The organism is Micromonospora sp. CPCC 205558 (genome assembly GCF_036902955.1).
In the GTDB taxonomy this organism is placed as follows: Bacteria; Actinomycetota; Actinomycetes; order Mycobacteriales; family Micromonosporaceae; genus Micromonospora.
Genome location: NZ_JBAKHR010000006.1, coordinates 1 through 57354 on the forward strand (window position 1 = coordinate 1; position 57354 = coordinate 57354).

Sequence of the window (57354 nt, forward strand, 5' to 3'; positions counted from 1 at the left end):
GTTCTGACTCGCCGAACCCATCTGCGAATAATTCGAGAACAACCCGAAATTCATCGAACCCCAGCTGGACCCGAAGTCGTGGGTGGTGGCGTAGACCAACTGCTGACCGTTGTACGGAGCCACCGTGAAGTCCTTCAACGACGCCCAACCCGACCTCGGCTGCGCCAGCGCGCCCGTCGACGACCACCGGTACGTCGACGGCAGGTCGCAGGTGCCGGTCGGCGGCGGCGTGGTGGGGTCGGTTCCACCGCCGACGCGGACGAACTGCCACTGCTGGTTCGCGCCGTTCCAGTCGTCGTACTGCACGATGTTTCCGCCGTCGGCGGTCGAGGCGCCCTGCACCTCCATCACCTTGTTGCTGTTCCGATTGATCAACCGGACGTAGCCGCTGTCCGAGTCGGCCAACCGGAACTGCTGGTTGGTGCTGTTGTTATCGGTCCACTGCACGATGCTGGCGCCATTGGCGGTCGAGAAGCCCGAGACGTCCAGCACCTTGTTGGACAGCCGCGACTTCACCCGGTAGTAGCCACCACCAGAGTCGACGAACTGCCACTGCTGCTGGTTGCCGTTGTTGCGGGCCCACTGCGTGATCCGGGCACCGTCATTCGTGGCCAGGTTGTACACGTCCAGGGCCTTGCCGCTGTTGCGGTTGATCAACACGTACCACGCGCTCGTGTCGACACTCGCCGCGGCGGCGGGTGACGACACCACCGCTACGGCAGTGCCACCGACCATCAGCGCCGCTGCGCTGGCGGCGAGGAGACGGGGCAACCACCAGCGTCGCCGCCGCGACGGCGTTGCTGTCGATGGAGACCTATCGAGGGCAGACATGATCCTCCTCCAGTGACCAAGAGCCGAACGGCCTGCCCGAGGGTGGGCGTACCGCGACGCGTGGTCGAGCGCGCAGGCGTCAGCAAGTTAGCGTTAACAAGACGCCGGCGAGCCCGAGCGCACGCCTGAAGCGAGATCGACGAGGCAGGGCTTGCCCGGAAAGCCAAGGTGTCGTCGTCCTTAGGCATCGACTGTGAGCGATAACATGCCGTTCGTCAAGACGTAACGTGCTGGGAACATCTGCGGTTGTCGAACCATGGATCTTGAGGGGAACCGCCGCCCACCGACCTCCCGCAGGCGTCGCCCCAGATCCCGGCGCAGGCCAGGGCCGAATCCTTGAGGAGGGCGGTGTGCGCGCGTTAACATTCACGTTTGCCCATTGCCGGTGCGCCGGCAGAGTCAGGCCCGGCTCGTCGACCGGCTGCGGCACCCCGCGCTACCCACGCGCTGGCCCGGCCCTCGACCTGGTCGTCACCGCGGGCGTCCTGGTCGGCATCACGCGCAGCGCCACCCGGGGCCGCCGACGCTGTGCGCCGGAGGCCCCGGGTGGGCGTGACCGCACGAGCTATCGGCGGCTCCACTGCTGGTTGGTCTGGCCGGTGCAGGTCCAGAGGACGAGCTTCGTGCCGTTGCCAGTGCCGACGTTGTAGGGGTCCAGGCAGAGACCCGACTGCACGCCGGTGATGGTGCCGTTGGCGTTGACGTTCCACTGCTGGTTCGTTCCGCCGTGGCAGTCGTAGATGGTGACCAGGGTGCCCGGAGAGGTGCCATAACCGGCCGCGTCGAGGCACTTGTTGCCGTACACGGTCAGCGCCTTGCCACTCGTGTAGGTCCACTGCTGGTTGGTGCGGCCGTGACAGTCCCACAACTGCACCTGGAGGCCGTTGGTGGTCGAGGACCCGGGGACGTCGACGCAGCGACCGGACAACGCACCCACGATCGCCGTGGTCTGTCCGCCGCCGCCGCCACTGCTCGGGTCGCCGATACTGCCGGGAACCGACTGCAACGCGCTGTACCAGCGGGCGGCCATCTTGTCGTAGCCGCCGGAGGTGGGGTGAATGCCGTCGATCAGGTCGGCGGTGCTGAGGGCGCTGTGCATGTCGACCAGGTGCACCCGCTTGCCGGCGTTCACCTTGCTCTGCACGATGCCGGGGATCGCCGCGTTGAAGGTGCGGGCGGCCGCCTCCTGGTTGCTGTTGGAGAGCGGGATGATCTGCGCGACGAACACGTCCGCGCTGGGAGCCGTAGCGGTGATCCGGTCGATCAGGGTGGAGAGCCGGTTCGGCGCGGTGCTCACGTTGTAGTTCTGAAGGATGTCGTTGGTGCCGATGTGCAGCAGGACGGTCCGCGGCCGTTGGGTGTTCAGCCAGTTGACGATGTTCGCGTCGATCTGGTCGATGCGCCAGCCGGGATGCCCCTGGTGGTCGTGGTCACCCAGGCTGCCTGGCCCGTTGAACTGCGAGCCGACGAAGTCCACGGTGTACCGCCCGCTGGCGAGGCGCTGCCAGAGCCCGATGCGGTACCCGCCCGGCACCTGGGTGCCCTCGGTGATGGAGTCGCCGAGTGGCATCACCCGTACTCCGCCGTTGGATTCCGCGCTGGCCGGGCTGGTCGAGGTCAGCACCCCGGCGAGGACGACACCAAGTGCGGCGGTCGCCGCGAGCCATCTTGCCCTCGTTCGCATAGATTTCTCCCCTGCAGTGGTAGTGCTGACCGAGGAGTCAGGCCGTCGCGACTGTCCCCACACCGGCATGACGATGCCGTCGCAGCACTGGGACGGGTTTGTTAACGCTAACAGCGATTCATGTAAATTCTTCTAGCTGATTTGGCCCACGTCAAGCGCGCGGGCGGTCAGGGTTTGCCTGCTGAACGCCGCTGATGCGGGTGAGCACGACGGTGCGGCCAGGAGGGCGCCCAACTGCTTCGGCTGATCAGCCGATCGCCCCGGCACGTGGGTTGTCAGACGGGCATCCGGCCCCGCCCAGGTTCGATCATGAAGATCGGACCCGCGGCGGGACCGGATGCCCGTCCAGCGCCTGAACGATCCGGCCACGGCATCGACAAACGCGCATGACCAGGATCACGGCGCGGCTCACCGCAGCGGCGGTGCCAGCTTTACCAGATCAATGTTCCGGGCCCGCTCGATGATCGCCGGCCACCGGTCCATCAACAGTTGATGCTTCGCGTAGTCCTCGTCCGCCTCCCGCACATACCGATCGGCGTTCGCCACCAGGTGCTTGCCTACTCGCGCGTACCGGTCGTCGAACGGTATGAGCACCTCCTCGGCCATGGTCTTGATCCGCGCCACTCGGGATTCCCGGGCGGTCCCGGGAATCGCGCTGATTGCTCGACTGAGCGCGGACCGCACATCCGGAGGGAGCAGCTGCGCGGCCGAGGCATCGGCCCGGCCGACGGAGTTCGGCTCGAACAGCGGCCCGTAGACGTTGAAGTAGTCGGCGAATCGGGCCACGCCTTCCCAGTACAGCTGCTTCTGGTCTGGATCGAACCGCCCGGAGTGGTATTCGTGGAAGACCGTCCGCGTATGGTGCAGGGACGGGATGCCCAACGCCATCGCCGAGTCGAAGCTGAAGTAGTCCGCGGCCGGGTTGTTCCGGCTGGGGGTGTTGGGCAGCAGCTCGTGGATTCGGGTGATTGCCACGTTGCCGCAGTCGGGATTCGCGCCCTCATTGGGAACCAACAGCAGGGTACGCACGTCCCGCCCGTCGTAGACCTGCTCGGCCGGAAACACCTCGTGGACCAGGTCGACCACCTTGTCGAGGTCGAAGCCGAGAATCTCGTACAAGCGGTAGATGATCTCGTACGACCGACTGGCGAAGTCCTTGACGTCCAGGTTCCACTCGCCGAAGTAGTTGCCCCCCACCACGCAGATCGGTGCGTCCTTCACGCCCTCCGCTCCGGCGGGTATCGGCACGTCCAACTCGCCCACCGGCCGTCCGAGATAGGTCAGTTCCAACTCGATCGGATACTGCCCGGCGGCCTCGGGCACCTCTTCCTGCAGTAGCCGGGTGTCCGAGTCGCGCCGGTGCAGCGCATCCGCTCCGAACGACACCGTCATCAGGTAGAGCTTGTTCATCGCTATTCCGTAGTTGCGCTGCTGGGACAGGAACATGTCCTTGACCGCCGCCGGCTCGCCTACGAAGAGCTGTTCGAAATAGGTTCGCTGGAGATCAACTGTCAGGTGATGGATCCGCTGGTCCGGATGCTTGTTCGCCAGTTCTGCGAGGGTCCGGGCGTTGGTCGGGACGTACGGCCCCTGGTCAGTCTCGGACACCACCAGCGGGATCGATCTACCAAATCTCTGTCGCGCGAATTCCAGCTCGGTCAGGTAGCTGTTCGCTGCCGAGGAGCAGTCCCGGTTGGTGGGGATGAAGAAGACCGATGATTCGAATGCGGGTTCAGCTTGAAGCGAGGTGACCATGTCAGTCCCTTGTCTGTGAAGTCGGGCCAGACGTACCGCCGTGACTGGTCAGGGCGGCGCGGAGGGTGCCCCTAGCGGACGCCCACCGCAGCTGCCAGCCGCAACGCCTCCGGGTCCGTCGGTCGGTCGCGGAGCATCTGCTCAACGTGCCAGGCAGCTTCGACGCCGCGCCCGCGGCGCAACAGCCGCTGTGCGTACTCCGAATGGAAGTCAAATCCGCGGTCAAAGATGTCGGGATACTTGTCCTGATAGCGCTTCCAGACGTCGTACGTCGCCAGCAGCAGCTTGTCCTCGTCAGCGCTGATCTGCGGCTCGTCGGGCGTCTGCCCCTGGCAGACCGCTCGGTAGCGCGCCATGGCGACCGGGTTTCCGGCGACGCGGTATCCCGCTTCGACGAAGCGCCAGATGAAATCGGTGTCGTCGCAATACTGGACCGTGACGTCAAACCCGACCTTCCGGGCCGCCTCCGTCCGCACGACTGTCAGACTCGGCAGGATCCAGGTGCCCCGACACAGCGCCTCAATCGAATTCGGCAGCGTCCACCTCGGATAGTCGGAAAGCCTACGGACCGTACCGTCCGGCTCTTCGCAGACTCCGTCGTTGATGACCAGGTCGGCTGTCGGGTCGGCGGCGAACACGCCCAACTGGCTCTCCAGATAGCCCGGCTCCCACAGGTCGTCGCTGTCCAGCAGCGCCAGGAACTCGCCGTGGGCGTGGTCCAGGCCGGTGTTGCGGGCGGCGGGTGCTCCGCCGTTGGGCCGACCGACGATCCGCAGTCGCGGGTCGTGACCGTAGCGGTCAGTCAGGTCGCCAGCGGTGCCGTCGGTCGAGCCGTCGTCCACCACCAGCACGTCGATGTTCCGCAGGGTCTGGCCCAGCGCGGACTCGACCGCCTCGCGGACGATTTCCTTGCGGTTGTAGGTCGTGATCAGGACCGTCACCGGTACCGATCCACCGTCGTAAGCAGAGGTCACCGTCGCTCCTTCTGGAGTACCGTTTGTTTCCCGTTATCGACCTCGTTCGGCCCGGCGGCATCGCCGGGCTGCCACACCTCTGGCCGCGTCTCGGGTGGTGGCTCCGACCCACCGGCCACGACCGCCTGTGGCCCTACTGCGTTGGCTAGCAGAGCGATGGCCAGCGCCAGTGCGGCCGGGATGACCAGGGCTCCCCGGATGCTGACCCACTGGCCGACCACACCGATCAATGCCGGCCCGACCAGCAGGCCGCAGTAGCCGATGAGCGTCACCTGGGCAATGGCCTTACCCCTGTCGATCCCTTCCAGGTTTCCGGTGGCGCTGTAGGTGACCGGAGCCACCACGCACATCCCCAGGCCGAACACACCGAACGCGACGATGGCAGCGACCGGCTGGTCGACCAGTAGGCCAAGCGTCAATCCGCCGCCGGCGACCAGCGCGCCGAGCCGGACCGATCGGACCCGGCCCAGCACCGCCACGACCCTGTCGCCGAACAGTCGACCCACCGCCATCACCACGGAGAACGCGCCGTAACCGAGCGCCGCGACGCTCGTCGACGTTCCCAGGGACCGATTCAGGTAGATGGCGCTCCAGTCGTCCACCGCGGCTTCGCTCAGATAGAAGCAGAAGGCGATCGCTCCCAGCGACAACACCAGCAGCCGCGGAGCGCGACCACCCTTACCGGCACCGGTAGCTTCGCCGGGGCGGTCGGCCCCGATGCCGGCGGTACCCGGCGCGGTCAAGTTGTCGTTGACCAGCAGCCGCCCGCCCAGCGTCGTCACCACAGCCGCGGAGACCACTGCCACTACGGCGATGTGCACGGCAGGCGCCACCCCGATGCGAGCGGCCCCCGCACCGACCAGCGCAGCGACGACCCCACCGACGCTGTACATGGCGTGTAGGCCAGAAATCACCGGCCGGCCGTACGCGGTCTCCAAGACCACGGCCTGGGCGTTCATGGCGACCCCGAGCGCTCCGCCGAACGTACCGAACAGCACCATCAAGGTTGCGAACACCGGCACCGATGGCGCCAGCGGCAGTATCGACGTGATCAGGCAGAACAGCACAACGCTGACCCGGGTGACCAGTCGGCTGCCGAACCGGGTCACGGACCAACCAGACAGTTGCATGGTGGCCAGCGCCGCGACGACGCTGGCGGTGAATGCCAGTCCCAGCGAACCGGTGTCAGCATCCATGCGATCCATCAGGGCGGGCAACCGGACGGCGAAGCTGCCGCCCAGTACGCCGTTGACGAAGAACACCGAAATCAGCGCTGCGCGGGCCCACCGGTTCCGCAGCCGCGTCGCTGCGTCGTCAAAGACCTTCACTCGCCCTCCCCGCACGGTTTTGCCGGGAGCACGGGTGTCCGTGCTCCATCACCGGCTGGTCCCTGTCGAATGCGTTCGAACGCTGTCGCCAGCCCTCCTCGGCGCCATCCGACGTACTCCAGGAACCAGTCGGCTCCCGCCTCCGCGAATCCGGCGGCTCCCGGCCCGTCCGGGTCGGTCCGGCCCTCGACAATCAACTCGACCTTCGATCCCTGAAATCGCGCGTCGCCGTCCAGAGTGGTACGTATCCGAGTGACGTCGTCAGGGGTGAGATGGCCGTCCCGCTTCTCCGGGAACACACCGTCCACCATCCCGGCCAGGCGAAGGACGGATCGGCCCGGCCAGTAGCCGCCGACCCAGACCGGTATGGGCGTTGTCGGGAGGGGCAACAACCGAACCGCTTCCACCCGATGGAAGGTGCCCACCTGGCGAGCCGGTATGCCATTCAGAAACTGCCGTAGGAGCCCCAGCGCCTCCACCATTCGGTCCCGCCGACCGTTGTACGACGTCTCGTGACCGAAGGCGCCGAAATCCGCGTCAGCGGGGCCTCCCACTCCCGCCCCGAATCTGACGCGCCCAGGGGCGAGCTGCTGGAGTGCCACGAGTTGCTTCGCCACGATCCACGGGTCGCGGCGTGCCAGGGCGGTGACCATGGGCCCGATCACGATGCTCCTGGTCTTCGCGGCGATGGCGGCCATCGCGACCCAGGTGTCCGTGACCGCTATCGGAGGATCCCGCCGGTATAGCAGGTAGTCGTTGAGGAAGAACCCCTGCCATCCGTGCGCCTCGGCCTCGACGGCCAGCGACACCAGCACGTTCGGATTCGCGTACTCGCCGACCGTGGACACCATCAAGCCGCACTGCACGTATCGCCCCTGTCTCCCGAGCTCTGGCCGTCCGCGACGTCACCGCTTCAATTCGGCTGCCGCGATATCCAGTACGGCGCTCGTCACCGCGTCGACATCCCGCTCCGTCATCCCGGGCCAGAGGGGCAACGAGATCATCCGCTGGAACTCCGCTTCCGCCTGCGGAAAGTCGCCGGGACGGTAGCCGTAGCGGCGTTGGTACGCGGAGTGCAGGTGCAAGGGTATGAAGTGAACGTTGGCCCCGATGCCACGCTCCCTCAACTGGTCGAGGAACGAGTCACGAGAGCAGGTGAGGCGATCGAGGTTGAGCTTGAGTACGTACAGGTGCCAGCTGTGCGACTCCTCGTCGAGTCGTTTCGGCAGCTCAAGAGCCGGATGACTCGCGAACGCCGAGTCGTAGGATTCGACGATCGCCCGGCGAGCGCTGCGTCGCGCCTCCAGCGTGATCAACTGCTCACGGCCCAACGCTGCCGCCATGTCCGTCAGGTTGTACTTGAAGCCGAGATCCTCGATGTCGTACCGCCACGACCCCGAGCCGTACCGATCCAGCGCGCCTTTGCTCATCCCGTGCAGCAACAGCTTCCGAGCACGGGCAGCCTGCTCACGCTCTGGGAGGATCACCATTCCTCCCTCGCCCGCGCTGAGCGTCTTCGTGGCGTAGAAGCTGAAGGCGGCACCGTCGCTGGTGGTGCCGGCGTGTCGTCCGTCGCGGCGGGCCGGAAGGGCATGCGCCGCGTCCTCGAACACCAGGCAGGACGGGGCGACGGCGGCCGCGATGTCCTTCATGTCCCCGAGCAGTCCGGCGAAGTGAACCATCAACACCGCCCGGGTCCGGTCGGTCATTCGGCGTTCGACCTCCGCACCGGTCAGCATCAGCGAGTCGGGGTCGACATCGGCGAGCACCGGTCGTGCGCCGACATGAGCGACGGTGGCCGCGGTGGCGGTGAAGGTCATCGTGGGAACGATCACCTCGTCGCCGGGCCCGATGCCAGCGGCCAGTAGCAGGAGATGCAGCGCCGCGGTACCGGACGAGACAGCGATGGCGTCCTCGACGCCGACGGCACGGGCGAACTCCGCCTCGAACTCGCGCACCTGTGGACCGGTGGTCAGCCAACCGGATCGCAGCGTCCGCACCACCGCCTCAACCTCATCGTCGGTGACGATCACCCGGTGGAAGGGAACCTTGTGGGTCATGACTGCACCGTCCCGGCCAACTCGGCGGACACCAGGGAGCCAAGATGACCATTGGCGGTCACCGACACAGGCCCCGGCTGGTGGACGGAGTCCTGTCGGGTCAGGCCGGACCAGGAGCCTCCCGCTTCCGCGACGCAGACTGCGACCGCCGCGATGTCGTGCGGCTCCGCGAGGAAATCGATCATTACGTCGGCGCGACCACGGATGACCTCGGTGTGGCCGAAGGAATCCGCGTAGCCGCGCTCGGCCTCGGCCGTACGCACGATGCGGCGCAGCTGGTCGAGCTTGCCCGTCCGGCAGGCGAAGTCGATACCGTTGTGCAGGACGTACGCGTCCTCAATCCGGTCCACCAGGGACGTGCGTAACTGCTCTTCCCCTGCCTGGGTGCGGGAGTGACAACCCTTTCCCCGCTCCGCCCATACCAGGTCGCGCCGGGCGGGGTGAGCTATGACCCCGAGGTCGGGGACATCGTCCGCGACACAGGCCACGAGAATGCCCCAGAAGTCCTGGCCGCGCACGTACTGCTGGGTGCCATCGATGGGATCGACCAACCAGACCCGCCCGGAGCGGGATGTGACGGCCCTACCCTCCTCTCCGGCGAATCCGTCATCGGGGAAATGCGTACGGACAAACTCGAACAGCCTGTCCTCGATGTAGACGTCCATCTCGGTGACCACCGTGCGGTCCGGCTTTCGCCGAGTGGCGATGCCTGCGGAGTGCGCCTGTAACGCCTTTTCACCCAGTTCGTTGACGAGCTGCAGCAGTTCTTCGACGGGGTACCGATAGCCACCCACGGTCAACGCCTTCCGAGTTGGTCGAGCATCTCTTTCCTGAAGTCCGAATCATCGAACAGGGCGATGCGCTGGGCGTATACATTGCCTTCCACCGGCTCGTCGGCCGCTGTCGTCAACGGCAGGGTGTAACCAAAGAATCGGAAGCAATTGAGCAACATGGCGTCCAGCAGCAAATTGTCGTCGACCTTCGGCCGGGCCGACTCGTACGCCGAGACGAAGTCCCGGACGATCTCGATGTCCAGGTCGACGTCGCCGCGGAACGCGAACTCCATCGCGGCGATCGCCACGTCGAAGAACTGGGTGCCGTAGTAGGCGTCGTCGAAGTCGATGACGCCGACCACCGTTCCGTTCTGCACGATGACGTTGCCTGGGTAGAGGTCGGCGTGCACCAGCCCGAGCGGCAGCTCGTCCGCGACGAACGGCTCCCGGGCACGCTGCCACGCGGCAGCGATCCGCTCGGCGAACGGCTTTTCGGCCCGAGCCTCGAGGGTGTCGACCGACTCCTGCACAAGATTGTCGATGAAGTCGACGTCGCAGCGCGCCTTCTGGCCGGCAGGCACGAAGCCTTCCAGGGCGTTCTGCATGTCACCGAGTATTCGGCCCATCTGTTTGCCGATGGCCGGCGAGAGGTCAGCCTCGTCCATGACCTCGCCCTCGACGAACGTCAGAATCGTGTACAGGCGTTCATCCAAGGCCATCGGTCGGCTGCCGACCGTATCGATCGGGCGCTGCACCGGAATTCCGGCGGCGGTAAGACGCCGCAGGGCCGACAACTCGAACTCGATTTCGTCGATGCTGCGCTCGGCCTGGTAGACACGCAACAGGTAAGGCTGGTCCGTGCAGTCGACCCGGATGTTGGTATTGATGATCCCGCCACTCATCGGCGTTACGCTGACGACAGTGAGGCCGTGGCCGGCGAACAACTCCCGAACCACCTCCTCCCGAATCTCGACCGTCGCGTGGAGTCGTGGTTCCGTCATGGCGCAACTTCCTCTGATGAATTGTCGGCAGTGAAATTGATGATCAGCTTCGTGATCACCTTAGCGAAGGCGACGAGCGCCTCCACCTCGACATGTTCGTCGGGCGCGTGCGCCTGCGCGAGGTCACCCGGCCCACAGACCACCCCCGAGGCGCCGAGGGCGTGGTAGAGCCGCAGGTCGCAGGGGGACGGGAAGCCCGTCCACTCCGGCCTGCCTCCGGTCGAGCGGAGGGAAACCGACAGCGCGTTCGAAAGCCGACGATCGGTGGACGGGGGGTTTCCCGGAAACGACATCCGGGTGAGTCGGGGCACTACCTGCTCCGGCCCTCGCTCGCGCAACACGGCGGCCAACAGTTCACGCACATCACCGGTGGACATCGCGGGGGCCGAGAAGGCCACGCCCTCGACCTGGCAGGACAGCGGAGGAACCGCCGCGTCGGACCCTCCGATGATCTTGCCGATCGCCAGCGGATTGCTGTCGTACCCCGCGAACCCCGGACTGCTCCGGATGCGATCGGCGAGAACGTGCCTGGTCGTGGCGACGGCGGTGAGCGCCGCCGCCGCACGCTCGATGGCCGAGTCCGCGCCAGAGGACTCCGCCATATGGGTACGCCGGCCCTCCACGTCGAGAACAAAGTGGTGAAAACCGAGGGTCGCCTCGCAGATCCGCATGGACGTCGGCTCTCCGATAAGCACGTACTCCGGAGCGGGATGCGCGGCCAGCAGGGCCAACGTTCCGTTGCCGCCCAACTCTTCGTCGGGAACGCTGTGCACCTCCAGATTGACCGAGGGGCCACCCAGACGTAGCGCGGCACGTACGGCGACGGTGTAGGCCGCGAGCGCGCCCAGCATGTCGGAGGCACCGCGGCCGAAGACCGCGCCATCGCGGAGGCGTCCCCCGGCGAGTACCGGATCCGTCCACTCCTGCTCGTCCACAGGCTCCACGTCGATGTGACCGCTCAGCGCCAGCGTGGGCAGCGCGGGGTCGACGTCCACCCGGCCGACGACGAGCGGATGTACGCCCGGCTCGTAACCAGCGAAGTCGTCTGCCCACTCCTCCACGCCGACGTAGAGGGGATGGTGCCGCAGGTTGGTGGCCGCAGGAACATCGACCATCCGCATGCCAGCGTCACGCAGCGCGCTGCTCATGACGCTCTGCGCCCTCCGGATGCCCGCCGCCGGGCCCACGTACGTCGGACGGCATCCGATGAGCTCGGTGGTCAGCTCTACCAGCAGGTCGCGGTCCCGCTCGACCAGTTGGTCGACGTCTCGATCGAGTTGTCGCGTCATCATCCGTGGTACTCCCGAATCGAGGCGGCAAGGTGTACGCGCTGGGTGGGTGTGAGGGAGCGGCAGGGGATCAAGAGGGTTCGCCGCCACAGGTGTTCGGCACCGGGATACGCCTGGTTCGCGTACCTGGCATAGCGCCTTTGACGATGCAGCGGATAGTGCACCCAACTGGTCTGGAAGCCGTGCTGACCGAGGAAGGCCCCCAGCGGCCATCGGTGCTCGGGCGCCACACGGAGCACGAAGGAAGCCCCTGACCACTGTTCGCCCCGCACGGGTGGCAGCCCGACCGGAAGGTCCCCGATCAGTTCGGCAAGGGTTTCCGCCCGGTGGCGCCACCGCAGCACGTCCCTCGACAGTCGGCGGACCCGGTCGCGCAGCAGCACGGCCGACGCCGGAGCCATCGCCGTGGGCGGAGCCACTCCCTCGGGCCTGGCCGCCAGTGCCTCGGCGACGTCGTCCAGGAGTGGACGCGGTGCGAGCACACGCGATAGTTGACGCCGCAGCGCAGAGCCTCGCGAGCGCAGAAAACGCTCGTACCGCAACCGCAACGCCGCCCGACCGACAGAAGTCCGTTCAGGCGGAGGCAGTCGCGGCGGCTGGAGGTGGGACGTCAGGAGCAGCGCGCCGCCGCCGAAACAGTTCACCGGCTTGGTCCGCCCGAAGCTCAGCACACCAACGTCACCCAGCCGGCCCGCCGGGACGCCGTGCAGGCTCGCGCCCAGGGCCTGCGCCGCGTCGTCGACGACGGGTATCGACATCTCCCGCGCCAGGTCGACCAGTTCGCTGGTGCTGCTGGCCACCGCGCCGAACTGATGGGTCAGGACGATCGCGCGCGTACGGCCGGTGACAGCACGGACCATGCTGGCCGGGTCGGATGCCCCGGTAGCCGGATCGCTGTCGATCAACACGGGCACCGCGCCGACGGCCAGGATCGCGTCGATGACCTGAGGGCAGTTGAACGTGGCGAGCAGGACCTCGTCCTCCGGGCCGATGTTCAGGCATTCGAGGGCCAGGACGAGTGCGCTGGTGCCCGAGTCCGTCAGCAGCACCGGGTCGGGAGACCCGAGGTACCGAGCAAGGGCGTGGCCCGCAGCGACCGAGGCGTTCTGGTGTGGCTGTCGAGCCAGCCGTGCCAGGTCCAGGGCGGTGGGCGCGTCGTCGTACACGGCTGCCCGAACCGTTTCTGGCATCGGAACGTACCGCGTTTCGCTCATGGCACGGCCTGCCCGCCCGCCACGAGGCCACGCGTACTGAGCCAGTCGAGCCCTCGCCACAGGTTCACGCGTCGGTGGTAATCCGCCTCGGCCAACTCCAGGCTCATCGTGAGCCCCGCACCGCAGAGCGACTGAGCCAGGGCGGAGTACCGCACGTCATCGCCCGGGACTTCGCCCCCTCGGGCCTGCGACCGGCGAACCGGGAGCGCGACGCCGGACACCGCACCGAAATGCAGATGCTTGAGCCTGTCCCGCAGGACGGTGGCGTCCAGCAGTTCACAGTGCTGGACTGGCGGCAGGACATCAGCTGGCACGTCGGACCGGGTCGCCTCGTGTGTGCTCTCCAGGGCACCGACCCAGTGCGCGAAGTCGAAGGTGATTCCGACGTTGCTGAAGCGCAGATCAGCGAAGTCCGACGGGTAGACGAAGACGGCGTCCACGTCGTCACCGAGGTCACCGACCAAGGGCATGTTCTCCACGCCGAGCCACAGATCAGTCCCAGCGAGGTGCTCGTCCACCTCGCCGAACACCTTGAGGAACCGCTCTCGCAGCGAGGCGAAATCATGCCGGTGCAGGCGTTCCACCGGAATCAGATAGTTGCTGTGTACCACCACCCCCCTTGCGCCACGGCGCAGGGCGATGTCGATGAACTCGTACAACCGGTCCCGGATCCAGCGATCTTCGAGGTAGTTGGCGTCCATCGGAAAGTGCATGGTCAGAGGAGCTTCCGACGCCACGGCCGCCAGGTTGCGGTCCAACACGGCCAGCTCACGCAGCTCGTCGGCGCGGAACAACAGCGCCTCGACGCCGTACCCCCGGTCGAGCCAACGCTGGTCGAGCTGGCCGACATCCAGGCCCCAGAATGGCATGAGAGGTTGGATCCCTGAAGTCACGAGTCGGCCCCCTCGTACACCAGGTAGGGCCGCTCAACGGCCCCCCAGCGCGACTTGGCGAATCGTTGGCCCGCGGTCATGGAAGCACCCAGGTCGACCGTCGCGACCCCTCGGTCCACGGCCATCCGGAGTGCGGCGGCGAGGATCGCGTGCGTCGGCATGAGGTGACGGTCCGCCGATCGGTAGGCACCGATCCAATGGAACAGGTGTCGTGCGTGCCGGAGGAACATGCCGACCCCGATCGGCCGCCCCTGGCAGTCGGCCCGCAACAACCAGACGTGGTCGTCCCCGAGTGACACCAGGGACCGCAGCAGAGCGGGAGACGTGCGGTAGGTGGCGCCGACCCGTTCCATCGACTGGTCGTAGATGTCGTAGAGGCCGTCTATCTCGTCCGCATGCCGCACCAGGGTCACCGTGACCCCGTTGCGCCAGGAGGCGCGCGTCGCGGTTCGCGCGTTCCCGGTGAGAACGGACGACCAGGTGAGGTCCCAGGAGGGCGCAAGGCTGACAACGTTCGTGCTGCGTTCGCTGCCGCCCGGCCGATCCAGCACCAGACCGAGGTCGGGCGAGCAGACGATCCTCGCGAACCAGGTGCCCAGTGCGTCCTCCACAGCACGGAGAACGGCTTCCGGCTGGTCGGCTTCCGTATCAGCGGACAGTGGCAGTGGGCCGCCATAACCGATGGGCGCTGACTCGATGCCGCGCGGCGTCTGGAAACTCTGACACAGCCAACGGCCGCGAGGCATGTCGATCAGATGCCGATGGGGCTCCCAGCCGAACTCTCTGCTGACGCACTCGGCCCACTCCCAACTGTGGAAGAAGGTGGCGCCGACAGCCTGGGCTGCCATCGCCGTCCAGGACTGTCGGTCCGTCACCGTTCGCAGTCCCTTGGCGGTCGTGGGCGCACGCCGCGACGACGAGATCGACACCTCGCGGCACCGCAACTCAGCTCACCCCGACCAGATCGGCCGACTCTCGCATCGCCGCGGCCACCCTGCCGATGCCGTCCATCAGGTGCACTTCCGGCGCGTATCCCAGGCGTCGACTGGCGAGCCGGTGCGAAGCGACCCGGTGCTTGATCTCGATGTGCGACGGCCGGTCCAACTCAGTCGGATCGACGTTGACGATCTGGCTGCCGGAGTCGAGTGTGCGCACCACCCCGGCGGCGACAGCCATCAAGCTCCAGGTGTCGGCTCCCGAGATGTTGTAGATGCCTGAGCTCCCGTCTCCCTCGGCCACCGCAGCCAGAGTGCCGGCGACGAAGTCCGTGATGTAGGTGAAGGTCCGAAGCTGCTGACCGTCCCCGACGAGGGTGATCGCTTCGTCGCGGAGCGCCAGCGACACGAAACGGGGAATGACGAAGTCGAGACGCTGCTGCGGCCCGTACACGTTGAAAGGACGGATGATCGTCGCCCGCATGCCGTGTGCCGCTGCCTGCTCCCGGACGAGCTGCTCCGCCGCAGACTTGGCCTTGCCGTAGGCCGACAACGGGGCATGCGGCGTCGATTCGGTGATGGGGAAGACGTTTGATTCCCCATAGACCTCAGACGACGACACGAACACGAAGTGCCGACATCCAGCCCGCGCCGCCGCGTCGAGCGCGGTTCTCGTTCCGCCCAGGATCACGTCTGTGGTGCTGCCCGCGTCTGCGGCTGCTGTCGAAACGCCGACCACGGATGCCAGGTGGAACATGATGTCCGGCTGGAGGTCACAGACGGTCGAGGGGGCAAGGGTGGTCACGTCACCGATGAGGTGACGGGTACCGGGAAAATCGGCGAACGGTTTGCGGTCGAGCCCAGTGACGGACGCACCGAGCGCCACCAGGCGACGGACGAGGTGTCCCCCGATGAAGCCGGCGGCGCCGGTGACGAGGACCCGCTTGTTGCGCAGGTATTCGAGATTCACGGACATCGTTGTCAAGGAGGTCTCCGAGGGTGTAGGTCGGTTACGGCCGTTCGGCAGAGGCTGCGACGTCTGAGCGACCGACGGCCGCCTTGGGGGGAGATTCAGACCCGAGGAGGTGCTGTGGTCACCCGTTCACAGCCGCACCACGTTGTCGCCCTGCAGGAAGCCACGGGTGTCCAGCACCGTTCTTGCCGGGCTGAAATCGGTGCTCAGGTACTGGCTGTGCTTCTGCAGCACGACGACGACGTCCGCGAACCGGAACGCTTCGTCCGGCGACCCGAGTGCGGCCAGGTCAGCGCCGCCCACCGTCAGGCACTCGATGTACGGGTCGTGAAACCTGACCTCGACGCCCGCGGCGACAAGGTGCTCGGCGAGCGGAATGGCCGGGGACTCGCGGGCGTCGGCAACATCCTCTTTGTAGCTGACCCCGAGCAGCGCCACCGAGGTGGGACGGTCCTCGGAGGGTGCGCGCAGCTTCATCACTCGGTCTGCGACATAGCGGGGCATCCGCTCGTTCGTCCGATCGGCGATGTCGATGAACTCCGACTTGCTGCCCAGGTCCTGCAGGCGGCGAGAGAGATAGATCGGGTCGACGGGGATGCAGTGACCGCCGACGCCCGGCCCCGGAGTGAACGGCTGGAACCCGAAGGGCTTCGTCGCCGCGGCGCCCACCACCTCCCAGAAGTCCACGTCCAACGCCTCGCTGAGGACCAACATCTCGTTGACCAGCCCGATATTGACGTACCGGTAGGTGTTCTCGAGGAGCTTCGCCATCTCGGCCTCCCGCGTGCCCCGCACCGGAACCACCTTGTTCACGACGCGCGAGTAGAAGCTCTCGGCCGCCTTCGCGCAGGCCGCCGTGTGGCCACCCACGATCTTCGGTGTGTTCCGTACGCTGAAATCCGGGTTTCCCGGGTCGATCCGCTCCGGTGAGAAGGCCAAGAAGAAGTCGGTGCCAGCGGTCAGGCCGGACTGTTCGAGGATCGGCAGGACCACCTCCTCCGTGGTGCCCGGATAGGCCGTGGACTCCAGAACCACCAGGGTGCCGGGAGAGAGATGGGCCGAGACCTGCCGGGCGGCGGACTCGACGGCCTTGAGGTGCGGCCGGCGCTGGTCGTCCAGTGGAGTCGGGACACAGATCACCACAGTTGCCGCAGCGCTGATCACCTCAGCGGAAGTCGTAGCGGTAAAACCACTTTCGAGCATCCGCCCGAGGTCCTCGTCAAACACATCGCGGATGTGGGAGCGGCCAGCCATGAGGCCATCCACAACGGCATTGTCAATGTCGACGCCCATCACTCGTAGCCCATTCAGTGAAGCTTCGTAGGCTAATGGCATGCCGACGTAGCCGAGACCTAGGACCACCAAATCAATTTGCGGCATTCCTCATTTTCCTTACTGAGACTGGGTTCGCGCCGACCCGCCCTCTCAGCCGTGACGCATCGGATAAAGCCCGCGCGTCTCACGGTCGAAAAGGCGTTCGTTCAGGCGTCTTCGGACGTCGGGCACCGACGAGATGACCGAATCGGATCGGCCGGTCCCAGCTTCGGCGATGGCGTCTACGGCGTTCCCTACATGCGCCGCCTGCGGTCTTGAGGCGGCTGACCGCGCGGATGAAACCGCAGGTCAGACCACGTAGGCGCGCCCTGTCTTGTCCGCGGGCCCAGCCGCGCGCCCGGCACTGCCATGGGCGTCCTGCACTGCGGCGATAAATCGGGAGTGCAAGGCACTCCCATTCCAACACAATCCCCGTGTCATTGACGAGCTCCCCGTTTCCGTGTTACTCAAAACCGATAGGCACACGCAGCAGCATCACCCCTATCTCTCCTCGCGGAGCAGGGTGACGCCGAGTTCTCTGGCGGGCCGCACGCTGAGTGATCGCGTCGGTCTAATCGAGACGGTAGTCGATGCTCTCTCCGTCGACAAGGCCCGATGCCGAGCAGATAGATCTTTCCGGGTAGGCCGGGGGCCGGCGCGGCACTGTGCAAATTTGAAAATTGACCGATCAACGATGAGACGTTAGAGCGGACAGTTGCTGGCTGACCAGGACTTAGTCATGGTTCAGTGTTATCCGCTTGTGGGGCCAGCAGCGCGGGCCTGGTGGCGGTGTCGCCGAGCGAGCCAGCGGTTGATGTGATCGGGCTTACAACACACGGCCACCAACATCGGCCAGCCTCGCTGCCCCAACCACCCGGGCAGGATCCCCGGAAGTGACGGCGAGCTATGGCCTGCTCCCGTCAACGTCGGCTGGGGACCGGCCCTGGTCCTGGCCCTGGCCCTGGCCCTGGTCCGTACCTGCCGTCGTCGACGCCGGGTCCGGGCGGGGGCCTCCTGTCGGAGCGAACGCCGTGCAAAATGCCGGCGACTGCGGAACCGACGCCGGTGCCGACGACGAGCGGACACCCGAGCAGCAGCGTTCCGTTGACGGCGACCGCCACATCCGGCGACGCCCCCGAGCCGAGCAGCGCGGCGACAATCAGGAACAGGACGGCCGCCTGCCCGACGACTCCCGTGACGACGCAGGCGAGAGTGGCCGCCAGCACTGGGTGGCGACGTTGCGGCTTCCGTACCACGTGCACAGCGGAAACGACCTGCAGAAGGGGACCGACCAGTAACGCCACGAGAATCGAGAGGTACAACGACACGACGAGAATCGTGACGGCGTTGATCAACCCGTACCGGAGTCCGAGCCGGCCGGGTCGTCGCGGGCGGCCGGGCGGTGCGTCGGGCTCCGGCACCGCCGCGGTGGAGTCGGGGTGGACAAGAGCCGCACCAACCGGACCGGCCCGCCTCCGGTGGAGCCTTGCCATCAGACAGGCGACCCCGGCGCCCAGTGCGACCCCGAGCGGCACCGGGTACCAGGACGCCTGGACAAGCCCGGGGAGGCTTACCGCAGCACCGGGGGCCCGGGACGACAGCATGAACAGGAAGATCGTCCAGGTCGTCCAGACGAGCCCGACGACAAGGCCACCGAGGGCGGCGGCGGCGACCGGATGGTGCCGGCGCCGGAGTCGATGAGCCAGATGGGCCGCGCAGGCCACTTGGGTCACCACGACGACCCCGTAGACGGCGAGGAAACTCGCCAGGCCGCCCCCCGCTGACCGCACGGGCTCCGCCACGATCAGGCCCAGCGTAATGGCGACGAGGCCCCACACGAAGCCATGGAGCAGGCTGGGCGTCAGACCGGACCTGGTCCGTGGCGCCGAGGGTGTGTTCCGCGTCCTGCCCTGGAGTACGTCGGCGACGAGCGGCAGGGCGGCGAGGACCAGCAGCAGCGGGCCGGTGCGTTGATACGGGTACAGGGCGAACCGCAACGGCAGCTCAACGACGAGCGCCGACGCCGACAGCACACCCTCGACGTCGATCAACGGCCCGATGATCGATTGCGTCAACTGGCTGACCAGGAAGGTCAACCCCACGTAAATCGGCACGATCGACATGCCGAGGGTGGTCCAGCCCAACGCTCTCGACCACGGCCTGCGGAGGACCGCCAGCACCGGGGCCCAGGCGGTCGCCACCACGGCTAGCCACCGATAAGCCAACCACGCCGCGCCGCACAGGGCCGGTATCCAGAGCAGTAGCTGGAGGGCGAAGGCATCCCGTGCCGTCATCGCGATCGAGATCACCGTCGAGTCGAACAGGACGAAGCCGATCGCCAGACCCAGGCCCAGACCGACCGCGACGCGCCGCCCGTCCCGATGGCCCCGGGTGGGGTCCGGGTCGCGGAGGATCTCGACGGCGAACGCGACGAGCACGAAGCCTGCCCCGACGGCGTAAGCGGCGACCATGACCAGGCCCCAGGCACTGTCGGTCGACGTCGTGGCGACGCCGTAGATGATCGTCTTGGTGACCAGTCCCACCGCGAACCAGACCCAGAAGTTCGTCGCCTCGAGCAGCCGGCCGTCGCGCATCGCCGAGATCCGTCGGGTCAGCGAGGGGTGCGTCCACAGCAGCACGGGCCGTCGGGGCGAGTGGGGAAAATGACTCTCGAGCGTCCGGATGAGGTCGTCCCCCGACGCCCACTGCGACACCCGAGCATCGGCGAGGAGTTCACGGCTGCGCAGCACCGACCTGCCCAACAGCAGCACCGCTGCTGCTGATCCCAGGAACTGGAGGGCGACGGCGGCGTCGAACAGCTTGTCACCCGCCGTTCCGCCCGCATTCGTCCACGGCCGGGCGATCGACAACAGAATCGTCAGGGCCACCAACGGCATGGCGACCCGCCAGGCGATGACGGTGAGGAAGCCAATGTCGACGTCGCGGTTACGGACGTGCGCCAACTCGTGCAGCACCACCGCGTCGAAGACCGCGCGGTCCCGGTGCCGGAGTGTCTCCAACCCGGCAGAAAGGACGACACACCGGTGCCCGGTCCGCCCGAAGGCCAGCGCGGTGCACCGCGGATCGAGGTTGTCCCGCAGGTAGGTCACCGCCGAGGGCACGCCTGCGATGTGCTGCAACTGCGCCAACGCGTCGAGCAGCCCCGGCCGGCCGTCGGCACCCGGTGGGTGGGTGCCCGTCACCTGCCCGAGGCGCTCGTACCGCCGGCGCCGGACCCGCCAAGCGGGCAGCCACCACAGCGCCACGATGACGATCGTCCAGAAGGACACCACCCCGATCAGCGGCCAGGCTCCGGACCGGCCGGTCCGCGGGCAGTCAGCCAGTTGGCCGAGTCGCTGGTGGAAGGGCCCGTCGGAGCGGAAGACATCCCAGAAACCGTGCGACCGGGAGATGTCCATCAGATCTCGGTAGACCGCATCCTGGCAGGCGTTGACCGCCTCGATCGCGGCGCTGTCGTAGTCCCCGAACACCCACGGCAGCAGCCAGTTCGTCACGGTGGCGACCGTGGCGGTCGCAGCGACGACGAGCAGGACGAACCGCAGCGTGGTCGTCCAGGTGACAGGAAGTGGGGATCGAACGGGATGCGGGGGGTCAGGGCTCGACATCGGCGATCGCACTACCCGGCTCGTCCGGCCCGGCGGCCAGCTCGGCGACGATCGCGTCGGTCACCAGCTCGGCCTGGGCCGCGGTGAGCCCCAGCACGCGGGCCTTGCGCAGGGCGACCGTCCGGATGGTTGCCAACTGCTCGCCGGTGGGGTTCCACCGCGCCGGCAGCGGATTCGGGCGCCGCAGGATCCGTCGCACCCAGAAGGCGACACGGGCGGTGACGGTCCGTGCGGCCACCTCGGCGTAATGGTCGGCCAGCATTTCCATGATTTTGTGAAGCAGGTACAGGACCGGGATGGTCAGCATGCTCAACACGCCGTCCACGCCGATCCCCAGCGCCTCGTTCCGCCGCGCCGCGCGTCGTCGTTGTCGCCAGGACGCAGCGTCGAACACCCGCACCGTCGAGGCGAACTGTGGCAGCTCGTCCGGCGCAAGCCGGGCGATGACCTGGCGAGCCACCTGGTGCGCGTACTCGGTCTGCAACGTCGTCACCGTCAGCCGCCCCTCTGCCGCGAGTCCGGTAGGGCCACAGACACGGAAGGTACACGGGGCGTGCTACCTCCGATCCTGGCCCGACGTGAAGTGACCCCCTGAGGCCCTGACTGGGGGAACGCGGACACGGCACCTGGTACTTCCACTGCTCAGAGACGAACCTGCTCGGCCGCTGCGAGCGGATCCGCCGTGGCGGCCACCCCTCCCGCTTGCAAGTCGCGTTGATCCTGTGGCGCTCTACATCCAGGTAGCGGATCTCCTCACCAAGAAGATCGAATCCGGGAAGCTCAAGCCTCGTCAGCCACTCCCCTCCGAGGCTCACCTTCAGCAGGAGTACGGCGTTGCTCGCGGAACGGTGCGAGCGGCTATCCGCCTGCTGCGGGAGCGAGGTCTCGTCGTGACGCTCCCGGCGCGCGGGACGTTCGTCGCCGAGCGCTAGTACGGCAGCTGCCGTACTAGCCGCCGACCGGGTCTCCAGGACATGGAGGATGCACCCCTCGACCTCCGTCCGGCTGAGCTTCAGGAGGTCTGCCTCGTCGACGAACGCCGACAGTTGGAGCAGCGTCTCCCGGTAGTTCTGCGCGGTGCGAGGGGAGCGGTTGCGGATCTTGAGGTCACGCTCGTAGGCGTTGAAGTGGAGCAAGTTGATCTTGGCCATGCACGGAGAGTAAGAAGGTATTCACAGTCATGGCTAGACAAGAAGAAGCCCCCTAGCTGCCATTGGGCCTGCTAGAGGGCTGTCTGTGCGCCCGAAGGGACTCGAACCCCTAACCTTCTGATCCGTAGTCAGATGCTCTATCCATTGAGCTACGGGCGCTTGTGCTCAGCCAGTGTACACACCCGGCTTTCGCGCGGAGACTCCGGGATTCGAACCCGGGAGGGGCTTTAAGACCCCAACCGCATTAGCAGTGCGGCGCCATAGACCAGACTAGGCGAAGTCTCCCTGGTGATCCTCAGACCACCGCGCCCGAGGATACAGGTCGCCACCCACCGGGAGCAAAACGACTACCGGGGTACGCCCGACGGGCCCACCCGCCCTCGGTGATTCCACGCTGTGCGACGGCGTGATCGGGACTACGCTCCATCGATATGCAGGAGCAGCCGCCCAGCGAGCCGACCCGTCGTGAGCCTGCTGAACGAGCGCGTCGGCGCTCCCCACGGGCCACCTTCAGGCCGCCGATCGTGGCCGAGGAGCCCACCGAGACGGTGGAGCCCGCAGAGGCGGTGGCACCGCCGGCAGCGCCGGCGAGCCCGCGTCCTCGACGGGCCAAGGCTGCCCCGGCGGTGCTCTTTCAACCACCGGAGCCGGAGCACCCCCTGCCTCGACAGCCTCGACGCGCACCGGACGACCGCCGAGCGCACGTCGGCCCGCCCACCGACCTGACCACCGACGCGACTGCCGGGCAACCAGAACGGTCGAACGGTGACGAACCAACCCCGTCGACAGGCGTCGCACCGACACCGCCGAAGGCCCGCACCACCCCCACTCGCAAGGCAGCCCCCCGGAAAGCGGCCGAGACGCCGGCCGAGGTGACCCCGACCACGCCAGCGCCGAGCAAGCGCGCCGCGAGCACCAGCACACCGGCGACCCCGGCCAAGGCAGCGAAGGCCACCAGGCGCGCGGCCACCCCACGCAAGAGCACCACGCAGGCAAAGCCCGCCCCCGAACCCGTGGCCGAGCAGCAGACGACACCCGCCGAGCAGGTCACGGCACCGGCAACACCTGCCGCGCGGCAGGCTGAGCCGGCTCTGGGGCGTACCCCGGAATGGGAGCTGCGGGCGGTCGTCGCGGGCGTGCTCGACCACCCGGGTTTCGCGCCGGAGCTGTTGGCGCTGGCCGCGGTGCGGGCGTTCGGTCCCGGCGCGGCCGGGTGGGCTGCGGGGTTGCGCGACAGGTATCCGGACGCGTCAGCGGACGGCCTGGCCCGGTTGGCGACCCGGCGGTTCGTCCGCTCGGCGGGCGCGGGCGGGGCGACCGCGGCGCTGGCCGGCTTCTTCGCGCCGGTGGCCGAGCTGGCGGCGGTGCTGTGGACGCATGCGGAGCTGGTGCTGCACCTGGCCGCGGCGTACGGCAAGGATCCGACGCATCCCGACCGGGCCGTCGACCTGCTGGTGCTGACCCAGGTGCACCCGGACCGGGCGAGCGCGGCGGCGGCCCTGGCCGCCGCGGAGACGGCGGGCGACCCGGTCGAGGGGGCGTGGCCACGGGCGGCGGAGGCGGCCTGGCGGCTGGCCGCGCCGCTCACCGCTCAGGCCGGCGGTTGGGTGGCGTTGCGGCTGGTGGCCCGGTTGCTGCCGGGTGCGGCGGTGCTCGCGGCGGCGCTGGGTGACGCGGCGGCGGCCGACCGGCTCGCGGCCCGGGCGGCGGCCATCTACCGACCCGGTCGGGGCTGACCGGTCAGAGCCAGTCGAACCACTCCCGGGGCAGCAGCGCGTAGCCGACGAAGGCGAACACGTCGAGCACTGTGTGCGCGATGACCAGCGGCATCACCCGCCGGGTGCGCAGGTAGAAGAGGCTGAACACCACGCCCATGATCGCGTTGCCGACGAACGCGCCGAAGCCCTGGTAGAGGTGGTAGGAGCCGCGGAGCAGGGCGCTGGCCGCGATGATGGCGGCCAGCCGCCACTGGAGCTGACGCAGCCGGGTGACCAGGTAACCGACCACGATCACCTCTTCCAGCACGGCGTTCTGCACGGCGGCGAGGATCAGCACCGGGACCGCCCACCACACGTCCGGTAGCGAGGCCGGCACCAGCGTCGCGTTGAGGCCCAGGTGGGCCGCCACCCAGAACAGCGCCAGCCCGGGGAGGCCGATCAGCGCCGCCAGGCCGGCCCCGCGCGCCACGTCCTGACCGGGCCGCCGGGCGTCCAGGCCGAGGGTCCGTGCCGGGTCGCCGGGGTCACGGCTGAGCAGGTGTACGGCGAGCAGCACCGGCAGCAGCGCGAACGCGATGCCGAGCAGTTGGTACGTGAGGTCCAGCCAGGGTCGGGCCGACGCGGAGGTGTTCAGCGAGGCGGTCTGCTTGGAGAGCGGACCGTCGGCTGTCAACTTCGCAATGATCGACACCACCGCGTAGATCGCGGACTGGCCGAGGGAGAGGCCGAGGACCAGCAGCGTCTCGGTGCCGAGCAGTCGGCGGGACACCGGGCGGGTCAGCTCAACGGTCACCGCACCACTCTGCCCGACGGGTGGCAGCCGTGACATGGCCGACCGGCCAGCATGAGCCGATCGCACATTCTGTGCGACCAGTCGACACTCTCCGTGGAGATTCTATGGGCGCCCGATCCGTTGCCGTCTGGAGAAGGAGTGTCCGTGGACAACCTCGCGCGGTTGCTGAAGGAGAGCTGGACCCTGGTCGAGGACGACCGGGTCCGGCTGAGCGGTCACTTCTACGCTCGGCTGTTCCTGCTCGACCCCGCCCTGCGGCAACTCTTCCCGGTGCAGATGACCGGCCAGGGCGATCGCATACTCGAAGCGATCATCGCGGCGATCCACACGGTCGACGACCCGGAGAGCTTCGACGAGTTCCTCCGGGCGCTGGGCCGCGACCACCGTAAGTACCACGTCGACGAGCGGCACTACGAGACGATGGGCACCGCGCTGCTGGACGCGCTGCGCAGCATCGCCGGCGACAGCTGGAACCTGGAGTACGACCAGGCGTGGCGGGAGGCGTACGCGGCGATCGCCGCCCTGATGGTGGCCGGCGCGGCAGCCGACGACGACCCGCCGTTCTGGCACGCCGAGGTGCTGACCCACCAGCGGTACGGCCCGGACACCGCCGTGCTGACCTGCCGCGCGTTGCAGCATCCGCTGCGCTGGCAGGCGGGGCAGTACGTGAGCCTCGAGGCGCCGCGCTACCACCCCCGGGTGTGGCGCAACTACTCGGTGGCGAACGCCCCGAACGACGACAACGTGTTGGAGTTCCACGTGCGGTCTCCGGGGGCCGGCTGGCTGTCCGGCGCGCTGGTGCGGCGGGTGCGGCCGGGTGACCTGCTCCGCCTGGCGGCACCGATGGGGTCGATGACCCTGGACCGCGCTTCGGAACGGGACATCCTCTGCGTGGCCGGCGGCGTCGGGTTGGCACCGATCAAGGCGCTGGTGGAGGAGTTGGCCACCTTCAACCGGACCCGGTGGGTGCACGTCTTCTACGGTGCCCGGCAGGCGGCCGACCTGTACGGGCTGGCCGCGTTGCAGGAGTTGGTGGCCGTACACCCGTGGTTGTCGGTCACCCCGGCGTGCAGTGAGGACCCGGACTTCGACGGCGAGCAAGGCGACATCCCGGACGTGGTGGCCCGGTACGGCCCGTGGACCACGCACGACTGCTACGTCTCCGGCGCCGCCCGGATGGTCCGGTCCACCCTGCGGGTGCTCGCTGCGGACGACGTGCCGCCGCCGCGCATCCGCTACGACACCTTCGGTGACCTCTAGACGTTCCTCCCCCCACACCGGGGCGCGTGCCCCTGCCCCCTGGGGCACGCGCCCCGGCCCTCGTTGGTCAGTAGCTCCACGGATGCCCGGTCTCGCGGTACTCCTCCACCGGCACCAACGGCACGCCGGGCGCCATCCGGTCCACGTAGAGCCGGCCCTCCAGGTGGTCGACCTCGTGTGCGACCAGCCGGGCCATGCCGAACTCGAACGAGGTGATGATCCGGCTGCCGTCCCACTGGGCGTGCTCCACGTCCAGACGCAACGGGCGGGGCACCAGACCCCGGTGGTCGAAGAAGGAGAGGCAGCCCTCGTACTGCTCGTCGGTTTCCAGGTCGGCGTCGACCACCCGGGGGTTGAGCAGCACGACCGGCTCCGCTGATCGGTCGGGGGGCCGCACCACGGCCGCCGCCCGGTCGAGGCCGAACTGCGGGGCGGCGACACCCACCCCCTTGCTGAACGGGTGCAGCTCGTCGAGCCGGGCCAGGGCCGTGGTGAGCCGGTCGACCATGTGCCGGGCCACGCGTTCCTCCCTGGGCAGGTCGAACGGGCGGGCCTGCTGGCGGAGCAGGTCGGCCCCGCGTTGCACCACGCCGAGGCCGCGCATCCGGTCGCTGGGTCGGACCCGGACAGCGCCGGGGCTGACGTCCGGTTCGGTGTCCGGACGGGCGCGGAACCGCCACTGCATCCGGTAGCGGGCGTTCAACGGTGGGTCGTCAACCTGCCAGTCGTAGATCGCCCGGTCGCCCTCGTCGCGACGCTGCGGGGCCGTCCGTAGCGGGCCCTCCTCCGCGCTGAGCGAGGTCTCCACGCCCCAGACCTGCGGGTCGAGCGCCGCCGGCAGATCCAGGTGTACGGCCAACTGCCGGGTGGGCAGCCGGACGGCTCGCTGGAACCAGGGGCCCCACTTCTCGGGCCCGACGCTGTACGCGTACTCGATCGTGGCCCGGTCGCCCGGGTAGAGGGGGAAGCTCCGCTCCCCGTTCTCGAAGAGCAGCCAGATCTCCTTGAACGCGTCCCGATCGTGTTTGGCTCGCCAGTGCATCGGCTCCGAGTCCCCGCCGCCGTCCTCTCGACGGGCCTGTATCTGCAGCTCGCCGAAGGTGAGGGGGTGCTCCCGGTGGTGCCGGTTGGAGCGGCCGGGGTCGTTCGGGTAGCGGTCGACGGCGACCCGGACCAGGTAGCGGGTGACCGGCTCAAGGCCGGCGTTGTACAGCTCACGGCGGATGACGCACCGGTAGCCGTCCTCGGCGTGGGTGAGGGTGGCCAGCTCCCGTTCCACGACCAACCCGGTGCCGGGTGGCAGCCACTGTCCCGGCAGGTACGGCCCGCGGTGCGGCTGACCTACCCGGGCGTGCCGTAGGTCGTCGTACTCCCGGAAGCGTTGCCAGATCGCGCCACTGGCCTCCAGGACGGCCTCCGCGCGGCGGGCGAAGTCCTCGGTTGGGCGGTGCCGGCGGCCCTCGACGTGGCTCACGTAGGACGGGTCGAACCCCATCAGAACGGCCAGTTGCTTCTTGGACAGCCCGCGCCCGGTCCGTTGCCGGGCGAGCTCGGCCGCGAAGGAGTCGGCAGCCCGTTCGAGGGGTGAGGTCGTCATCAGCTTCCTCGTGGCCGGGGCTATAAGTTTCACGTTCCGTACGAGAGCACACACTCATGTGGCATCTTCTCGACACAGTGCTTGACAATTCGCCGACGACGACCGATTGTGCCGCGTTTTTCGGCACTGACTGCGGGTAGTACGCGAGGCGTCACTCCCGCCGGATGCGGAGTGACCTGGGCCTCCGCGATTGGGCCAAGGTGAGCCTTCCCTTACGACCGAGGGTCTGGTTAGGCTAGCCTTAGCTCAGGACGGCACTGGTTCGTCCGCCGGGGCGCACTCCTCGGTCACGCAGACAGGGGACGACTCAGGTGACAGCGGTGATGCCGAGGCGGGAGGCCGCCACCACGCCGCTCGCTCCCGTCACCGCAGCGCTGCGGGCCATGTTCGGCACCGACGATCTCCCCGGTCTCGCCCGGGGTCTGCTGGTGGACGACGAGCTCGGCTGGGCACCCGCCACCACCCTGATCGACGGCAGCCGGCTGCCGGAGCTGCTGAACGGCGCCGCCGTCCGCTGGGGTGGCACCCCGCACGCCTGCGCGGCACTGGCCTGGAAGTCGTACAGCTACTGGGCCGCGCTGCCGGTCGTGCTCGGCTGGGCCTCCGCCCGGCGGGTGCCGCTGCTCGACCCGGCCGACCTGCTGATCCACTTCGAGGACCATCGGCAACTGCTCACCATGGGCCTGCGTCGAGGCACCACCGTGGCGGTGCTGCCGAACGACCCGCTTGCGCTCGCCGGCCTACCGGAGGTGCGGGTCGTCGCCGACGAGGCGGAGCTGCTGGCCGCACTGCGCGGGTCACTGCTCGACGCCCACCTGGCACCGCTCATTACGGCGATCCAGTCCGAGGTTCGGGTGGGCACCCGGACGCTGCTCGGCTCGGTCGCCTCCGGCATCGCGCACGGCATCCTGCGGGCCGCGGACGGTCTGCCCGGCTCCACGGTGCAGAGCATCGACACCCTGCTCGGCGCACTCGACATGACCGACCTGATCGAGTTGGTGCCCGGGCCGACCGGTGAGCCGGCCGTGCAGCGGCGCACCTGCTGCCTCGCCTTCACCCTGCCCCGGCCGAAGGTCTGCCAGGGCTGCTGCGTCCGCTAGGGCCAGGCTGGGCCGGGCGGCTCAGTCGGTCAACGACCGGACGTCCCACACCCACACGCCACCGGTGAAGACCGGTTGGATCCCGGTCAGCTCGGTCATCCCCCGACGCAGCGCGGCCTCGTGCTCGTGCGGCCCGGAGATGACCACCCCGGCCCGCCAGTAGCGCAGGTCGTCGACAGCTTGGACCCGGCTCTGCGGGGTGATCGGCGGCACCGCCCCGGTGCGCCGGATGGTGTTGAAGAAGCTGCTGGTGGGGCGGGGAACCGCGCCGAACAGCGCGACCTTCGGCGGATCGGCGGTTGGGCGGGTGTCCGGGCCGAGGAAGTAACCACGGGCCAGCGGCATGTCCAGCCGGGTCGCCGCGGACCAGCGCAGCGGCTCCGCGTACGTGGTGTCCGGCAACGGCAGGGTGACCACACTGCGCCCACCAGCCACGTAGGGACGCCACGCCCCACTGGTCACAAAGGTGGGGATCGGGTCGGGGCGGGCCACGGGCAGTGGGGTGGGGACGATCGGCAACAGGGCCATGGTGAGCACGGTCGCGGTGACGAAGCGGACCTGCCCCCGGGCCGCCGGGTGCGCGTACGCCAACTCGCGGGCCCGTTCGGCGCCGTAGGCGAGCAGCAGCCCGATGATGGGGGTGATCGCCAACGCCCAGCGCGTCGGCACCACCGAGTGCAGGATGGGCAGGTTCTCCAGCGCCGCCCAGGGGCCCGGCACACCCGTACCCCGGTTGTTGAAGCGGACCTCCCGCCCCAGTGAGAGCACCGCGAAGAGCAACCCGAGCGCGGCCAGCGCGAGCACCACGATCGAGCGGCGCAGCCACCAGACCAGGGCGATCACCAGCACGACCAGCGCCCAGCCGAAGAAGCTGTTCTCCTCGGTCGGGTTCTTGGCCAGGCCGGCGGCGGTGCGCGCGCTGCCTGCGAGGGACTCCCGGGAGTACGCGACGAACGAGGCCAGGTCACTGGAGTAGCCGCGGATCAGGCGGGACAGCCCGGAGTACGCGTCCGGGCCGAAGAACTGGACGTACAGGGGGTACGCCAGCAGGAGCACGGAGACCCCGGCGGCGACGGCCAGGCCGGCGAGGAAGGGTCGGGCCCGCGACCGTAGTTCCGCGCGGCCGACGGCGAGCACAGCGCTGATCACGCCGAGCCCGATCGCGGTCATCAGCAGGATCTCCAGGTTGAGGAATGCCTGCCAGACGATGACGAGCGCGAGGAGGACACCGTTGCGCAGCCAGCGGCCCGGTTCGCCGAGTCGTAACGTGCGCCAGATGATCAACGGGACGACGAACTGCGACACGATGTTCGGGTGCCCATTGGCGTGCGACACCATGGCCGGCGCGAACGCGCAGAAGCCAGCACCCAGCCACGCCGGCCCCCGGCTGCCGATCAGGACCCGGGAGAGCAGGAAATACCAGGCCGTGGCGGTAGCAATCATGCCGGCGGTGAGAAAGACCAGGAATGACGCCCGCGGCCCGAACAGCAGGGTGATCGGCGTCATTGGCAATGAAATGGATAATACGGACGTATTGGCCATCAGATTCACGCCGTCCGGGACGTTCATCTGATTGGAATGGAACGGATACGCAAAGTGCGTGACTACTCGCGTACCGTGGGCCATCATCCATTCGAACTGCGACTGATCGGACTGGTTGTCCCGTACGTCACTGCCCGGGTCCAGCCAGAGCCGACCAGTGACCCAGAAGCCGAGCACCACGAAGCTCAGCACGGCAACCAAATCGGGCCATTTCCCCCTGCGGGACGGTTGAGGCGCACCGGAGGCCCCCTCCGCCGACGACGCGGCGGCCGGGCCGTCACTGCCGCTGGGCAAGTCCGGTTCAGGAGTAGTCATGGCAATTCATAGGGTAGTCAGCGTATGGCACCGCCGTGACATGTTTCGGGGTACTGCCGTACTATGTGCCGGGTTCGCCGACCGCCGATCACGAATCCACCCCCCGACCACAATTCGGCCACCCCGCTGCCCCGATTCTTCTGCCGTCCCAGCGGATGATTCACTCTGTCGGTCCAGGCACGGGTCGAGTTCATATCGTGAGGAATCGACGCATGGCAGAAATCACTGGGGATCAGCGCGTGCAGTCCGAGGTGCTGGAAGGCCTGGCAACCGCTGTCAACCACCGTCGCTGGTTCATCGAACTGGCCGTGCCGTACCTCGGCGACGACCCGATCGAGATCGGCAGCGGCCTTGGTGACTACGCGTTGGAATGGTCAGAGCGGCTGCCCCGGTTCACCGCCACCGAAGCTGACCCGGACCGGCTGGTCCAGCTCAAGGAGCGCCTCGCCGGCCGTCCGAACATCGACGTCCGGCAGATGCTGCTGCCGCACCACGACCGGGGCGACTACAGCGCCGCGGTCTCGTACAACGTCCTGGAGCACATCGAGGACCACGTGGGCGCGCTGCAGAGCATGCGCGACCTGGTCCGACCCGGCGGCGCCGTGATCATCATCGTGCCCGCGTTCCAGTTCGCGATGGGCCCGGCCGACATCGCCACCGGGCACGTCCGCCGCTACACCAAGAAGACCCTCGGTGCGGCGATGACCGAAGCCGGCCTGACCGTCGAGAAGATCCACTACGCCAACGCGCTCGGGCTGATCGGCTACTTCATGGCCACCAAGGTCTTCCGGCTGATGCCGAAGGAGGGCCCGATGGTCAAGGTGTACGACACCCTCGTCCTGCCCGCCACCAAAGCCGCCGAGCAGCTGATCCTCCCGCCGTTCGGCCAGTCCGTCTTCGCCGTAGCCCGCGTCCCAGCCTGACCGCCCTGACCCCGGCCCCGGCCCCGGCCCCGGCCCCGGCCCCGGCCCCGGCCCCGGCCCCGGCCCCGGCGATCTTGCACTTTCTGTCGTCGTTATGCCTGTTGTGTCAGGAATGCCGGGACAGTAAGTGCAAGATCGCGAGAGCTGGGGCGAGGACGGGGGCGGGGTTTAGTCCTTGATCTGGTAGGTCGGGCGGATCACCGCTCGGGCCAGGGTGTGGAACGTCAGGTTGAAGCCGACGTAGGCGGGGGTGGCGTCCGGGGTCAGGTCCAGGCGGTCGACGTCCAGGGCGTGCACCGCGAAGACGTACCGGTGCGGGCGGTCGCCGGGCGGCGGAGCCGCCCCGCCGTACCCCTGATCGCCGTAGTCGTTGCGGACCGAGAACGCCCCGCCGAGGTCGGTGCCCGCCGCGCCACCAGCCCCGCTGGGCAACTGGGTGACGCTGACCGGCAGGTTCACCAGCACCCAGTGCCAGAAACCGCTGCCGGTCGGCGCGTCGGGGTCAAAGCAGGTCACCGCGAAGCTCTTCGTCTCGGCGGGGAAATCCGACCAGGTCAGCTGCGGCGAGACGTTGTCGCCCCCGGTGCTGCCATGCGCGTGCCGGGCGTCCATCGGCTCGCCGTTCTGCACGTCGTCGCTGGTGAGCGTGAACGAGGGCAGCGTCGGCAGCAGCTCGTACGGGTCCGGGGCGATCGGTCGTTCCAGGGTCATGGGGACGCGTCCTTCCGATGTGCGGAGATACCAGCCCCTTCATACCCCGCCGTGTCCGTTCCGACGACCGGCACTGTGGTTTTCCGGAGCTACGGTTGAGTTCGGGCAACGTCCTCAGGGGGACATCGTGGCCGGCATCTGGCGGGACTTCGTGGTAGCTGTCCTCACCGCGCTCCGCCGCCAGGACGAACGAGCCGTCGCCGACGAACGCCGACGCGCGATCGAGCGACTGGCTGAGGAGACGATCCGCCAGCAGCGGCGGACCACCGACCCGCCGGAGTGACCGGGACGCGGACCGCCGGGACCCGCACCACTCACCCGCGCCAGATCCACTCGACATTCAGGAAACCGCGGCATCCGCACGGCCGGAACACCCCGACTGCGGCGGGGCCGAGTGAAGCAGGTTTGGCGGAGGGTGTGGGATTCGAACCCACGAAGACATCGCTGCCTTACCGGTTTTCAAGACCAGCGCCATCGGCCACTAGGCGAACCCTCCTGGGCCGTCACCCGCAGGCGTACGGCCACGCATAGTCTGCCACGGCTCGCTCCGGGCGGCCCGGCGTCCCTCCCCGGTGCGCCGGCCAGCGTCTTGGCGCGTCCACTGTGGGCTGGAGGGGTGCGCCTGCGGCGCCCGGCGAGATCGGGAAGACTGGCCCCATGCGAGCCATCACGATTCCGCAGCCGGGTGGGCCTGAGTCGCTGGTCTGGGCCGAGGTGCCCGACCCGGAGCCGGGCCCCGACGAGGTGATCGTGGATGTGCGGGCCAGCGGGGTCAACCGCGCCGACCTGCTGCAACGGCAGGGGCACTACCCACCGCCGCCGGGCGCGTCCGCGTACCCCGGGTTGGAATGCTCTGGGGTGATCACGGTGGTTGGCGCGGAGGTCGCCGGATGGGCGGTCGGGCAGCAGGTCTGCGCGCTGCTGTCCGGCGGCGGTTACGCGGAGCGGGTCGCGGTCCCGGCCGGGCAGTTGCTGCCGGTGCCGGCGTGCGACCCGGTCGACGCTGCGGCGCTGCCCGAGGTGGCCTGCACGGTCTGGTCGAACCTGGTCCAGGTGGCGCGGCTCGGCGCGGGCGACACGCTGCTCGTGCACGGCGGGGGCAGCGGGATCGGCACCTTCGCCATCCAGCTCGGGGCGGCCCTCGGCGTGACCGTGCTGACCACGGCACGAGAATCCAAGCACGCCCGACTGCGCGAGCTGGGCGCGGCGCACATGATCGACTATCGGGAGCAGGACTTCGTGGAGGAGGTCCGGCGGGTCACCGACGGGCGCGGCGTGGACGTCATCCTCGACATCATGGGCGGGTCCTACCTGGGGCGGAACGTCTCCGCGCTGGCCACCGGCGGGCGGCTCGTGGTGATCGGGATGCAGGGTGGGCGCAAGGCCGAGCTGGATCTCGGCGCGCTGTTGAGCAAGCGGGCGAGCGTCACCGCGACGTCGCTACGGTCCCGTCCGCTCGCGGAGAAGGCGGAGATCGTCCAGGGCGTACGGGACGAGGTGTGGCCGTTGGTCGAGGAGGGCCGGATCCGACCGATCGTGGACCGGCGGCTGCCGATGACCGAGGCGGCGGAGGCGCACCGGCTCGTCGAGTCGAACGACCACTTCGGCAAGGTGCTGCTGACCCGCCCTGCGGGTGCAGGGTCGGCCGTCAGCTGAGCGAGCCCGGCGGGTGGAGGGTCGGCCGTCAGTTGAGCGAGCTTGCCGGGGTTGGGGCGTCCGTCGGTCGGGGCAGCACCAGCCGGGCACCCGGGCCCTCGCCGGCGAGGGTGTCCTCCGGGTTGTAGAGCGTGCAGCGCTGCAAGGACAGGCAGCCGCAGCCGATACAGCCGTCCAGGTCGTCACGAAGCCTGGTGAGCAGCCGGATGCGGTCGTCCAGTCGGCTGCGCCAGCTCGCCGAGAGCCGCGCCCAGTCCTGCGGGCTTGGGGTGCGGGCCTCGGGAAGCGAGTCGAGCGCCTCCCGGATCTCGTCGAGCGAGACACCGACCTGCTGGGAGATTCGGATGAAGGCCACCCGGCGCAGCTCGGCGCGGGCGTAGCGGCGCTGGTTGCCGCCGGTACGGTCGGCGCGGATCAGCCCGAGGCGCTCGTAGTAGCGCAGCGCCGACGGTGCCACGCCGGAGCGGGCCGACAGCTCACCGATCGTCAACAGGTCCAGCATCACCAAATCCTTGAGTTGAAGTGCACTTCAACTCAGAGGGTAGTGCCGTGACCATCGCACTGACCACCGACAGCCAGCTGGACGCCGACGACCTGCGGCGGTCGATCAGCGCACCTGAGGGTCAGTTGGCGGCTGAGGCGGTGGGGCGACGGCGAGCGCGCTCGCGGCCGAGGATCCAGATCGCCTCGACGCCGTCCTTCCAGGTGATCTTCTTGCCCTCTTCCCGGCCGCGCGCCCGGTAGCTGATCGGCACCTCGTAGGGCCGGATGCGGCGACGCAGCAGCTTGCCGGTCACCTCGGCCTCCATGCCGAAGCCGCGCGAGCGCACCTCAAGTGACCGGTAGAGCGCCACCGGCATCAGCTTGAAGCAGGTCTCCAGGTCACCGATGTACGAGTTGAACAGCACGTTCGCCGCCATCGTGACGCCCTTGTTGCCCATCACGTACCAGAAGCTGTAGGCGCTGTGGCTGCCGAAGGTGCGATTGCCGTAGACCACCGTGGCCCGCCCGTCGAGCACCGGGTCGAGCAGCTTGGGGATGTCCTGCGGGTCGTACTCCAGGTCGGCGTCGAGGATGACCATGTAATCACCCTCGGCGCTGTCGACCGCCGTCTTGATGGCGGCACCCTTGCCGGCGTTGCGCTGGTGGGTGATGACCCGCAGGCGCGCGTCGTCGGCGCGACCGAGGACCTCGCCGGTGCCGTCCCGGCTGCCGTCGTCGACAACGACCAGCTCGACCTCACAGGGATAGTCAACCGCCAGTGCCTGCTTGAGGGCATCCGCGATGCGATCTTCCTCGTTGTAGACCGGCATGAGGATCGAGAGCTTCACGGGGATCTCCACGGTGGCGGCAACACGTCGGCCATAGCCTAGCCTGGTTGGATTGTTAACCGCCTACCGCCACTGCAAGGCGGTAGACGCGGCGGATTCAGATCAATGGTGTTTACTTCCGCCATGTCGGCTGCCGGCTCCCTGCTCACGGCGGTTCCTGCCGCCGCCGTGCTCCTGCTCACCGTCGCGGCGAGGCCACGCGAGGTAGGTGCGGTGGCACGGCTGCGGCTCGCCGTGGTGCGCGCCGTCCTGCTCGGCGGGGCGTACGCGGTGCTGGTCGTCGAGGTGCTCGGCGCGTCGCACGCGCTGACCCGGCCCGCGTTCGCAGTCGCCTGGCTGTTCTTCCTGGTCGCTGCCACAACGGCGGTCGGTCTGCGCTGGCAACGGGCGGCCACCCTCGGGCAGCAGTCCGCGGCCGCGCCGCAATCGGTCGGCGCTGCGCCGCGGCCGGTGCCGGTCGGCGCGGTGGCGCCCGGTGGCAGCCCCGACGTGTCCGCCCCGGTCGCCGAGCGCGGCGAGCCCGACCGCGCGCCGACCCGGGCCGGCCGGGGGGCCGCCGGCCTGCTCGCTGCGGCGGTCCACACCTGGCGTACGGCCCGGCCGGGCGAGCGGCTCCTCGCCGGCACGGTCGGCGGGCTGGTCCTGGTGGAGTTGCTGGTCGCGCTGCTGGCCGAGCCGAACAACTTCGACTCGCAGACGTACCACCTGCCGAAGGTGGAGCACTGGGTGGCGCAGGGTGACCTGGACTTCTGGCCCACGGCCATCCACCGGCAGGTGACCATCCCGCCCGGGGCCGAGTATCTGCTGCTGCACCTACGCCTGCTCAGCGGCGGGGACCATCTGTACAACCTGGTGCAGTGGGCGGCCGGAGTGGTCTGCCTGCTGGTGGCCGCCCGGATCACCGCGCAGCTCGGCGGTGGCCGGCGGGCCCAGTTGCTCACCGCGTTCGTGCTGGCGACCACCCCGATGGTGGTGCTCCAGGCGACCAGCACGCAGACCGATCTGGTCTGCGCGGCGTGGGTGGCCTGCGCGGCGACTTTGGCGCTGGACGGGCTGCGTCGGCGGACCGGCTGGGGCACGCTGCTCGGGCTGGGGGCGGCCACCGGGTTGACCGCGGTGACCAAGACCAGCGGCCTGATCGCGGTCGGCCCGCTGCTGCTGCTCTGGGGGTTGGCCCAGCTGAGGCTGGCCCGGAACAGGAGGGCGGCAGCCGCTGGCGGGGGTCGGCGGTCCTGGCCGGTCGTCGGGCTGGCCCGCACGGTCGGCGGTTCGGTGCTGATCCTGGTGGTCGCGGCCGTGGTGGTCGGCCCGTTCCTGGCCCGGGTGACCGCCGAGTTCGGGCACCCGCTGGGGCCGCCCCGGCTGCGCGAGTCCATCCCGATGGAGCGGCACGACCCGGCGTCGATAGTGGTCAACGCACTGCGGATCGGGCACACCGCGTTCGACACGCCGCTGGCGCCGCTGCGTCGGGCCGGGGCCGAAGTGATCATCAGCGGCGCCGAGGCGATCGGGGTCGACCCGCAGGACCGTGCGATCACCTTCGGTCGGGAGCTCTTCCCGGAGCCGGCCTGGTATCCGGACGAGGACCGGGTGGCGTTTCCGCTGGCCGGGGTGTTGGCGGTGATCGGCGCGGTGATCGCGCTCGCCCGACCATGGCGGATCACTCCCGAACGGGCTGGGGCGCTGCGGGCGTACGCCGTGGTGGTGCTGACCGCCGTGCTGCTGCACACCGCGATGATCAAGTGGCAGCCGTGGGGCAATCGTCTGCTGCTCTACTCCGTGGTGCTCGCCGTTCCCCTCGCGGGCCTCTGGTTGGACGCGCTCTTCCGCCGCCGCGCGGGTGACGCCGTACCGGCAGCGGGTGACGCCGTACCGGCAGCGGGTGACGCAACCGCTGGCCGTGGACGTCGTTCGGTGGCCACCATGGCGGCCGTCACCGTGCTGGCCACCTCGGCGTTGGCCGGAGTGCTCGCGCTGTCGTACGGCTTCCCGCGCCGGCTGGTCGGTGCCGGCTCGGTCTTCACCACCTCGGACTGGGACACCCGGTTCCTGCGTCGACCGCAGTGGGCGGACGAGTTCGGTTGGGCGGCGACCGCGGTCCGGGACAGCGGCGCGCGACGGATCGGGCTGGTGGAACAGAACGACAACTGGGAGTACCCGTGGTGGCTGCTGCTGCGGCAGCCCGACGGCGGCTCACCTGACCTGGTGGCGTTGCAGTCGGTACTGCCGGAACGACCGCCGGCCGATCCCGCCTCGGTCGACGCGATCGTCTGCACCGGCAGCAAGGCGGCCTGCGCCAAGCTCGTCCCGGCCGGTTGGCGGTTGGAGTTCCGCGGCTACGTCGGCTACGCCCTGCCGCCGGGCCACTGAGCCAGCAGACCGACCCCAACGACCTGAGGCCCGGATAGTCCGATCCGGGCGGTTCTGCATCCCGCGCGCAAGGATCCGAAGCGCATTCACATCCGTTGATCCGCACGTTACCGTCTGGTAACTCAATCGACGTCCCGCGATTGAGCCGAAAGGAGTGCGTCGATGCCTGCAATCCCCGCCAGGCCCGAACGCGCGACCCGACGACGGGCCATCACCGTCGCCGTCGCCGTCGCCGCTCTCGTCCTACCGATGCTCGCCGGACCGGCCACCCCCGCCAGCGCCGTCGACCGACCGACAGTCCAACCACTCCCCGCCAACCTCGAAGCCATCCGGGCCGCCGAGGCGACCGCCCTCTACGGCAGCCCAGCGATCCGCCCGATCGAACAACGCCGCACCGCGTTGGTCACCATGGGAGACAGCGAGATCTCCGGCGAAGGGGTCGGCAACTACGTCCCCGGCACCCACCAGGACGGCAACTGGTGCGACCGCTCGTACGACCAGGCGGTGTTCCGCACCGGCATCGCGTCGGACGCGCAGTACAACATCGCCTGCTCCGGTGCCACCCCCTGGAACCTGATCGCGGGCGGCCCGACCCAGCACAACGAGCTGAACCAGGGCGACTACCTGGGCATCAAGGCGCGCAACACGCACGTGAAGCTGATCTGGGTGGTGGTCGGCGCGAACGGTGACGGCACCATCCAGTTCGGTCCGGTCGCCACCGACTGCGCCGTCCGCCGGGTGTTCTTCCAGGGCGCCTGCTACCCCACCTACACCGACCAGTGGACGATCCGCACCGACGGCAGCCGGCAGGCCGTTGAATCGGCGCTCACCGACATCCGGCAGACCATGACCAACGCCGGCTACCTGCGGTCGGACTACGAGCTGGTGCTCATGTCGTACCCGAGCCCCGGCAGCCCCGACGTGGAGGACAACCCCAACTTCCCCGGCTGGTACTCCGGCGGCTGTCTGCTCTACCTCGCCGACGCGGCGTTCGCCCGGAACAAGGCGGTGCCGATGTTCGAGTCGGCGCTGCGGTCGGCCGCGGCGAACACCGGCACCCGCTACCTGGACGCCAGCCGGCTCTTCCACGGCCACGAGGTGTGCACCGACAACACCTCGGTCCGCGGCCTGTACATCGAGATCGGCATCTGGAACGAGAACGCCGCCCGCCAGTCGTTCCACCCCAACGCCCGTGGGCACGGCATGTTCGCCCAGTGCATCACCCAGTTCTGGAACTCCGGGCAGACGCGGGCCAGCTGCGTCGACCCGGCCAGCACCGGCAGTGGCGTGCTCTACCCGGGGCTGCTGGAGTTCAAGCAGCTGCGCAACCTCGCCACCGGCACCTGTGTCGACGGCAAGGGGTACGACTCGCGCAATGGCACCGTGCAGCAGCCGTACTCCTGCCATGGTGGGCGCAACCAGGGCTTCTGGTACGACTCGGCCCGGCGGTCGCTGCACTCGGAGCTGTCCCACGACCGCTGCCTGGACGTCGCCAACAGCTCGATGACCGCCGGCACCGCGGTCAACATCTACGACTGCAACGGCACCGGCGCCCAGCAGTTCGTCTTCGTGGGTAACCAGATCAGGCCGGCGAGCGCCAACAACCTCTGCGTGGCGTTCGACAACCCGTTGCTGGGCGGCTCTCGCCTGCGGTTGGCGACCTGCGGAAGCAGCACCCGGCAGCAGTGGTCGTTCGAGGCCCGTACCGCCGCCAACCCGGTCGGCTACGGTCACGACGACTTCATCGGCTCCCGCGTCTACTGACGAGAACGCGTCTGCTGACGAGCCAAGAGGGGCCCTGGTGTCGACCAGGGCCCCTTCGCTCACCTGGCGCGCGGAATGAGGATGAGCCGGGCCACGCCCTTGTCGCCGTCCTTGGCGCCGGCGACACCGAGCGTCGCACCGACAGTGATCTCGCTCGGCTGCACGGTGGCCCGGCGCTCGACGACCCGCAGGTCGTCGCCGAAGGTCCAGACCATTGTGAAGCCGTCGGTGGACTTGACGGTCATCGAGTCACCGTCGATCGCGGTCACCTCGCCGCGCTGCACGGCGACGGTCCGCGTACCGCCGTCCTTCGCCTTCACCACCGCCTCACCGTGCAGGGTGTTCCTGCGCAACAACACGCGGGCCTGGCGGCGCTTGCGCCACTCCTCGCCGCGCTTCTCCCGGGCCTTCTCCTGCGCCGTGGGGGACGCACCCGGTGTCGGGGTGGCCGGTGCGGCGACGGTTCGCACGTCCAGGTCGTCGGCGTCGAAGCCCATCGCGGCCAGCGCCTGACCCTCGACCCCCATGGCGGCCGCGACCTCGACGGCCGCCTCCCGAGCCGGCTGGCTGGCCACCTCGGCCGCGCCGCAGCCGCTGACGCCGAGCGCGACCGCCGCGAGCAGTGCTGTGGTGCCGGTGGCGATACCCCAACGTGGCATGACTCTCCCTCTCCGTCAGTGGAGCCCTCAGCCTTCCCCGCAACGACGAGCGGAGCGTCAGGCCGACGTTCGGGTCAGGTAAGGATCACCGGGCAGCCGGACCATGAAGGCGGCGCCACCCTCCGGCGCGTGCCCCGCGACGATCTCCCCGCCCAACCGGCGGACCAGCCCGGCGGCCAGCGCCAACCCCAACCCGCTGCCCACCTTGCGCACCCCCCGGTACCGCTCGTGCAGCGCACCGCGTTCGAACGCCACCGCCAGGTCGTCGTCGGTGAAGCCGGGCCCACCGTCGCGGACCTCCAACACGCCGCCGTGCGTCGGGTCCGCACCAGCCGCCCGGACCGCGAGCACCACCGGCGACCCCGGGGGTACGACCCGCAGCGCGTTCTCCAGCAGCCCGTCCAGCACCTGCCGGATCCTTCCCGGATCGGTGTACGCGGGCACCGGCTGACCGGGCGTCTCCACCCGGAACGGCACACCCACCGCCGCGCACCGGCCGGACCAGGTCGGCTCCGCGTCCAGGGCCAGTCGGGTCAGGTCCACCGGCACCGGTTCAAGGGGGAAGTCGGCGGCCTCCAGCCGGGCCAGTGCCAGCAGATCACCGATCAGCCGATCCAGGTGTTGGGCCTCGGCCAGCACCGTCCGACCCGTGTCCACCGTGTCGTCGGCACCGAGCACCCCGTCGGCGAGCGCCTCCGCGTACCCCCGGATCGCGGTCAACGGGGTGCGCAGCTCGTGCGAGACGGAGAGCAGGAACTCCCGCTGCCGGCCCTCGCTCGTGGCCAGTGCGGCGGCCAACCCGTTCAACGCCTCGGCCAGGTCGGCGACCTCGTCCGGCGGCTCGACCGGCACCCGCACGGCCCGGTCACCCGCGCGCAGCCGGGCGGCGGCGGTGGCCGCGACGCGGATCGGCCGGGCCAACCGGCGGGCCAGCAGCAGCCCGGCCACCACACCGGCGGTCAACCCGGCCAGCAGCGGCAACCAGAGGCTGAGCAGCACCCGGGCCCACAGCCCGGTGGCCAGGGGGCGGGAGAGCACCACCCCGTTGCCGCCGGCCAGCGCCCGACCCTCGACCAGGGCCCGCTCACCGTTGACCGAGCGGCGAGCCGACACGTTGCGGCCCTGCCCGATCCGCTGCACCACCCGGGGCGGCAGACCTGACCGGTCGACGGCCCCGCGGCGGATCAGGTACGCGTCGATGCCCTGATCGCGCAGTTGCTGGATGAGCCGCTCCTCATCGGCGCTGCGACCCCGGTCGAGGCGGGTCCGCAGCACCTCGGCGGCGAGCCGGGCCTGGGCGGCGAGCGCCTCCTGCTCGCCCCGTTGCGCGCCACGGATCGCCAACGGCACCGCGACGATGGCGGTGACCAGCACCGACACCAGCGCCACCGCGCAGGTGACGAGCACCGCGCGGGCGGTCAGCGTACGGCCGAATCGGCGTCGTCGCGGTGCGGCGGGTGGGGTGACCACCGGCATTGCCATGGTCGGCGACTCGACGTGCCCGTGGTGATCACGCATCGACCGCGTACCCCACCCCGCGATGGGTCCGGATCACGCTCGCCGGGCCGAGTTTCGCGCGCACCTGTGCGACGTGCACGTCCACCGTCCGGGTGCCGGCGTGCGCCGCGTAACCCCAGACCCCGGCCAGCAGCTCCTCCCGGGTGAAGACCCGGCCGGGCCGGGCCATCAGGTGGGCCAGCAGGTCGAACTCGGTGGAGGTTAGCTGCACCGGGGCGCCCGCGGCGGTGACCGTACGGCGGGCCGGGTCCAGCGTCACCGGACCGACGACACGTGGCCGGTCCGCGCCCTCCGGCCCGCCGGCGGATCGGCGCAGCACCGCGCGCACCCGGGCGACCAACTCCCGTGGGCTGAACGGCTTGGTGACGTAGTCGTCGGCGCCCAACTCCAGGCCGACGATCCGATCCACCTCGTCGTCCCGGGCGGTGAGGAAGATGACCGGGGTCCAGTCGCCGGCCTCGCGCAGCCGTCGGCAGATCTCGGTGCCGGGCAGGCCCGGCAGCGCGATGTCCAGCACGCAGGCCACCGGCCGCAACCGGCGGGCCGCGCTCAGACCGCCCTCGCCGTCACGTTCCAGGTGGACGCCGAACCCGTCCCGGGTGAGGTAGAGCCGGACCAGGTCGGCGATGGCCGGCTCGTCTTCCACGACGAGGACGAGCCCGCGATGCGGCGGTTCGACGGTCACCGGCCCATGATTGCCGACCCGGCGGGCTCGGCGCGATCGGTGCGTGTTCGAGTTCGGTAAAGGCGGTGCGACGCCCGATGAGGGGTCAGCTCACCAGGACGGAGCGAACATCCCCTGCCGCGCGACGGCCGGTGCGTCACCGATGCTGGCGACGACCCGCGCGCCGGTCGGCCGCAGACGGGTCCGGAACGCCTGGTCGAGCAACGCGTCGAGCTGCCAGACCTGCTTCGGGTGAGTGGTCCGGATCAGGAACCGCTCCCGGATCCCGTCGATCGCGGTGGCCGCCATCTCGACCGACTGCAGCCTCGGGTCCGGGCTCCAGGTGACGTTGCTCAGCTCGCGGAGCTCGGTGTTGAGGTGCAGGCGCAGTCGGTGCAGAAGGCGGGTCTGCTGGGTCACCACCAGTCGACGGTGCGTGAGCAGTAACAGGTAGTCGCCGGTGACCGGGCGGTCGGGGCGGCTGCAACGGGTGACCAGGATGGTGGCGTCACCGGAGCCGACGCAGCGCCGGAAGACCGGCATGTGCCGGCTCACCGTCTGCACGGCCAGGCCAGCCTCAGCGGCGGCCGGGAGGAACGTTCGGGAGAAGACGTCCATGACCTGCCCAACGACGTCCCCAGCGGGGTGACGTGGGTCACGGACGTTTTTTGGAAGTTCCACGCCGCATGTCGCACTGCCTGTCCGATTTTCGACTCGGACGGATGATGGTCAGGCGTCGGGCTGAAGTGGACTGGCGGCGAACAGCTCCTCCAGCCAGCCGGGGACCGCGTCGGCGTACTCCGCGCGGGACTTCTCGGTGGTGTCCAGTGCGCGACGCCAGGAGAGCGACCGGCTCACCGGGCCCAGGCCGATCGCGAGGTCGGCGGCCTCCACGAGGGTCCGGCGGTCGTACCGGTCGGTCCACGCCTCCAGGTAAGCGTCGCGCAGCCGGGCCAACTGAGCGTCGTCGGCGGCGCCCTTCCTGGCGTACCGGATGGAACGCAGGGTCACCAGCAACGTGCCAAACGGGTGCGCCACCGAGGCATCACCCCAGTCGAAGTAGCGGTACCCCGTCGCACCGGCGAAGACGTTGCCGTCGTGCAGGTCGTCGTGTTGCACAGTGGCCGGGATGCCGATGTCGGCGAGCCGCTGGCACCGCTGTGCGTACGCCGGCACCTCGGCCCGCAGCCGCTCGTACATCTCCGGACTGAGCCCGCCCTCGGCACCGATCAGCAGTGCCTCACGATCGTCGAGCAACTCGGCGAAGAGGCCGGCCAGCACCTCCGGACGATGATCCGGCACGCCCAGGGCGACCAACTCGGCGGCGCGCGGCGCGCTCGCCAGTTGCAGCGCCGCGTACCCGGGCAGCGCCCGCTCCCAGTGCCCCAGGTCGGGGTCACGCCCCAGCACGTCGCGCAACGACTCGCCACCGTCGGGCAGCAGCGACCAGCCCTGCTCCGGGTCCACCGCGATCGGCGTCAGCACCCGGCCGGGCGTCACCTCGGCGAGCGCCGCGATCAGCACCGCCTCGTGCACCGTGCCCGGGTTGTTGGCCTTGAACCAGACCGGCCCGTCGTCGGTGGGCACCCGCCAGACCAGCGACCAGGGACGCAGCCGAGGCTCCACCAACCCGGTCACCCGGCGGCCGGCCCGGCTCAGTTGTGCGTCGACCCACGACCGGGCCCGCACCTGCCACTGCTCGCTGGACCAGTCGGGGGCCTGCTCGTCGGCGATCGTCGTCACGCTGGGCACCCTAGGCGGCCCGCCCGGGTCGAGGCCACGCCTTTTCCCGATCGCGCGTCGTTGCCGACCGTGCGTCTGTCCCGATCGCGCGTCAGACCAACTCGACGATGGTGGCGTTGGCCATGCCGCCGCCCTCGCACATGGTCTGCAGGCCGTAGCGGATCCCGTTGTCGCGCATGTGCTGGAGCATGGTGGTCATGATCCGGGCACCGGAGCCGCCGAGCGGGTGACCGAGGGCGATCGCCCCGCCGCGCGGGTTGAGTCGCTCCGGATCGGCCTCGGTCTCCGCCAGCCAGGCCAGCGGCACCGGGGCGAACGCCTCGTTCACCTCGTACACCCCGATCTCCTCGATGCCCAGCCCCGCGCGGCGCAGCGCTTTCGCGGTGGCCGGGATGGGCGCGGTGAGCATGGTGACCGGGTCGTCGGCGGCGACCACCGCGGTGTGGATCCGGGCCAGCGGACGCAGGCCGTGCCGGCTGGCCCAGTCGGAGGTGGTCACCGCGAGCGCCGCGGCGCCGTCGGAGATCTGGGACGCGGACCCGGCGGTCACCACGCCGTCGGCGCGGAACGGGGTGACCAGCTCGCCCAGCTTCTCCAGGGAGGTCTCCCGGCGGATGCCCTCGTCGGCGGCGAACTTGCCACCATCGGCGAGCGGCACCGGGGTCAGCTCGGGGTCGAACGCGCCGGCGTCCTGCGCGGCGGCTGCCTTCTCGTGGCTGGCCAGCGCGAACTCGTCGAGCTGAGTACGCGACAGGCGCCACCGCTGGGCGATGAGCTCGGCACCGACCCCCTGGTTGAACGGCAGCGGCGCGTCGTCGGCGAAGCCCTCGACGCCCCGGTAGCGGGCCCGCAACTGGTCACTGAACGGCATCCCGCCGGCCACACTGGAGCCCATCGGCACCCGGGTCATCGACTCGACGCCACCGGCGACCACCAGGTCGGCCTGGCCGGAGAGGACTGTCGCGGCGGCGAAGTGCAGGGCCTGCTGACTGGAGCCGCACTGCCGGTCGACTGTGGTGCCGGGGACCGACTCGGGCCAGCCGGCGGCGAGCACGCCGTTGCGGGCGATGTTCCAGGACTGCTCGCCGACCTGGGACACGCAGCCCCAGAAGACGTCGTCGACCTGGGCCGGGTCGAGCCCGGTGCGCTCGGCGAGGGCGCGCAGCACGTGCGCCGAGAGGTCGACCGGGTGGACGCCTGCGAGGCTGCCCTTGCGTCGCCCGACCGGGGTCCGCACCGCGCCGACGATGACCGCGTCACTCATCTTTACTCCCCGGTAACTTGAGCTGCCCCGATCCTACGTCGTCAATCGACCGGTCGTCCGCCCAGGCGCTACCCAACCACCGCTGGCATGCTGGGCGGGTGGATGAGACCTCCCCGGTACGACAGTGGCGGGTGCCGTCGAGCCTGCCGGCGGCGAAACTGGCCGGTGCCGTTCTGCTGATCGCGCTCGGGCTGCTCTTCGCCGACGGAGACGCGGTCCGGCTGGCGTTGGCCGTCCTGGCAGCCGCCGCGCTGGCCGGCTGGGCGGTACGTGACCTGGTCGCGCCGGTCCGTTTGGCGGTGGACCCGACCGGGCTCACCGTCATCCACGGCTTCGCTGGCCGGCGGCTGCTGCCCTGGTCGGCGGTCGAGGCCATCGCCGTCGACCGACGGCCCCGACTGGGGTTGACCAGCGAGACCCTGGAGATCGACGCGGGCAACTCGCTGCACCTGTTCGGCCGGTACGACCTGGGGGCCACCCCGGAAGAGGTGGCCGCCGTGCTGCGGGCCGCCCGCCCGGTCAGCTGAGCAGCTGGGCGGTGCGGAAGAGCACCAGCGCGAGCAGCACCGCCAGGATGATCGCCCCGCCGGCGACCTGCACCAGCGTCCGCCGACCACGCGGCGCGTACGCGAGCACCAACGCCATCAACGCGCCGACCGCCAGCCCGCCCAGGTGCCCGGGGATCGAGATGCCCGGCACGGTCAGCGTGAACACCAGGTTGATCACCAGGATCGGGATCACCTGGGAGATGTCCCGACCCAGCTTGCGTTCGATGATGATCAGCGCGGCGAAGAGGCCGAAGACCGCCGTCGACGCGCCGGCCGTGGCCGAGTTCTGCGCGCTGAACAGGTAGGCGGCGACGTTACCGCCCAACCCAGCGATCAGGTACAACGCTGCGAAGCGCAGTGGCCCGAGGTTGGCCTCCAACGACCGGCCGAGCACCCACAGCGCCCACATGTTCAGCAGCAGGTGGATCACGCCGTAGTGCAGGAACATCGCGGTGACCAGCCGGTACCACTCGCCGTCGGCGATGCCACCGAGCGTGCCGTCCGGGAAGAACGCCAGCCCGAGCACCGAACCCCAGTTGGTCAACGGGGTGCTGCCACCCATCAGCCCGCCGAAGCCGGAACCGCCCACCGCCGCGTCCCCGCCCCGGTCGGAGGCGATGGAGATCAGCATGACCAGCACGTTCAGCGCGATCAGCGCCTTGGTGACATAGCCGTGCCGGCCGGCCGTACCGCCGCCGAAGGCGGTACGCGCCGGCCGGACACTGCGACGCCCCTCGTTGACGCACTCCGGGCACTGGTGCCCGACCGAGGCCTCCCGCATGCAGTCCGGGCAGATCGGCCGGTCGCAGCGGGTACAACGGACGTAGGTCTCCCGACCGGGGTGCCGGTAGCAGACCGGGGTGGTCGGCGGTGACTCGCTCACCGGGCCGACCCTCCGTCCGCCACCGCACGGTCCACCGGCCGTGCTCCGGAGCGCTCAATCATGCGAGCAAAGGTACCTCGCCGGTCGCTCAGGAAGCGGACCGCTCGATCTCGACCCGCTCGATGACGACGTCCTGGAGCGGACGGTCGCTCGGACCGGTCGGGGTGTTCGCGATCGAATCCACGACCTTCACCGACTGCTCGTCGGCGACCTGGCCGAAGATGGTGTGCCGGTTGTTGAGGTGCGGCGTAGGGGACACGGTGATGAAGAACTGCGAACCGTTGGTGCCCGGTCCGGCGTTCGCCATCGCCAGCAGGTACGGACGGTCGAACCGCAGCTCCGGGTGGAACTCGTCGGCGAACTTGTAGCCCGGTCCGCCCCGACCGGTGCCGGTCGGGTCGCCCATCTGGACCATGAAACCGCTGATCACCCGGTGCGAGATGGTGCCGTCGTAGTACGGACCACTGCCCGGCTGACCGGTGCGCGGGTCGGTGTACTCACGGTTGCCCTCGGCCAGGTCGACGAAGTTGCGGACGGTCTTCGGCGCGTGGTTGGGGAAGAGCTCCAGCCGGATCGGGCCAGCGTTGGTGTGCAGGGTGGCGTAGACAGCCTCGGCCACGGGTACTCCTCACTCGTTGGTCAGTTCCATGCGGATCCTCCCATGTGCCCGATCTGGCATCGCGGAGGCATCCGAAGGTGGAGGATGACGAAGGAACAACTCCCAGGAGGTAGGACCGTGTTTGGATTCGGGCGGCGGCAGTCCCAGGGGCAGCAGGCCTTGGCCGAGCTGAACCAAGGCATCAGCCACCTGATGCTGGCAGCCAACCACGCCGCGAAGGGCGCCGGCGCGACCGTCGGCCCGCGGGTCCAGGTGGCCCGGGGCTACGTCGGGCCGACCGCGGCGAAGGTACGCGACCGCGCGTCGACCGGCTGGGGAACGACTCTCACCACGCTGGCACCGCTGGCGGCGGCAGCCCGTGACGGCGCCGCGCAGGCAGGGCCGCTGACCAGGAAGGCCAAGTCGAAGACCATGCGGATCACCGGTAAGAAGAAGCAGCCGCGCCGGCGCGGCTCGATGATGACCGGCCTGTTGGCGGCGGGCGCCATCGCCGGCCTGGCCGGCGCGGTGGCGTTGCGTCGCCGGCGGGAGCAGCAGGAGTGGGCCGAGTACGACCCGACCCGCAGCACCCTGGAGCCGATGCGCGACGAGGTCGACTCGATCGAGGTGCGTACCCCGTCCGCCGCCAGGGGGTCCGACGGTTCCGCCATGTCCGGCGCGGCGGGGATGACCGGTGCGGGCAGCTCGGCGGTGGCCGGCGGTGCCAGCGCCAGCACCACCGCCCCGGCCAAGCAGACCGGTGTCCGCCCGACCGACAAGGTCCCGTCGGTCGCCGAGGGCGCCACGGAGGTCTCCGGTCGGCCGACCGACGACCTCACCAAGGCGCTGGGCAAGGACAAGGACACGGCCCGTACCAACGGCCGCCGCTGAGGTCAGTGGCAGCGCATGAAGCGCCGATGAGTGTGCTCACCCACTCGTCGGCGCTTCCGCGTCGCGGTCACAGCCAGCCGTTGCGGCGGAACCAGCGGTAGAGGGCCAGCGAGACACCGAGCATGAGGGCCAGGGCCACCGGATAGCCGTACGTCATCTTCAGCTCGGGCATGTTGTCGAAGTTCATGCCCTCGACGCCGGCGATCGAGGTCCAGACCGCGGCGATGGCCGCCCACGCGGCGATCTTGCGCATGTCGTTGTTCTGGTCGACGGTGACCTGGGCCAGCCGCGCCTGGAGGATCGAGTTGAGCAGGTCGTCGTAGGAGTTCACCTGTTCCACGGTGCGGCTCAGGTGGTCCTGCACGTCCCGGAAGTACTTGCGGATCTCCTTGGGCACGTCCCGGTTGACCTGGGAGGTCAGCGTCATCAGCGGCCGTTGCAGCGGCACCACCGCCCGCTTGAACTCCACCAGCTCCCGCTTCATCTGATAGATCCGCTGGATCCGCCCGTGGCCGTGCCGGTCGAAGACCTCCGCCTCCAACACGTCCAGGTCGTCCTCGATCTGCTCGGCCACCTCCAGATAGAGGTCGACCACCCGGTCGGTCACTCCGTACGCCACCGCCCACGGGCCGTGCAGCAGCAACTCCTGCTTGGTCTCCAGGTCGGCGCGGATCGGGGCGAGCCGGCAGGCGTCCCCGTGCCGGACGCTGATCACGAAGTTCGGGCCGATGAAGAGCATCACCTGCCCGGTCTCCACCACCTCGGAGTTCTCGGTCAGCTCGGTGTGCTCGCAGTAACGGGCGGTACGCAGCACCAGGAAGACGACGTCGCCGAACCGCTCCAGCTTGGGGCGCTGCTCGGCCTTCACCGCGTCCTCGACCGCAAGCTCGTGCAGGCCGTAGGTCTCCGCGATGGCTGTCATCTCGGCCAACTCCGGCTCGTGCAGACCGATCCAGACGAAGCCGTGCTCCTCGCGGCGGGCCGCAGCCAGCGCCTCCGCGTACGTCCAGTCGCCGGGCTGCCGCTTGCCGTCCACGTAGAGCGCGCAGTCGACCACCGCGCTGCGGCCAGTGCCGGTCGGGGCCGGCGCGGGCTGCGAGCCGTCGACGTTGAGGATGCGCGTCATCGCCCGTACCGGGGAGGGCCACGCCCGAGGTCGCAGGACCCGCCCGGTGGTCGACGGTGCCGTCCGGTCCCGCTCTGTCCGATCCGTCATCGCGTCACCTCCCGCGCTCAGCTGCGGCTTGCAGGCTACGCCGACCGGGGTCGAGGACCGGTGTGACGGCGGTCGCCCGGGAGCGGCGCCGGGCGGGCCGGGCCGCATCGGGGGGTGTGCGGGGGACGACACGGCCCACCCGGCACCTGTGGGGGCGGGAGGTTGTGCTGCCGCGTCCACCCGGGCAGGGCCGGCCGGAGGCCGGGCGGTGAGCTCCGCAGCTGACGGGGTGACGCTCGCAGCATTGTGGGCCAGCCGGCCGCCCGAAGGGGAGCCCTCGGACGGCCGGCATCGTCGTTCTGTCGGGAACCCGACAGATGAATTCAGCCTCGGACGGCTTCGACGGCCGCCGCGAGCCGCTGGACGCCCTCGTCGATCCGGTCGGCGGTCACCGCCGAGAAGGCCAGCCGGAGGGCGTGCCGCCCGCCGTCCAGCACGAAGTCACTGCCCTTGACCACGGCGACCCCGCGCTCGGCAGCCGCCGGGGCGAGCCGGTCGACAAGCACGTCCTCCGGGAACTCCACCCAGAGGAAGTAGCCACCGTCGGGCTCCACGAACCGCGCCTGCGGCAGGTGCCGGCGCAACGACTCGGCGAGCACCTCGGCCCGTTCGCCCAGCGCCGCCCGGACCGTCTCGATCGAGCGGTCGATGTCACCGGAGACGCAGAACTGGTGCACGATCGCCTGGGACACCATGCCGGGGGAGATGTAGAGGCTTGTCGCGTTCTTCGCGATGGCGGCGATCAGGTCGGCCGGGCCGACCAGGTAACCGACCCGCACACCCGGGCAGACCGTCTTGGTGAAGCTCGACGCGTGCACCACCACGTTGCGGGTGTCCAGCGAGAGCATCGACGGCAGCGCCTCACCACGGAAGCGGATGTCCGCGTACGGGTCGTCCTCGAAGATCGTGAACTCGTACTCGGCGGCGAGGTCGAGCAACTCCCGGCGCTTCTCCAGCGACAGCGTCATGCCGGCTGGGTTCTGGTAGTTCGGAATGACGTGCGCGAGCCGGGGTCGGACCCCGGACTCCAGCAGCTTGCGCAACTCGGCAGTGTCCAGACCATCCGGCTGGACCGAGATGCCGTGCAGCTCGCTGCCCATCCGCTGGAGGTTGAGCAGCGTCCGGTCGTACGTCGGGCGTTCCACAACCACCGCGTCGCCGGGGCGGACCAGGTGGTCGAAGAGGAACGCGTCGGCCTGGAGCGACCCGTTGGTGACCAGCACCTGGTCGGCCTCGACCCCGTGCTTCTCGGCGATCCACTTTCGCAGCGGAAGGTAACCGACGGAGGTGCCGTACGCCGTCACCCCCGCGGGGTCGGCGTCGAAGGCGCGGACGGCGGCGGCCTTGAGCCCCTCGACATCGACGATGTCCAGCGAGGGAGCCCCACGGGCAAAGGAGATCAGCTGCTCGGCGGTCATGAATGTTGAGCGTACGGGCGGCTGCGGGGAACGCGCGGTCGGCACGGCGATGTCCGCATCTTGAGCCACCGGGTCGGGTGACCCCACCGGACCGGTCGGCGGAAGATCAGACCGGAAGGGCGAGCGCGTCGTGCTGCGCGGCCCGGGAAAGTCCCTCCAGCTGCACGCCGAGGGCGTCGAGGAGTTGACTCCAGTCGAAGTAGGAACGCCAGGCGGTGATCCGACCCTTGCGGGCCCGGACCACGTCGGCCACCTCCCAGCTCACCAGGCGGCCGGTGGGCGCGACGGTGCCGTACGGCGAATGCAGGGTGCCGGTGTGGGTGCCGGTCAGACGCAGCTCGACCGCCGCCCCACCGGCTGTGCGGACCGCACCCATCGGGTCGACTCGCAGGTCTGGAAAGGCACCGGTCCAGGTGCGCAGCAGCGCGGGCAGTTCGATCGGGCGGACCGTCACTCCCGGCATGGCGTAGAACGCCTCCGGGGCGTAGAACTCCGGCAGCCGGGCCACGTCCCGACGCAGGACCATGGCGTACTGCTGTTCGACCAGCCGCTCCGCGTCGCGCATCGGGACCTCCCCCACGGGCCACGGCGTCTCCGCGCCCGCAGGGGATGTCTACCCATCGATCCGGCCCGGCACACCACCCCGGTCAGGGCGTGGCGACCGCCTGACTCTCCGACCAGACCCGCATGATGTCCCGGACGGAGATCACGCCGGCCACCTCCCGGCCGTCGAGCACCACCAGGTGCCGGAACCCGCCCCGGGCCATCGCGGCGGCGGCCTCGGCCAGGGTCCACTCCGGCCCCGCGTAGACCACGTCCCAGGTCAGGTGGGCCCCGGTGCGTTCCACGTCGCAGTCCAGGCCCGCGCCGATGGCCTTCAACACGTCGCGTTCGGTCATGATCCCCACGCCCTCGGAATCCGGGTCGATCACGACCGCCGACCCGACACCCCGGGCCGACATCATCCGGGCCGCCTGACGAAGCGTGTGCTCCGGACCGACGACGAGGACCTGGCTGGACATTGCATCCCGTACCTGCATCACGCATCACCCCTTTGGGACGGTGGCATTCGGTACAGACATGGTGGTCGGTGGATGTTTCCGGGACAAGAGCGGCATCGCACATGCTGCGCACGCTGGCAAATGTCGGATGGTGTCCACCGAGCCACTGCGCCGCGCCGGAGCGCCTGACCATGCTCGCCGACCTGGCGGCGTTGCCCGGCTGACCCGGTTGGCCGGAGCGGCACAGCCAGCCGGGGCTATTCTCCAGCGGTGACCGGAGCAGGACGAGGGAGGATGTCGCGATGATCGGAATGGTGCTCGCGGCCGGAGCGGGGCGACGGCTGCGCCCGTACACCGACACCCTGCCCAAGGCGTTGGTGCCGGTGGACGGCGAGACGACGATCCTGGACATCGCGCTGGGCAACCTCGCCGAGGTCGGGCTCACCGACATCGTGATCGTCGTCGGCTACGCGGCGGACGCGGTCCGCGAGCGGCAGGCCGACCTGGAGAAGCGGTACGGGGTCACGCTCACCCTGGTGCACAACGACAAGGCCGAGGAGTGGAACAACGCCTACTCGCTCTGGCTCGCCCGGGAGCACTTCGCCCGCGGGGTGCTGCTGGTCAACGGGGACACCGTGCACCCGGTGAGCGTGGAGAAGACCCTGCTCGCCGAGCGCGGCCCGGGCATCCTGCTCGCCGTGGACACCCTCAAGCCGCTGGCCGAGGAGGAGATGAAGACCACCTTCGACGCCGCCGGCCAACTCACCCGGATCACCAAGATCATGGACCCGGGCGAGGCGTACGGGGAGTACATCGGCGCCACGCTGATCGAGCCGCAGGTCGCCGACGCCCTCGCCGACGCGCTGGAGGCGACCTGGCGACGGGACCCGAACCTCTACTACGAGGACGGTTACCAGGAGTTCTCCGACCGGGGCGGGGAGGTGCGGGCGGCGCCGATCGGTGACGTCCCGTGGGTCGAGGTCGACAACCACGCCGACCTGGCCCGCGCGCGGGAGATCGCGTGCCACTACTAGCTCGCAGCGTCCTCACCCCGCTGCACATCGACGTACGACGCGGGGCGGTCGCCGACCTTGGCGCGATCCTGGCCGACGGGCGAATCTCCTCCGGCGGTGACGTCGCGGTGGTGGTCGGCCCGGGTCAGGGTGCCCAGATCGCGGAGCTGATCCGACCGTCGCTGCGCTCGGCGGACGTCTTCACCGTCTCCGGCGGGACGTTGGACGCCGCCGACGACCTGGGCGGCAAACTCCGCGCCCGGTCGTACGACGCGGTCGTCGGCATCGGCGGCGGCAAGACCATCGACGTGGCCAAGTACGCGGCCACCCGTCGAGGGCTGCCGATGGTGTCGGTGGCGACCAGCCTCGCCAACGACGGGATCGCCTCCCCGGTGGCCAGCCTGATCACCGACGGGATCAAGGGCTCCTACGGCGTACACATCCCCATCGGGGTGATCGTCGACCTGGACTTCGTGGAGAGCGGCCCGGACCGGCACAACCGGGCCGGCATCGGCGACGTGATCAGCAACATCAGCGCGCTGGCCGACTGGGAGCTGTCCCGGCAGGTACGCGGTGAGCCGGTCGACGGGCTGGCCGCCTCGCTCTCGCGAGCGGGCGCCGAAGCGGTGCTCAACCACCCGGGCGACATGAGCGACGACGCCTTCGTGATCGTCCTCGCCGAGGCGTTGATCTCCAGCGGCCTGGCGATGGCGGTCGACGGCACCAGCCGTCCGTGCAGCGGCGGCTGTCACGAGATCATGCACGCGGTCGACGCGCTCTTCCCGGGGACCGCCTCGCACGGCGAGCTGGCCGGGCTGGGCGCGCTGTTCTGCACCTGGCTACGCGGAGATCTCCGCCGCTTCGGGGAGATGTCCGCCTGCCTCGCCCGGCACGGTCTGCCCCGGCTCCCCGCCGAGGTGGCGCTCACCGACGACCAGTTCATCGAGGCGGTGCAGTTCGCGCCACGTACCCGGCCGGACCGGTACACCATCCTCGAACACCTGGCACTGTCGCCTACCGAGACGCGGGAGCGGCTGGCAGACTACGCCGGTGCAATCCGCGACCAACTTGGCTGACCCCCGTCCCACCGTCGCCGACTTCCACCGGGTGAACCGGGGCGGCGGCCTGTTCAGCGAGTCGATCAGCCAGTGGCTGGGGGCCGTCTTCGCGCTCGTCGCCCAGCGGCTCGGGCTGCGACCGACCGCGTTGACCATCACCAACCTGGTGCTCGGGCTGGCCACCTCGGTCACCGTGGTGGCGCTCGCCGGCCCGGTCGCCGCCGGGGACGTACCGGCCTGGGTGGTCGGCGTGCTCGCCCTGATCGGCTGGCAGGTGGCGTACTCCCTGGACTGCGCGGACGGGCAACTGGCCCGGGTGACCGGCCAGGGCAGCGCGGCCGGCGCCCGGGTCGACGTGCTCTGCGACGTGGCCGCGCAGATCGCCCTGGTGGCAGCCCTCGCCGCCACCGCCGTGGCGCAGGAGCCATCCACGCCGACCTGGCTCGTGGCGACCTTCGCAGGCACCTGGATGGTCAACCTGGTGACCTCGGTGATGCAGGCCGGCCCGAACGCGGCCAGCATGGTCACCTCGACCTCGCTGCCGGTGCGCCTGGTGAAGCTGGTCCGCGACTACGGCGCGGTGATCTTCGTGGCCGCCCTGGTGCTCGCGGTGGCCCCTGCGCTGGTCCTCTGGGTGATGATCGCCTTCACCATCGTCAACGGCGGTTTCCTGCTCGCCAGCGTCGCCTTCTCCGCCCGCGCCTCCCTACGCTGACCCCGCCCACGCGCCGCGCCGCCACGACGCGCCACCCACCCTCCAGGATCGCGCCGTCGGCACGCCGCGCCACCCCAAGATCGCGCTCGATCCAGGAAGTAGGGCTATCCGGCTGCTTCGAGGCCACTACAACCAGGATCGAGCGCGATCATGCCGGTCAGGGCAGGGCGCGTCGACGGAACGCCACCCGTTGGCGTCAGGACTTTCGTCGTCGGCAGCGCTGCCGTCACGGTCCCGAAGGCAGTTCGGTCCCGCCGGCTCGCACGCGATGTCGGCGGAGTTCTTCGAGGAGGAAGGTGTCGGCTTTGAGGCGGGGGTCGTCGACCTGCCGGTCGAGGTCGACGACGTGTTCGAGTTCCCGGATCGCCGGGTCCAATTCACCGGCCGCCTGGTGGATCATCGCGATGTTGTAGCGGGTGGTGGCTTCGCTGGCCCGGTCGCCGACCTCTCGCTGGATGGTCAGGGCCTGGTGGTAGTGGTCCAAAGCCTGCTGCCGATGCCCCAACCCCTGGTACAGGTGGCCGATGTTGGTGAGGGTGACGCCTTCGCCGGCCCGGTCACCGACCTCCCGCCGGATGGGCAGGGCCTGCTGGAAGTACTCCAAAGCCCGCCGCCGCTCCCCCAACCCGCTGTACACGCCGCCGATGTTGTTGAGCGTGGTGGCTTCGCCGGCCCGGTCACCGACCTCCCGCCGGATGGGCAGGGCCTGCTGGTAGTGGTCCAAAGCCCGCTGCCGATCCCCCGACCCGTGGTACGCGAGGCCGATGCTGTTGAGGTTCGCGGCTTCGCCGACCCGGTCACCGAACTCCCGTCGGATGGGCAGGGCCTGCTGGAAGTACTCCAAAGCCCGCTGCCGATCCCCCAACCCGTCGTACACGCTGCCGATGCTGTTGAGGGTGGTGGCTTCGTTGACCCGGTCACCGACCTCCCGATGGATGGGCAGGGCCTGGTGGTAGTGGTCCAAAGCCTGCTGCCGATCCCCCAACCCGTCGTACACGTGGCCGATGCTGGCGAGGGTGGCGGCTTCGTTGCCCCGGTCGCCGGCATGTTGGTACATGGTCAGGGCCTGCTGATAGTCGTCCAGCGCCAGCCAGGGCCGACCGGTCGACGACCGCGCCGAGCCACGTTGGTAGAGGGCGTTGGCATCCGGGCCCAGGGTCAGGGTCGCGGTGGCCATGGCCTCGACCGCCGCGAACCGTGAGGTACGCAGCCACACCTGCCCCACCCGGGCACCGACCTCCCGGGCGATCAGCGGCTGCTGATCGGCGACAGCAAGCCGATGCACCTCCACATCTCGGGCGACGGCGGTCGCCGCAGCGTGAGTATCGGGGGACAACGGCGGCGGTTCTCGATCCTCCATGCCCGATCCACCTCGCTCTTTCTGCGGCTTCCGGTTGCCGACTCGGCGTGGCAGGTCCCGGAACGCGAATGAAACGTACATTAACCGCCAAGGTCCACCCGTTGATCACCTGGCCTGGCGAGAGATCGGCAGTCCTGGGGCCGGCGTGACCATACGCATCAGGGAAGGGTGCGGGCGATGGGAAACGCCACAGTGGAGGTGTCCGGGGCGCAGGCCGCGCGCCGGGAGGGCCGGATCCGAGGTCAGCGAGGGCGGGCCAGGCCGGCGTAGATGTCCAGGTGCCGCTTGATGACGACGTCGGGGTGGAAAGTCTGCTCGTACCGCAGCCGGGCCGGTGCGGAGAGCGCGGCGGCACCGGCCCGCGCGACCGGGAGCGCGGCGGCCAACGCGGCCGGGTCCGGCGGGACCACCCACCCGGCGGCACCGGTGACCAGGCCGGCCGGCATCGCGGGCGGACCGGCCGGCGGCGGGGAATGGCCGGCGACGGCCGAGGCGACGGCGGCAGGCCCGGTGCCGGTGGGCTCGTGCGGGGCGTCGGCCCCGACCAGGTACGGAATGCCGCCCAGCGCCGTCCCGAGCACCGGACGGCCGCTCGACAAAGCCTCGATGATCACGGTGGGCAGCACGTCGTGCCACATCGCGGCGACGATCACCACAGCGCTCGCCTCGACTGCGGCCCGCACGCCGGCCCGGTCGAGCTGACCGAGGTAGACCACGTCGGGCCGCTCGGCGGCAGCTGCCTCCACGAGGTGGCGCTGCTCACCGTCGCCGGCCACCCGCAGCGTGCCCAGCGCACCCACCGGGTGCCGGCGCCAGGCGTCCAGCAGCAGGTCGACGCCCTTCTCCGGGGAGAGCCGGGCCATGTAGAGGAACCCGTCACCGAGTGGCGCCGGCCGACCCGGGTCGGGTACGGAGTTCGGCTTCACCACGATGCGGTCGTCCGGAATGCCGTAGTCGCGGAGGTGGTCGGCGATCGCCGAGGTGAGCGCGATGTACCGATCCACCGAGCGCCAGGTGCCCCGGTGCACGGCCAGGGTGGTCGCCATCAGCGCGCTCTGCGCCGCCGAGTCGCGGTAGCAGCGGTGCTTGATCGCCGGCACACCCAACGCCCGGCCCTTGCAGTCCTGACAGATCACGCCGTCGCGGAAGTAGATCCCCGACGAGCAGACCTGCCGGTAGTTGTGCACCGTCTGCACCACCGGCACGCCGTGCCGGTGCGCGGTCCGCACCACCCATGGCGAGAGCAGGGGGTACGGGTTGTGCAGGTGCAGAACGTCCGGCCGGTGCTCGGTGAGCAGCCGGCTCAGGTCGTGCTGGGCGCGCGGAGCCCAGATCGGCGAGATCGGCAGCAGCGCCTTCGCCGCCTTCGACATCGACGGGATCTCGTCCGAACTGCGGATGAAGGGCAGCACCTCGACGCCAGCGGCGGTGAGCTGAGCGATCTCCGAGTCGACGATCGTGTTCTCACCGGAGGGCTGGGCTTCCCGGTACCGGTTGTGCGCCACCACGATTCTCACGGAGCTTGCCTCTCGTTCGCGATTGCGGGACTCGCAAGCTCATTCCTCACGCTCACGGGAAAGAAGGCTACCGTTGTGTCGTGCCCGAGCTACCGGAGGTTGAGGCGCTCGCGGGTTACCTGCGACAGCGCGCGGTGGGGCGGCGTGTCGATCGGCTGGAGATCGCCGCGATCAGCGCCCTGAAGACGTACGAGCCGGCGCCGACCGAGGTCGCCGGCCGGGCGGTGGTCGACGCCAGTCGGCACGGAAAGTTCCTCGATGTCCTCTTCGAGGGTGGCCTGCACCTGGTGGTGCATTTGGCGCGAGCGGGCTGGCTGCATTACCGGGAGGCGTTCCCCGCCACCACCCCGTTGCGGCCGGGCAAGGGCCCGATCGCGGTGCGGGTACGCCTCGATGACGGTTCCGGC

The 57354-nt window shown here is 69.6% G+C and carries 52 protein-coding genes, 3 tRNA genes and 1 pseudogene (1 of these 56 only partly in view); 15 read left to right on the plus strand and 41 right to left on the minus strand.

The window, feature by feature from the left end; genetic code table 11:
• The 17 genes from V6U86_RS07310 to V6U86_RS07390 form a co-directional block, all read right to left on the minus strand.
• Positions 1-831, minus strand: an 831-nt coding sequence (locus tag V6U86_RS07310) for a non-reducing end alpha-L-arabinofuranosidase family hydrolase (RefSeq protein ID WP_334499956.1), incomplete at its 3' end; no start/stop codon positions are given.
• A gap of 565 nt (positions 832-1396) precedes the next feature.
• Entirely contained in the window at positions 1397-2515 is a 1119-nt protein-coding gene (locus tag V6U86_RS07315) for a ricin-type beta-trefoil lectin domain protein (protein ID WP_334499958.1), read from the minus strand.
• A gap of 408 nt (positions 2516-2923) precedes the next feature.
• A complete protein-coding gene (locus V6U86_RS07320) occupies positions 2924-4270 on the minus strand; it encodes a DUF6271 family protein (RefSeq protein ID WP_334499961.1) in 1347 nt (448 codons plus the stop codon).
• A 71-nt stretch (positions 4271-4341) separates the two neighbouring features.
• Positions 4342-5244: a glycosyltransferase family 2 protein gene (locus V6U86_RS07325; RefSeq protein WP_334499963.1), complete on the minus strand. Its 903-nt coding sequence runs from the start codon at positions 5242-5244 to the stop codon at positions 4342-4344.
• Positions 5241-6572, minus strand: coding sequence for an MFS transporter (locus V6U86_RS07330; RefSeq protein WP_334499966.1), 1332 nt, complete (start codon positions 6570-6572; stop codon positions 5241-5243). Before V6U86_RS07330 ends, V6U86_RS07325 begins: the two co-directional genes overlap by 4 nt.
• The gene (locus tag V6U86_RS07335) at positions 6569-7423 is read right to left on the minus strand and encodes an LLM class flavin-dependent oxidoreductase (protein ID WP_334499969.1); all 855 of its coding nucleotides are present in this window, start codon (positions 7421-7423) and stop codon (positions 6569-6571) included. The genes V6U86_RS07330 and V6U86_RS07335 overlap by 4 nt, the downstream gene beginning before the upstream one ends.
• Before the next feature lie 54 nt (positions 7424-7477).
• Complete coding sequence (locus V6U86_RS07340) at positions 7478-8632, minus strand: DegT/DnrJ/EryC1/StrS family aminotransferase (RefSeq protein WP_334499970.1); 1155 nt, start codon at positions 8630-8632, stop codon at positions 7478-7480.
• Positions 8629-9426 carry an inositol monophosphatase family protein gene (locus V6U86_RS07345; protein WP_334499972.1) on the minus strand — a complete coding sequence of 266 codons (798 nt, stop codon included), beginning with the start codon at positions 9424-9426 and terminating at the stop codon, positions 8629-8631. The genes V6U86_RS07340 and V6U86_RS07345 overlap by 4 nt, the downstream gene beginning before the upstream one ends.
• Before the next feature lie 2 nt (positions 9427-9428).
• Entirely contained in the window at positions 9429-10307 is an 879-nt protein-coding gene (locus tag V6U86_RS07350) for a phosphotransferase (protein WP_334499974.1), read from the minus strand.
• A 95-nt stretch (positions 10308-10402) separates the two neighbouring features.
• The gene (locus tag V6U86_RS07355) at positions 10403-11698 is read right to left on the minus strand and encodes a M20 family metallopeptidase (RefSeq protein WP_334499977.1); all 1296 of its coding nucleotides are present in this window, start codon (positions 11696-11698) and stop codon (positions 10403-10405) included.
• The gene (locus tag V6U86_RS07360; protein ID WP_334499980.1) at positions 11695-12885 is read right to left on the minus strand and encodes a DegT/DnrJ/EryC1/StrS family aminotransferase; all 1191 of its coding nucleotides are present in this window, start codon (positions 12883-12885) and stop codon (positions 11695-11697) included. Before V6U86_RS07360 ends, V6U86_RS07355 begins: the two co-directional genes overlap by 4 nt.
• A 20-nt stretch (positions 12886-12905) precedes the next feature.
• Positions 12906-13778: a TIM barrel protein gene (locus V6U86_RS07365; RefSeq protein ID WP_334499983.1), complete on the minus strand. Its 873-nt coding sequence runs from the start codon at positions 13776-13778 to the stop codon at positions 12906-12908.
• Positions 13779-13798: 20 nt separating this feature from the next.
• Complete coding sequence (locus V6U86_RS07370) at positions 13799-14677, minus strand: GNAT family N-acetyltransferase (protein WP_334499986.1); 879 nt, start codon at positions 14675-14677, stop codon at positions 13799-13801.
• 70 nt (positions 14678-14747) lie between these two features.
• Positions 14748-15713, minus strand: coding sequence for an NAD-dependent epimerase/dehydratase family protein (locus V6U86_RS07375; protein WP_334499988.1), 966 nt, complete (start codon positions 15711-15713; stop codon positions 14748-14750).
• 126 nt (positions 15714-15839) lie between these two features.
• Positions 15840-17090: a nucleotide sugar dehydrogenase gene (locus V6U86_RS07380; protein WP_334499990.1), complete on the minus strand. Its 1251-nt coding sequence runs from the start codon at positions 17088-17090 to the stop codon at positions 15840-15842.
• An 854-nt stretch (positions 17091-17944) separates the two neighbouring features.
• Positions 17945-20539 carry a M48 family metalloprotease gene (locus V6U86_RS07385; protein WP_334499993.1) on the minus strand — a complete coding sequence of 865 codons (2595 nt, stop codon included), beginning with the start codon at positions 20537-20539 and terminating at the stop codon, positions 17945-17947.
• 97 nt (positions 20540-20636) lie between these two features.
• Positions 20637-21143: a hypothetical protein gene (locus V6U86_RS07390; protein ID WP_334499995.1), complete on the minus strand. Its 507-nt coding sequence runs from the start codon at positions 21141-21143 to the stop codon at positions 20637-20639.
• A gap of 229 nt (positions 21144-21372) precedes the next feature.
• Between V6U86_RS07390 and V6U86_RS07395 the strand changes: the two genes are divergently transcribed.
• Positions 21373-21582, plus strand: coding sequence for a winged helix-turn-helix domain-containing protein (locus tag V6U86_RS07395; protein WP_334499997.1), 210 nt, complete (start codon positions 21373-21375; stop codon positions 21580-21582).
• Positions 21583-21636: 54 nt separating this feature from the next.
• Here V6U86_RS07395 and V6U86_RS33345 read toward each other — a convergent pair.
• The 3 genes and pseudogenes from V6U86_RS33345 to V6U86_RS07405 all read right to left on the minus strand — a co-directional run.
• A pseudogene (locus V6U86_RS33345) lies at positions 21637-21801 on the minus strand (hypothetical protein); the annotation flags it as partial.
• A gap of 86 nt (positions 21802-21887) precedes the next feature.
• A tRNA-Arg gene (locus V6U86_RS07400) sits at positions 21888-21960 on the minus strand.
• 35 nt (positions 21961-21995) lie between these two features.
• Positions 21996-22086: transfer RNA gene (locus V6U86_RS07405), tRNA-Ser, on the minus strand.
• A gap of 239 nt (positions 22087-22325) precedes the next feature.
• On the opposite strand from V6U86_RS07405, the gene V6U86_RS07410 reads away from it, so the two are divergent.
• Entirely contained in the window at positions 22326-23537 is a 1212-nt protein-coding gene (locus V6U86_RS07410) for a hypothetical protein (protein WP_334500000.1), read from the plus strand.
• Positions 23538-23541: 4 nt separating this feature from the next.
• Here V6U86_RS07410 and V6U86_RS07415 read toward each other — a convergent pair whose 3' ends face one another.
• Positions 23542-24312 (minus strand): CPBP family intramembrane glutamic endopeptidase, encoded by a 771-nt coding sequence (locus V6U86_RS07415; RefSeq protein WP_334500002.1) that lies wholly within the window; start codon positions 24310-24312, stop codon positions 23542-23544.
• A gap of 144 nt (positions 24313-24456) precedes the next feature.
• Here V6U86_RS07415 and V6U86_RS07420 point away from each other — a divergent pair, with 144 nt between their 5' ends.
• On the plus strand, positions 24457-25572 hold the full coding sequence (locus V6U86_RS07420; RefSeq protein ID WP_334500005.1) for a globin domain-containing protein: 1116 nt from the start codon (positions 24457-24459) through the stop codon (positions 25570-25572).
• A gap of 67 nt (positions 25573-25639) precedes the next feature.
• On the opposite strand, the gene V6U86_RS07425 is transcribed toward V6U86_RS07420, so the two are convergent.
• The gene (locus V6U86_RS07425; RefSeq protein WP_334500008.1) at positions 25640-27169 is read right to left on the minus strand and encodes a peptide deformylase; all 1530 of its coding nucleotides are present in this window, start codon (positions 27167-27169) and stop codon (positions 25640-25642) included.
• 323 nt (positions 27170-27492) lie between these two features.
• Here V6U86_RS07425 and V6U86_RS07430 point away from each other — a divergent pair, with 323 nt between their 5' ends.
• Positions 27493-28269 carry a hypothetical protein gene (locus V6U86_RS07430; RefSeq protein ID WP_334500011.1) on the plus strand — a complete coding sequence of 259 codons (777 nt, stop codon included), beginning with the start codon at positions 27493-27495 and terminating at the stop codon, positions 28267-28269.
• 21 nt (positions 28270-28290) lie between these two features.
• Here the strand turns inward: V6U86_RS07430 and V6U86_RS07435 are convergent, their stop codons facing one another.
• Complete coding sequence (locus tag V6U86_RS07435; RefSeq protein WP_334500013.1) at positions 28291-30126, minus strand: hypothetical protein; 1836 nt, start codon at positions 30124-30126, stop codon at positions 28291-28293.
• Between the two features lie 212 nt (positions 30127-30338).
• Here V6U86_RS07435 and V6U86_RS07440 point away from each other — a divergent pair, with 212 nt between their 5' ends.
• Positions 30339-31049 (plus strand): class I SAM-dependent methyltransferase, encoded by a 711-nt coding sequence (locus V6U86_RS07440; RefSeq protein ID WP_334500016.1) that lies wholly within the window; start codon positions 30339-30341, stop codon positions 31047-31049.
• A gap of 168 nt (positions 31050-31217) precedes the next feature.
• On the opposite strand, the gene V6U86_RS07445 is transcribed toward V6U86_RS07440, so the two are convergent.
• Positions 31218-31760 (minus strand): YbhB/YbcL family Raf kinase inhibitor-like protein, encoded by a 543-nt coding sequence (locus V6U86_RS07445; RefSeq protein WP_334500020.1) that lies wholly within the window; start codon positions 31758-31760, stop codon positions 31218-31220.
• A gap of 127 nt (positions 31761-31887) precedes the next feature.
• On the opposite strand from V6U86_RS07445, the gene V6U86_RS07450 reads away from it, so the two are divergent.
• Positions 31888-32043 carry a hypothetical protein gene (locus tag V6U86_RS07450; protein WP_334500022.1) on the plus strand — a complete coding sequence of 52 codons (156 nt, stop codon included), beginning with the start codon at positions 31888-31890 and terminating at the stop codon, positions 32041-32043.
• A gap of 123 nt (positions 32044-32166) precedes the next feature.
• Here the strand turns inward: V6U86_RS07450 and V6U86_RS07455 are convergent.
• A tRNA-Ser gene (locus tag V6U86_RS07455) sits at positions 32167-32256 on the minus strand.
• A gap of 161 nt (positions 32257-32417) precedes the next feature.
• On the opposite strand from V6U86_RS07455, the gene V6U86_RS07460 reads away from it, so the two are divergent.
• Positions 32418-33416 carry an NAD(P)H-quinone oxidoreductase gene (locus V6U86_RS07460; RefSeq protein ID WP_334500024.1) on the plus strand — a complete coding sequence of 333 codons (999 nt, stop codon included), beginning with the start codon at positions 32418-32420 and terminating at the stop codon, positions 33414-33416.
• A 28-nt stretch (positions 33417-33444) separates the two neighbouring features.
• Here V6U86_RS07460 and soxR read toward each other — a convergent pair whose 3' ends face one another.
• Both soxR and V6U86_RS07470 read right to left on the minus strand, forming a co-directional pair.
• Positions 33445-33918 (minus strand): redox-sensitive transcriptional activator SoxR, encoded by a 474-nt coding sequence (gene soxR, locus V6U86_RS07465; RefSeq protein ID WP_334500026.1) that lies wholly within the window; start codon positions 33916-33918, stop codon positions 33445-33447.
• A gap of 121 nt (positions 33919-34039) precedes the next feature.
• Complete coding sequence (locus tag V6U86_RS07470; protein ID WP_334500029.1) at positions 34040-34747, minus strand: glycosyltransferase family 2 protein; 708 nt, start codon at positions 34745-34747, stop codon at positions 34040-34042.
• A gap of 123 nt (positions 34748-34870) precedes the next feature.
• Between V6U86_RS07470 and V6U86_RS07475 the strand changes: the two genes are divergently transcribed.
• Complete coding sequence (locus tag V6U86_RS07475; protein WP_334500031.1) at positions 34871-37117, plus strand: glycosyltransferase family 39 protein; 2247 nt, start codon at positions 34871-34873, stop codon at positions 37115-37117.
• A gap of 162 nt (positions 37118-37279) precedes the next feature.
• Positions 37280-38881, plus strand: a complete 1602-nt coding sequence (locus V6U86_RS07480; protein ID WP_334500034.1) for a ricin-type beta-trefoil lectin domain protein — start codon at positions 37280-37282, stop codon at positions 38879-38881.
• A gap of 59 nt (positions 38882-38940) precedes the next feature.
• On the opposite strand, the gene V6U86_RS07485 is transcribed toward V6U86_RS07480, so the two are convergent.
• The 6 genes from V6U86_RS07485 to V6U86_RS07510 all read right to left on the minus strand — a co-directional run bounded on the left by V6U86_RS07485 (position 38941) and on the right by V6U86_RS07510 (position 44729).
• Positions 38941-39540, minus strand: a complete 600-nt coding sequence (locus V6U86_RS07485) for a hypothetical protein (protein WP_334500037.1) — start codon at positions 39538-39540, stop codon at positions 38941-38943.
• A gap of 57 nt (positions 39541-39597) precedes the next feature.
• Entirely contained in the window at positions 39598-41058 is a 1461-nt protein-coding gene (locus tag V6U86_RS07490) for a sensor histidine kinase (RefSeq protein WP_334500040.1), read from the minus strand.
• On the minus strand, positions 41051-41743 hold the full coding sequence (locus V6U86_RS07495) for a response regulator transcription factor (RefSeq protein WP_334500043.1): 693 nt from the start codon (positions 41741-41743) through the stop codon (positions 41051-41053). Before V6U86_RS07495 ends, V6U86_RS07490 begins: the two co-directional genes overlap by 8 nt.
• A 90-nt stretch (positions 41744-41833) precedes the next feature.
• Positions 41834-42340 carry a hypothetical protein gene (locus V6U86_RS07500; RefSeq protein ID WP_334500045.1) on the minus strand — a complete coding sequence of 169 codons (507 nt, stop codon included), beginning with the start codon at positions 42338-42340 and terminating at the stop codon, positions 41834-41836.
• 111 nt (positions 42341-42451) lie between these two features.
• The gene (locus V6U86_RS07505; RefSeq protein ID WP_334500047.1) at positions 42452-43465 is read right to left on the minus strand and encodes an aminoglycoside phosphotransferase family protein; all 1014 of its coding nucleotides are present in this window, start codon (positions 43463-43465) and stop codon (positions 42452-42454) included.
• A 91-nt stretch (positions 43466-43556) separates the two neighbouring features.
• Positions 43557-44729, minus strand: coding sequence for a thiolase family protein (locus tag V6U86_RS07510; RefSeq protein ID WP_334500049.1), 1173 nt, complete (start codon positions 44727-44729; stop codon positions 43557-43559).
• 98 nt (positions 44730-44827) lie between these two features.
• Here V6U86_RS07510 and V6U86_RS07515 point away from each other — a divergent pair, with 98 nt between their 5' ends.
• Complete coding sequence (locus V6U86_RS07515; RefSeq protein ID WP_334500052.1) at positions 44828-45256, plus strand: PH domain-containing protein; 429 nt, start codon at positions 44828-44830, stop codon at positions 45254-45256.
• Here V6U86_RS07515 and V6U86_RS07520 read toward each other — a convergent pair.
• On the minus strand, positions 45249-46160 hold the full coding sequence (locus V6U86_RS07520) for a rhomboid family intramembrane serine protease (RefSeq protein WP_334500054.1): 912 nt from the start codon (positions 46158-46160) through the stop codon (positions 45249-45251). The genes V6U86_RS07515 and V6U86_RS07520 overlap by 8 nt on opposite strands.
• Positions 46161-46248: 88 nt before the next feature.
• Entirely contained in the window at positions 46249-46779 is a 531-nt protein-coding gene (locus V6U86_RS07525) for a peptidylprolyl isomerase (RefSeq protein WP_130405633.1), read from the minus strand.
• An 84-nt stretch (positions 46780-46863) separates the two neighbouring features.
• Here V6U86_RS07525 and V6U86_RS07530 point away from each other — a divergent pair, with 84 nt between their 5' ends.
• Complete coding sequence (locus V6U86_RS07530; RefSeq protein ID WP_334500059.1) at positions 46864-47649, plus strand: hypothetical protein; 786 nt, start codon at positions 46864-46866, stop codon at positions 47647-47649.
• Between the two features lie 67 nt (positions 47650-47716).
• Here the strand turns inward: V6U86_RS07530 and corA are convergent, their stop codons facing one another.
• The 4 genes from corA to V6U86_RS07550 form a co-directional block, all read right to left on the minus strand.
• Positions 47717-48865 (minus strand): magnesium/cobalt transporter CorA, encoded by a 1149-nt coding sequence (gene corA, locus V6U86_RS07535; protein WP_334500061.1) that lies wholly within the window; start codon positions 48863-48865, stop codon positions 47717-47719.
• A 323-nt stretch (positions 48866-49188) separates the two neighbouring features.
• Positions 49189-50283 (minus strand): aminotransferase-like domain-containing protein, encoded by a 1095-nt coding sequence (locus V6U86_RS07540; RefSeq protein ID WP_334500064.1) that lies wholly within the window; start codon positions 50281-50283, stop codon positions 49189-49191.
• Between the two features lie 106 nt (positions 50284-50389).
• A complete protein-coding gene (locus V6U86_RS07545; RefSeq protein WP_334500066.1) occupies positions 50390-50848 on the minus strand; it encodes an ester cyclase in 459 nt (152 codons plus the stop codon).
• 82 nt (positions 50849-50930) lie between these two features.
• Positions 50931-51323 carry a CBS domain-containing protein gene (locus tag V6U86_RS07550; RefSeq protein WP_334500068.1) on the minus strand — a complete coding sequence of 131 codons (393 nt, stop codon included), beginning with the start codon at positions 51321-51323 and terminating at the stop codon, positions 50931-50933.
• Positions 51324-51586: 263 nt separating this feature from the next.
• Between V6U86_RS07550 and V6U86_RS07555 the strand changes: the two genes are divergently transcribed.
• Genes V6U86_RS07555 through V6U86_RS07565 form a run of 3 tightly spaced genes read left to right on the plus strand, consistent with a single transcriptional unit; the run spans position 51587 to position 54070 of the window.
• Positions 51587-52318: a phosphocholine cytidylyltransferase family protein gene (locus V6U86_RS07555; RefSeq protein WP_334500069.1), complete on the plus strand. Its 732-nt coding sequence runs from the start codon at positions 51587-51589 to the stop codon at positions 52316-52318.
• Positions 52306-53373, plus strand: coding sequence for an iron-containing alcohol dehydrogenase family protein (locus tag V6U86_RS07560; protein WP_334500071.1), 1068 nt, complete (start codon positions 52306-52308; stop codon positions 53371-53373). Before V6U86_RS07555 ends, V6U86_RS07560 begins: the two co-directional genes overlap by 13 nt.
• On the plus strand, positions 53348-54070 hold the full coding sequence (locus V6U86_RS07565; protein ID WP_334500073.1) for a CDP-alcohol phosphatidyltransferase family protein: 723 nt from the start codon (positions 53348-53350) through the stop codon (positions 54068-54070). Before V6U86_RS07560 ends, V6U86_RS07565 begins: the two co-directional genes overlap by 26 nt.
• Positions 54071-54296: 226 nt before the next feature.
• Here the strand turns inward: V6U86_RS07565 and V6U86_RS07570 are convergent, their stop codons facing one another.
• Both V6U86_RS07570 and V6U86_RS07575 read right to left on the minus strand, forming a co-directional pair.
• Positions 54297-55430: a tetratricopeptide repeat protein gene (locus tag V6U86_RS07570; protein ID WP_334500075.1), complete on the minus strand. Its 1134-nt coding sequence runs from the start codon at positions 55428-55430 to the stop codon at positions 54297-54299.
• A gap of 242 nt (positions 55431-55672) precedes the next feature.
• Positions 55673-56947 (minus strand): glycosyltransferase, encoded by a 1275-nt coding sequence (locus V6U86_RS07575; RefSeq protein ID WP_334500077.1) that lies wholly within the window; start codon positions 56945-56947, stop codon positions 55673-55675.
• Between the two features lie 80 nt (positions 56948-57027).
• On the opposite strand from V6U86_RS07575, the gene V6U86_RS07580 reads away from it, so the two are divergent.
• Positions 57028-57354, plus strand: partial view of an Fpg/Nei family DNA glycosylase gene (locus V6U86_RS07580; protein ID WP_124778497.1) — the 5' portion only. It continues 534 nt past the right edge of the window; only the first 327 of its 861 coding nucleotides appear in the window; its start codon is at positions 57028-57030; its stop codon lies off the right edge, out of view.

Coding starts and splice junctions, on each gene's coding strand:
- V6U86_RS07315 (WP_334499958.1), bottom strand. CDS start 2,515: ATGCGAACGAGGGCAAGATGGCTCGCGGCGACCGCCGCACTTGGTGTC.
- V6U86_RS07320 (WP_334499961.1), bottom strand. CDS start 4,270: ATGGTCACCTCGCTTCAAGCTGAACCCGCATTCGAATCATCGGTCTTC.
- V6U86_RS07335 (WP_334499969.1), bottom strand. CDS start 7,423: ATGGTGTCCACGGTCGGCGAGTACGCGAATCCGAACGTGCTGGTGTCG.
- V6U86_RS07340 (WP_334499970.1), bottom strand. CDS start 8,632: ATGACCCACAAGGTTCCCTTCCACCGGGTGATCGTCACCGACGATGAG.
- V6U86_RS07350 (WP_334499974.1), bottom strand. CDS start 10,307: ATGAGTGGCGGGATCATCAATACCAACATCCGGGTCGACTGCACGGAC.
- V6U86_RS07355 (WP_334499977.1), bottom strand. CDS start 11,698: ATGATGACGCGACAACTCGATCGAGACGTCGACCAACTGGTCGAGCGG.
- V6U86_RS07360 (WP_334499980.1), bottom strand. CDS start 12,885: ATGCCAGAAACGGTTCGGGCAGCCGTGTACGACGACGCGCCCACCGCC.
- V6U86_RS07365 (WP_334499983.1), bottom strand. CDS start 13,778: ATGCCATTCTGGGGCCTGGATGTCGGCCAGCTCGACCAGCGTTGGCTC.
- V6U86_RS07375 (WP_334499988.1), bottom strand. CDS start 15,713: ATGTCCGTGAATCTCGAATACCTGCGCAACAAGCGGGTCCTCGTCACC.
- V6U86_RS07380 (WP_334499990.1), bottom strand. CDS start 17,090: ATGCCGCAAATTGATTTGGTGGTCCTAGGTCTCGGCTACGTCGGCATG.
- V6U86_RS07425 (WP_334500008.1), bottom strand. CDS start 27,169: ATGACGACCTCACCCCTCGAACGGGCTGCCGACTCCTTCGCGGCCGAG.
- V6U86_RS07430 (WP_334500011.1), top strand. CDS start 27,493: ATGCCGAGGCGGGAGGCCGCCACCACGCCGCTCGCTCCCGTCACCGCA.
- V6U86_RS07435 (WP_334500013.1), bottom strand. CDS start 30,126: ATGACTACTCCTGAACCGGACTTGCCCAGCGGCAGTGACGGCCCGGCC.
- V6U86_RS07440 (WP_334500016.1), top strand. CDS start 30,339: ATGGCAGAAATCACTGGGGATCAGCGCGTGCAGTCCGAGGTGCTGGAA.
- V6U86_RS07445 (WP_334500020.1), bottom strand. CDS start 31,760: ATGACCCTGGAACGACCGATCGCCCCGGACCCGTACGAGCTGCTGCCG.
- V6U86_RS07460 (WP_334500024.1), top strand. CDS start 32,418: ATGCGAGCCATCACGATTCCGCAGCCGGGTGGGCCTGAGTCGCTGGTC.
- soxR (WP_334500026.1), bottom strand. CDS start 33,918: ATGCTGGACCTGTTGACGATCGGTGAGCTGTCGGCCCGCTCCGGCGTG.
- V6U86_RS07475 (WP_334500031.1), top strand. CDS start 34,871: ATGTCGGCTGCCGGCTCCCTGCTCACGGCGGTTCCTGCCGCCGCCGTG.
- V6U86_RS07480 (WP_334500034.1), top strand. CDS start 37,280: ATGCCTGCAATCCCCGCCAGGCCCGAACGCGCGACCCGACGACGGGCC.
- V6U86_RS07485 (WP_334500037.1), bottom strand. CDS start 39,540: ATGCCACGTTGGGGTATCGCCACCGGCACCACAGCACTGCTCGCGGCG.
- V6U86_RS07490 (WP_334500040.1), bottom strand. CDS start 41,058: ATGCGTGATCACCACGGGCACGTCGAGTCGCCGACCATGGCAATGCCG.
- V6U86_RS07500 (WP_334500045.1), bottom strand. CDS start 42,340: ATGGACGTCTTCTCCCGAACGTTCCTCCCGGCCGCCGCTGAGGCTGGC.
- V6U86_RS07510 (WP_334500049.1), bottom strand. CDS start 44,729: ATGAGTGACGCGGTCATCGTCGGCGCGGTGCGGACCCCGGTCGGGCGA.
- V6U86_RS07530 (WP_334500059.1), top strand. CDS start 46,864: ATGACGAAGGAACAACTCCCAGGAGGTAGGACCGTGTTTGGATTCGGG.
- corA (WP_334500061.1), bottom strand. CDS start 48,865: ATGACGGATCGGACAGAGCGGGACCGGACGGCACCGTCGACCACCGGG.
- V6U86_RS07540 (WP_334500064.1), bottom strand. CDS start 50,283: ATGACCGCCGAGCAGCTGATCTCCTTTGCCCGTGGGGCTCCCTCGCTG.
- V6U86_RS07545 (WP_334500066.1), bottom strand. CDS start 50,848: ATGCGCGACGCGGAGCGGCTGGTCGAACAGCAGTACGCCATGGTCCTG.
- V6U86_RS07550 (WP_334500068.1), bottom strand. CDS start 51,323: ATGCAGGTACGGGATGCAATGTCCAGCCAGGTCCTCGTCGTCGGTCCG.
- V6U86_RS07555 (WP_334500069.1), top strand. CDS start 51,587: ATGATCGGAATGGTGCTCGCGGCCGGAGCGGGGCGACGGCTGCGCCCG.
- V6U86_RS07570 (WP_334500075.1), bottom strand. CDS start 55,430: ATGGAGGATCGAGAACCGCCGCCGTTGTCCCCCGATACTCACGCTGCG.